This window comes from Aurantimonas sp. C2-5-R2, from assembly GCF_036549495.1.
Taxonomy (GTDB): Bacteria; Pseudomonadota; Alphaproteobacteria; order Rhizobiales; family Rhizobiaceae; genus Aurantimonas; species Aurantimonas coralicida_A.
On record NZ_JAZHLJ010000001.1, the window covers coordinates 112,084 to 169,754 of the forward strand.

Below are 57,671 nucleotides of genomic sequence, written 5' to 3' on the forward strand. Positions count from 1 at the left end.
ATCCGGTCGGTATAGCCGGCGAGGATGACGACGAGGTCGTCGCGCTGGTTCTCCATCACCTGCAACAGGATCTCGATCGCCTCCTGGCCGTAGTCGCGCTCGTTCTCTGGGCGGTAGAGATAATAGGCCTCGTCGATGAACAGGACGCCGCCCATCGCCTTCTTGAGGATGTCCTTCGTCTTCGGCGCGGTGTGGCCGATATATTGGCCGACAAGGTCGTCGCGGGTGACCGAGACGAGATGGCCCTTGCGGATGTAGCCGAGCCGATGGAGCAGATTCGCCATCTTCATCGCCACCGTCGTCTTGCCGGTGCCCGGATTGCCGGTGAAGCTCATGTGCAGCGTCGGTGTCTCGTGGGCGAGGCCGAGCCGGCGGCGGGCCCGCTCGACCAGAAGCAGCGCCGCGGTCTCGCGAATGCGCTTCTTCACCGGCGCCAAACCGATGAGATCGCGATCGAGCTCTTCCAGCACGTCCCTGACACCGGCATCCTCGTATTCGCGCCTGAGGTCGACGGTCGTCGGCGTCTCATCGCGTTGGGCCGCGTCGGCCTTCGGATCAATGTCCATGGGAGTGGCTCCTGTCTGGACCGCGGAGTGGAGGCGCCTCAAGCCGAGGCGCCATTCTTCTCCCCGCCGGGGAGAAGGTGGACGGCGCGAAGCGACGGCCGGATGAGGGTGTTTTCCGCGGCGGCGGAAGGTTCGCTCCAAAAAGCGCCTTCTCTTCCACATCCGCGACGAGCCCCCTCATCCCCTGCCGGGACTTCTCCCCCTCGGGGAGAAGAACGCAGCTTCGATGATCTCGGGCTGGCCCTACACCGAATACCGCTCGCCCTCCGGCTTGTCGGTGGCGTAGGTCTCGGTGGTGTAGCGGATGTTGCGACCCTCCATCTCCTGCCGACGCAGGCGGAAACCGGGCTCTTCCTTCGGCCGGTTGACGATGAAGCTGAGCTTCACCGATTCCCAGCCATGGGTGGAATCGAAGGCCGACATGCGGATGTAGCGGTCGCCATAGGCCTTGCGGCACGCCGTCAGCTCCATCATCACGCCGGCCGCGTCCGCGATGTCGAACATCGGATGACCCCACATGTCCCAATAGGTGTTCCGGGGATGCGGGTCGTCGGTGTATTCCAGATTCACCGCCCAGCCATTGTCGAGGCAGTATTGCACCTGTGCGGTGATCTGCTTGTCGGTCAGGTCGGGCAGGAACGAAAAGGCTCCCTGGGTAACGCGCATGGTGTGATCTCCTGATCTGTCTGAGTTCTATGAAGCCCTCACCCGGCTGCTCGCTAACGCTCGCATCCACCCTCTCCCCGCTGGGTAGAGGAACGGGCGCGCCGCGTTCGAACGCGGCAACAAGGAAGGCGCCGAGGTCAACGGGTTCCTCTCCCGCCTGCGGGAGAGGGTGGCCAAGCGAGGCGGAGGCCGGGTGAGGGTCGATTCCATTGTTCTAAAGCCGATTAAGCCGAAGCCGTCGCCGTCACCTGATAATCGGGCGAGTCGGTCGATGTGTAGTTGAAGGTCACGTCCTTCCAGGTATCGAGCGCCTGCTTCAGCGGCGTACAGGTCTTGGCCGCCTGGTTGAGGATATCCGGCCCCTCGTTGAGAATGTCGCGGCCCTCGTTGCGGGCGAGGATCATGCATTCCAGCGCCACGCGGTTGGCCGTCGCGCCGGCCGCGATGCCCATAGGGTGACCGATGGTGCCACCGCCGAACTGCAGCACCACGTCCTCGCCCAGAAGGTCGATCAGCTGGTGCATCTGGCCGGCGTGAATGCCGCCGGAGGCGACCGGCATCACCTTGTTCAGCGAGGCCCAGGGCTGGTCGAAGAAGATGCCGTTTTCGAGTTTTTGCGGCGTGAACTCGTCGCGGCAAATGTCGTAATAGCCCTTGGTCGTTGCCGGATCGCCCTCGAGCTTGCCGACGACGGTGCCTGCGTGGATGTGATCGACGCCGGCCAGCCGCGACCATTTGGCGATGACGCGGAACGACACGCCGTGGGTCTTCTGGCGCGTATAGGTCGAGTGGCCGGCCCGGTGCAGGTGCAGGATCATGTTGTTGCGGCGCGCCCACTTGGCCATCGACTGCATCGCCGTCCAGCCGATGACGAGGTCGATCATGATGATGCTCGACCCGAGTTCCTTGGCGAACTCGGCGCGCTCGTACATGTCTTCCATCGTCGCCGCGGTGACGTTGAGATAGCTGCCCTTGATCTCGCCGGTGGCGGCCTGCGCCTTGTTGACCGCCTCCATGCAGTACAAGAAGCGTTCGCGCCAATCCATGAAGGACTGCGAGTTGATGTTCTCGTCGTCCTTGGTGAAGTCGAGCCCGCCCTTCAGCGCCTCGTAGACGACGCGGCCGTAATTGCGACCGGACAGGCCGAGCTTCGGCTTCACCGTCGCGCCGAGCAGCGGCCGGCCGAACTTGTCGAGGCGCTCGCGCTCGACGACGATGCCTGTCGCCGGCCCCTGGAAGGTCTTCACATAGGCCGTCGGCAGCCGCATGTCCTCGAGCCGAAGACCCTTCAGCGGCTTGAAGCCGAACACGTTGCCGATGATCGAAGCGGTCAAATTGGCGATCGAGCCCGATTCGAACAGGTCGAGATCGTAGGCGATATAGGCGAAATACTGATCCTCGGTATTCGGCACCTGGTCGACGCGATACGCCTTGGCGCGGTACTTTTCCGCCGCCGTCAGCCGGTCGGTCCACACCACGGTCCATGTCGCCGTGGAGCTTTCTCCCGCGACTGCCGCGGCCGCCTCGATCGGATCGACCCCGTCCTGGGGGGTAATCCGGAAACAGGCGATGACGTCGGTTTCCTTCGGCTCGTAGTCGGGCTCCCAATAACCCATCTTGCGGTATTCCATGACGCCGGACTTGTAGCGGTCCTTGCCCTTGATGGTTTGTGAGGCCTGTTGCATAGCGGTCTCCTTCCTGGATCCGTGGTGACGTGCGCCATCGCCGGCTCAGCAATTTCGGCACGCCTTCTCCGTTCGCCGCGAGGAGATCCCCCGCGCCGTTCCGATTCAGCACTGTCGGTTCGTTTGCCGCCCGGCCGACTACCCGGTCAGGTGGCGGTCCGCCCTACTCGGCGGCTTCGCGCATTGCGATGCGCGGTTCGAGTTCGCCCTTGGCGTAGCGCACGGCCATCTCGTCGAGCGGCAGCGGCCGGATCTTGCCGGCCTGGCCGGCGCAGCCGAAGCACTCGTAGCGATCGAGACAGAGCGTCTTCAGCGCCTCCATCGCCGGCACCAGGAACTTGCGCGGATCGAACTCCTCCGGCCTTTCCATCGCGACCTTACGGAACTGGCCGGTCATCGCCATGCGGCAATCGGTGTCGATATTGACCTTGCGAACGCCGTGCCTGATGCCCCGGACGATCTCCTCGACCGGTACGCCATAGGTTTCGCGCATCTTGCCGCCGTATTTGTTGATGATCGCCTGCAGATCCTCCGGCACCGAGGACGAGCCGTGCATGACCAGATGCGTGTTCGGCAGCTTCTGGTGGATCGCCTCGATGATGTGCATGGCGAGGATCTCGCCGTCGGGTTTGCGGGTGAACTTATAGGCGCCGTGCGAGGTGCCCATCGCAATCGCCAAGGCATCCACCTTGGTCCGGCGGACGAAGTCGACGGCCTGCTCCGGGTCGGTCAGAAGCTGGTCTTCCGACAGCTTGCCCTCGAAGCCGACGCCGTCCTCCTTCTCGCCCTCGCCGGTCTCCAGCGAGCCGAGCACGCCGAGCTCGCCCTCGACCGAGGCGCCCACCCAATGGGCCATCCGCGTCACCCGCTCGGTGATGTCGACATTGTAGTCGTAGGAGGCGGGCGTCGTCATGTCGGCTTCCAGCGAACCGTCCATCATCACCGAGGTGAAGCCGTGGCGGATCGCGGAGAGGCAGGTCTGTTCGTTGTTGCCGTGGTCCTGATGGATGCAAACCGGGATCTGCGGGAACATCTCGACCAGCGCCTCCATCATCTTCGACAGCATGATGTCCTTGGCGTAGGAGCGCGCCCCGCGCGAGGCCTGCATGATCACCGGCGCGTCGCTCTTGGCGGCCGCTTCCATGATCGCCAGCCCCTGCTCCATGTTGTTGATGTTGAAGGCGGGGACGCCGTAGTCGTTCTCGGCGGCGTGATCGAGAAGCTGGCGGAGGGTGATCTTGGCCATAGGGGTCTGGTCTCCTTGGAACGGGCCGCGTCGGTCCTGGTCGACGGGCGATCCCGTCGATCAGCGCTCAGGACGCGCGGCGCTTTTTTTCCATCAGCTGCATGATCAGCGGCGTCAGGATGAGTTGCATGGCGATGTCGAGCTTGTTGCCCGGGGCGACGATGGAATTGGCGCGCGACATGAAGCTGCCGGGAATCATCGACAGCAGATACGGAAAGTCGATGCCGCGCGGGTTGGCGAAGCGGATGACGATCATCGATTCATCCGCCGTCGGGATCCAGCGGGCGATGAACGGGTCGGACGTATCGACGATCGGCACGCGCTGGAAGTTGATGTTGGTGCGGGCGAATTGCGGGCAGATGTATTTCACGTAGTCCGGCATGCGGCGCAGGATCACGTCCATCACCGCCTCGGTGGAATAGCCGCGCGAGGCCTTGTCGCGGTGGATCTTCTGGATCCATTCGAGATTGATCACCGGCACGACGCCGATCTTCAGATCGGCGAGCGCGGCGAGATCGACCGCGTCGGCCTTCACGCAGCCATGCAGGCCCTCGTAGAACAGAAGATCGCTGCCCTCCTCCAGTTCCGTCCAGTCCGAAAAGGTGCCGGGCGCCGCGCCGTAGAGCTTCGCCTCGGCCTCGTCATGGACGTAGTGCCGGGTCTCACCGCGCCCCTCGCGCCCGTAGTCCGAAAACACCGCCTGCAACTTGTCGAGGACGTTCGCCTCGGGGCTGAAATGCGAGAAGTGGCGGTTTCCCTGGCGCTCCTCGTCGGCCATCTTGTCCTTCATCGCCTGACGATCGTAGCGGTGGAACGCGTCGCCCTCGATGAACACCGCCTTCACCTGCTCGCGGCGGAAGATCTGGTCGAAGATGTTCTTCACCGACGTCGTCCCGGCGCCGGACGAGCCGGTAATGGCGATGATCGGATGCTTGGCCGACATGTCTTGGCGTCTCCTCCCGGTGCCGGGGCACTCCCTCCCAGGCAACCGTCTTAAATCAGGCTCTGAACAGGCTGCGCTTGCCGAACAACGGCGAGCGCTCGCTCAGCGCCGCCGGATCGGCGATGTAGCGGCCGACCCGTTCGACCTCGCGCCGCGAGCCGAACACCAGCGGCGTGCGGGCATGCAGTCCTTCCGGCACGATGTCCAGAATGCGGTTGATGCCGTCGGTCGCCACTCCCCCGGCGTTCTCGACGCAGAAGGCGACCGGATTGGCCTCGTAGACCAGCCGTAGCCGGCCCTTGGCGTAGCCCTTCCTTGCATCGCCCGGATAAAGAAAGATGCCGCCGCGCACCAGGATGCGGTAGCCGTCGGCGACCATCGAGGCGATCCAGCGCATGTTGAACTCGCGCTCGCGCGGCCCCTCCGCGCCGGCCAGGCAATCGTCGATATAGTTGCGGATCTGCGGGTCCCAGTGCCGATAGTTCGACGCGTTGATGGCGAACTCGCTGGTCCGGTCGGGAATCTCTACCGCCCCCTTCAGCTCGACGAAGCCGCTAGAGCCGGGCGAGAAGATGAAGACGCTGGTGCCGTTGCCGAGCGAAAGCACCAGCAACAGCTGCGGCCCGTAGATGAAGAAGCCGGCGCCCAGTTGGCGCGAGCCCGGCTGCTGGAACACCGAGGCGGGGTCCGCCCTGTGTTCGTCGGCCGTCGGCAAGATCGAGAAGATCGTGCCGACCGAGACATTGGTGTCGATGTTGGACGAGCCGTCCAGCGGATCGATCGCCAGAGCGAGCGTCCCGGCCGGGTCGAGCGTTACCGGTTCGTCCTGTTCCTCCGACCCGTAGAAGGCGATGGCCGACGCCTTCGCGGCGTCCATGAACAGCCGGTCGGCGACGACGTCGAGTTCCTTCTGCACGTCGCCGCCGGCGTTGGTCGCCTCGCGCGACGAGCCGAGATTGTCGCCGCCGCCATTGATGATGGTGTTGCGCAGCTTGACGGCGGCCACGGCCAGCTGGCGAACCGTTTCGGCGACCTTCTTGCGGGTCGGGTCGGAGCCCGCGGCGGACTGAAGATAGGCGTCGAGAGACGAGGGCATGTTTTCCTCCTGGGTGGCGTCGAAGCTCTGCGTCGCCGTTCACCCGTCGTTGGAAGGATGTTGGATGGCGCTTGGAGCTAAGTAAAATTCATTATCTTTACCCGATCGATAAATTAAATTATGGATCGGGTATGCGTAACCTCACATTGCGACAGCTGCGATCAATACAGGCGATCGACCATCACGGGACGATCGCCGCCGCCTCCCGGCAGCTCGGCCTGACGGCGCCGGCGGTGACATTACAGGTAAAGCAGCTGGAAGACGATTGCGGACTGGCATTGTTCGATCGCACCCGCGAGGGCATGCGGCTGACCGTGGCCGGCGCGGCGGTGCTGGAGGCGGCGAACGCCATCGAGACGACGCTGCGGGCCCTCTCCGACGAGATCCTGGCGATCAAGGGCGTGCGCTCGGGCACGATTCGGCTCGGCGTGGTGTCGACGGCGAAATACTTCGCGCCCCGGCTGATCGCCGCGTTCCGGCGCGAATATCCGGCCATCGAGATCAAGCTGACCGTCGGCAACCGGCTGGAGATCATCCGCGATCTCAAATCCTATCGCCTCGACATCGCGCTGATGGGGCGGCCGCCGATCGAGTTTCCGGTCGAGGCGATGGTGTTCGGCGACCATCCGCTGGTGATGATCGCACCGCCCGAGCATCCGCTCGCCAACGCCCGCGACATCGACCGGGCGCGGCTGCTCAAGGAGACCATCATCATCCGCGAACCGGGATCGGGCACCCGCGCCTCGCTCGAAGGCTTCTTCGCCGGCCATCCGGGCGAGCTGGACGAGGTCAGCGTCGAGATGGGCTCGAACGAGACCATCAAGCAGGCGGTGATGGCCGGGCTCGGCATCGCCTTCATCTCGGCCCACACCATCGCCTTCGAGGTGGAAATGGGGCGGCTGGTCATTCTCGACGTGGAGCATCTGCCGATTCGCCGGCAATGGCACGCGGTCGGCCGCAAGGAGCGCATGCCGGCGCCGGCCGAGATCGCCTTCAAGGAGTTTCTCGTCAAGCGCGGCGCCGTCCACCTGCCGCTGCTCGGCAAGCTCTACCCGGCCGAGGGGATGGTCGCAGAGGGGTAAGGGGGGCGTATTACTTCGGCTTGAACACGCCCCTGTCGAGATTCGACAGCCGCATGCCGGCATCGGCTGAGTGGGATCCAACCTTCCAGCTCGCGATCTCCTCGATCTTGCGCCGCGCCTCCGCCGGAAACAATGCCAGCGTCGCGGTCGCCGCGTTCAGCTGCACCTGAATGTTCGGATAGTTGAAGTAGCGGCGAAGCTGGCGCCGCTGGTCGCCGGCGCGCGCCTTCAATTCGTTCTCGACGGCAAATCGCCGCCGCACCAGCCGGTTGATCGTTGCTTGGGCGGAGCGCAACTCCGCCTCGTCCTCCGCCACCCCCAATTCGGCAAAATAGGCGACGAGATCGGCGACGCTCGCGGTCGTCAGATTGATCGGTCTCACTACCGCTGACCTTGCAGATCCACCCGGCCGACATCGGGAATGAACCGACCCTTCTCGATATCCTCGAGCATGCCGATGGCATCCGCGGCTTGCGGATATTCGCGCCTGAGATGAATGAGCCGCAGCGCTTCCTTGGCCTCCTCCGGCAGGACGGCGAGGGTCGAGAAGGCGGCGTTCATGCGCACCTGCGCGTTGATATGGTCGAATAACGGCCGCAAGGCGCGGCGCTGATCGCTCTCGCGTGATCTCAGCTCTTCTTCGATCGCTGCGTAATCACGATAAAGCCGATTATAGCGGGCGATCTTTCGGTCATGCAGCGCCTCGGACTGTTCGAGGCTGACGGCGACGAACGCCGCGACGAGTTGTTCGATCGAGAACGATCGATAGTCTCTTTTCGCTGCTTGAGTGCTCCCGGTCACGTCGCCCTCAATCCGGTTTCCAGATGCCCTGATCCCAGGCCCGGATCGAACTGCCGGCGTCGCCTGCCATGGGAAAATAACGCGACGCGGCGATGTCCTGCAACATCTTGCGGGCGGCTTCTGGGGCCACCGGCCGTGTCGCCCTGGCCGCATTGAGCCGTACCTGCATATTCGGATGATCGAACAAGGACAGAAGAGCTCGCCTCTGATCGCCTTCCCGGCGTTTCAATTCGGCTTCGAGTGCGATCTGCCGGGGCACGGTGGCGTTGTAGGCGCGGAAGTCGTCAATCATATTCACGTCGTATTGCCGGCGGCTCATCCGGACATAGTCATCGAGGAGTTCGGAGAGCGTGGCGCGATGCAGCCTATCCAGCGGAAGTTTTTTCATGGCTTCAGCACTCCCTTGTCAACGAGTTGTTCGATACCGATTTTTACGCGCTCCTCCCAGCTTCGTCCGCGTAAATGGTCGCGAGGCGATTGCCAATCGAAGTCCGGATTCTGTCTTTGGTACCACCCGTTGATCTCGTGGTGTTTGTAGCGCGGGATGCGCACAAGGTTATCCGGTCCCTCGATCTGACGTGTCGTGAATCCGTCCTGATAGGCCGATTCCTTCTCGACGATATGATGGACGTCGGTGCCCTTCCTGCCTTTCTCAGCCTTCACCGCGCGCCGCAGTTTGTCGAGTGATTTCGGCTCGTCGAGATAGGTCTCGATCGAGTCGAAGGCGCCCGTCAGCCAGCCGACCGCCTGGATGGCTTGCGCAACCAACCTGATTCTGGGGTCCGGCGCCCGGCTCAGCGCTGTCAGTAGCCAGCGCGCCATCCGTTTGGCGACGGCCGTGCGCCCCTTCGAAGTACCCGGATCGCGCTTCGGCAGTTCCGGCGGGTCCTCCAGCGGCGGGCCGCCATTGTGGCCGATGCCGGGCTTCGGCAGTTTCAGCCGCGGGCTTTTCGGCGGCGTCTTCGGCGATCCATCGGCCGCCGGTGTCTTCCTGGGGCCGGGGATATCGACGTCCAGAGGCTTGCGGGTGGCTTCGCGCCGCCAGCGGCCGGAGACGCGTCCGCTGCCCTTCGGGTGGCGTTCCTGACCCGGGCGGAAGCCGGCCTTGAAGGCCAGCGATTTCAGCCGCAGCGCCGCCACGGTGACACGCAGTCCGGCGATCTGGGCTCGCAAGCTGGCGAGCGGCACATCCGCTGCCACACTGTCTTCTACGGCCTCTCGTCTTCCCATGCCCATCCCTCGCCATCGACCATCTCGATGCTACGGGACCGCCGAAGGACGGGGACAAGTTCGGCGCGAAGAGGCGGATATTGCGGGCCTGTGCGGTCATTCTTTGCCCGGCTCGGGGCAAGATGCCGAAACCGTTGCAGGCCAGGGCTCTCCTTGCCCTCCTGAGCCCGTCGAAGGGGGTGGGAGGGAAGGCGCCGAGCCGATATGCCGAGCATCATCCTTCGCCTCGGAGATTGGCGAAATCGTTCAAGACAGTCGTCATCCCGGCCTTGAGCCGGGATCCATTCCAAGCCGCTTGAGCCGCCAATCCGTCGCCGGACAAGATGGAATAAAAGTCGCGGCATGGGTCCCGGCTCAAGGCCGGGATGACGCGGTTTGGATGCCGGCGCCCTCAGCTTCGACGGCGTAAGAAGGGTTCGCGTGCGTTCGAGACAATCGCGCCGACGAAAAAAACTTATCCTCACCCCTTTCACTCTCCCGCACAATCACTTCACCGCCGGCCCATCCTGAGCCAGTCGAAGGAACGGGCGCGGACGATCGCCGGGATCGTTCGTTGGGCCAAAGGGGAGTGATCCCTGGCGGGCGGTGCCGGTTTCGGCCGCTTCCGGAGCGGCGGGAACCGGGCCTGGTGACGGCCGCGCCTGCCTTCCGTTCTGCGGGGAAGGCGGCATGCCGCCGGCCTGGAGGTCGTGCTCCTCCCGGCGGCATCCCACAGCCCGTCCGGTCCTGGCCGAAAGGTTGGGCCGGCAGGCGAATGGTGCGGCGACGCACGGGAACCGAGAGCCCGTGCGTGTCCTTGGCACCCATCGTGCGGAACGCCGGAGGCGGACCGTTACACATAACAGCTCGGAGGGTTCGCCTCCGGCGTTCCGTCGCTTGTTGGGAGCGGCATCAGGGACCCGTCAGTGAGCGGCGAAGCCGCGAAACTTAAGGACGGGACAGAGAACCCTCTCCGGCCCGATCGGGTGCGGAGGCGCTGGCGCATGGAGAAAAGCCCCTCACCACTCCAGCAGAACCGCCTGACGCAATGCGGCGAGGTCGGCCGAGCCGGTGCAGAAACAGGCGATGCGCAGCTGCTGGATGATTTGGCGAAAGTGGTCGACGACCGCTTCCGCCGAGCGCTCGGCATGGGGCAGCGAGGCCGCCGCCTGGCCGGCGAGATCGGCGCCGAGCCGGATCGCCCTGGCCGCGTCGAGCCCGTTGCGCACCCCGCCCGAGCCGATGACGACCGTATCCGGGCAGGCGGCGCGCACCTCGACGATCGCGCGCGGCGTCGCAATGCCCCAGTCGGAAAACACCAGCGCCGTTTCGCGCGTTCCGGCATCGACCGCCCGCTCCGCCTCGACCGCGGCCCAGCTGGTGCCGCCCGCGCCGGCGACGTCGATCGCCTGGACGCCGGCATCGACCAGCCGTCGCGCCAGCCGGCCGGACAGGCCCGCGCCGACTTCCTTGACCACGACCGGCACCGTCAGCGCCCGCGCCAGCGCCTCGATCGCGGCGAGGACGCCGCGCCAGTCGGTGTCGCCGCCGGACTGCACCGCTTCCTGCAGCGGATTGAGATGGACGATCAGCGCGTCGGCGTCGATCATCTCGACCGCCCGACGCGCCTCGTCGGGACCGTATCCGAGCGCCAGCTGCGCCGCGCCGATATTGCCGAGGATCGGAATGCTCGGGGCCAGGGCGCGCAACGACCGGTCGAGGCCGCCGGAGCCGCGCCCTTCGAGCGCGATGCGCTGCGAGCCGACGGCAAAGGCGAGGCCGAGCGCCTCGGCCGCTTCGGCGAGATGGGCGTTGATCCGGGCCGATCGTTCGAGGCCGCCGGTCATCGAGGCGATCAGCAGCGGCGCCTTGAGCCGGCGGCCAAGGAAGGTCGTCGACAGATCGATGTCGGCGAGCGCGATCTCGGGCAGCGCCACATGCTCGAAGACGATGCGGTCGAAGCCGTTCGGCGCCCGCCGCGCTGCGAACGACGGGGCGAGCACGATGTCCAGATGATCGCTCTTGCGCCCCTCGATGCCCCCCGAAGGCGCGGCGCCCGGTTGTTCTGCCACGTCGGCCTGTGTCCTGTCAGCGGCGGGTGGTCCTGATCGATGCGGTCGCCGTGTCCGATAGTGGCATTTCGTTGCGGCCGGCGTCCACCGAGCGGCGATCCGTCAGCTTCTGGCCAGCCGCGCCGCCCGCCGCGCCCGCGCCTCGTCGAGCGCGTCGTGCTTGACCTCCGGCAGGCAGGTGCGCCAGTCGGTGCCGGCGATGGTGACGACCCGGTTGCCGCGAAAATCGGCGTCGGCGGTGATCAGGCCGCGCTCGTCCATGAAGCTGAGAAGGAACCGGCCGCGCGACGGCGAATGGCTGCCATAGGCGCGGGCCAGCGCTTCGTCGGACGGGCACTCCACGCCGTCGCGGGCGGCTCTCGCGAGCATCATATAGACGCCCTGCATCTCTTCCGGCAGGTCCGCGGCGCGCCCGACCACCGCCTGCCATGCCTCGTCCTCGGTCTCGACGGAGACGCCGGCCCGGGCCAGCGACAGCCGCCGCCGGAACGCCGCCATGTCGGTTTCGGCGCCGCGCAGACGCTTCAGCCGGCAATGGGTGAGGAAATCCTGGTAGAGCACAGGCACCGGCCGGAAGGCGGCGTCGGGGTCTTCGAGCATCTCGGCGAAGATCGCGTCGACCGCCGCCGCGCGCTCCTCGGCCGAGCGCGGATCGTCGTCGACCGGCTCGTGCCGCTCGGACACCGACGGCGCGGCGGAGACGCGCTCCAGGAGTTCGTGGGTCGCGACCGGCGCGTTCGCGGGCTCGAGGCGCTGCGACGGGCTCGCGAAGGGCCGCTGCGGACGCTGGCGCTCGGCCGCCCGGTCCTCTTCGCTGACGGTGAAGATCAGATCCTCCATCGTCTCGCGCGGCGTTTCCGGCAACGGCATCAGGGAGGGCCGGCCGCTGCGCCCCGCCGTCTCGACCGCGCCGATCCTGATCGGCACCGGGCGCCGCGACAGCGCCGGGCCGAGCGCGACGAAATTGCCGGTTTCCAGATCGCGAAACCGCTCGGCCGCCCGCCGGTCCATGCCGAGCAGGTCGGCGGCGCGCTGCATGTCGATGTCGAGGAAGGTGCGGCCCATCAGGAAGTTCGAGGCCTCGGCCGCGACGTTCTTGGCGAGCTTGGCCAGCCGCTGCGTCGCGATAACGCCGGCAAGCCCACGCTTGCGGCCACGGCACATGAGGTTGGTCATCGCGCCGAGCGAGGCCCGGCGGGCTTCCTCGGAGTGTTCGCCCGCCATCGCCGGTGCGAACAGATGCGCCTCATCGACGGCGATCAGCATCGGATACCAATGGGCGCGGTCGGCGTCGAACAGCCCGTTGAGGAAGGCGGCCGCGCACATCATCTGCACCTCGGCGTCGAGCCCTTCCAGATCAAGCACGACCGAGGCGCGATGCTCCCGGATGCGTCGCGCGATCCGCGTCAGTTCCGCCGGGGTGCGGTTGGCGTCGACAACGACATGACCGTAGCGCTCGGCCAGCGAGACGAAATCGCCCTCGGGATCGATGATCGCCTGCTGCACCCAGTCGGCGCTGCGTTCCAAAAGACGGCGCAGCAGATGCGACTTGCCCGAACCGGAGTTGCCCTGGACGAGCAGACGCGTCGACAGCAGCTCCTCCAGATCGAGCTCCGCCGGTTCGCCGGTTTGGGTCGTGCCGAGATCGACGGCAATCGTCATGGAGAGTCTTTTCGCCGCAAGGGTGGTCATCGAGGGTGCCGTTCCGGTCGACTCGGAGCGAGAACCGGCAGGACGTTCAGGATACCACGCGCCGGTGCCGTGGAGTCAGCTGCGCGGCATCATGTCCACAGAATCGCTCAGGCAGCGGTCAGGGTCGGGATCGCGCTGACATCGACATCGCGCTCGGCATGCCAGGCGTCGTGAGCGGCCTGCATACGGAGCCACAACCCCGCACCATTTCCAAACAACTTGCCAAGGCGTACCGCGACGTCTGCCGATACAGGCTTCTTTTCGCGCAGGATGTCGTAGAGTTGCTGACGAGAGATACCGAGCAAGGCAGCGATTTCGGTCTTGGTGCGGCCCGTGGCCGGCAGAACGTCCTCGCGCAGAAGCTCGCCCGGATGGGTCGGACAGCGATTCGGGTCGCGATCTGTAGACATATCCGTCATCGAGATAACCTCAGTGATACTGCTCAAGAGCGATACGGCTGGGCTCGGCACCCTCAAACTCAAACGTCAGACACCAAGGCCCGTTGATGTGGATGGTGTACCGGGTCGGATCGAAACCGTGCAAAGCATGAAAATCAAAGCCCGGCATTTTGAGATCCGCGATAGAGCGCGCCACGTCCAACACATCGAGACGACGAAGAATCCGCTTTTGCAAGTCGGGCCGAACTTTCGCCGATTCTCCGGTCGTCCAAAGCTGCTCCAGCGCCTTGCTTTTGAAGTCCTTGATCATCACTCACCGCATCAGGGTGCAACGTAAGCTAAACGCTTACAAACAGCAAGCGGCGGCGGCGTTTTACAGCCACGTGTCGTAGTCCGACACCAGCAGATGCAGCGGGTCATCGTCCTCCTCGATCTCGGCGAAGCGGCCGATCGGCTCGCGAAAAATGTTGTCGGTGAGATCGTCGTTGACGGTCGAAACCTCGCCGATCAAAACGTCGCCGCCTTCGCCCCAGAAGGCGTGCCAATTGCCGGGAAGCAGCGTTACGCTCTCGCCCGGCGACAGCTTGAGGATGCCGCCTGCGGGAAGCTTGCGGGTGAGGCCGTCGGTGACGACCGTGACCTCGGCGTCCTCATCAACCGACCCGTCCGGCGCGCTCTCGAAGAGTTCGAGCGCCAGCGTTGCGCCGCCGCGATTGATGATGTCCTCGGCCTTCACGATGTGGCGGTGCATCGGCGATATCTGGTCGTGCCGCGAGATCATGATCTTTTCGGCGTACAGCATGCCGCGTCCGGCCTGAAGGTCGGTGCTGTCACCGTTGCGGACGGTGAACAGGAACAGGCCCAGCCTGTCGTAATCGCCCTTGGCGTAGTCGGTGACGTCCCAGCCGAGCCGGCGCTCGACGATCGCCGACAGTTCGCTGCGGCGGGACTTCATCTCGCTGGGCGAGAGATAGGCGAAGGGCGGCATGACGTAGCCGAAGGAGCGGATGAATTCGTCGCCTTGGCGAATGATCTCGTTGACGCGCGAGCGTTTCATGGCTGGCCTCGTTTTTCTGCCGGGCCGCTCATCCGACGAGGATGATGCGGCAATCATTGACGTTGGTGTGGGTCGGGCCCGGCACGAACAGGTCGCCCAGACCCTCGAAGAAGCTCGTGGAATCGTTTTGCGCCAGCGCCCCTTCGGCGTCGATACCTGCGGCTTTCGCCCGCGCCAGCGTATCCGGCAGCACGAAAGCACCGGCCGGATCGCTGGCCAGCCCAGTGCCGCCGTCGGTGCCGTCCGTGTCGCCGGATAGCGCTGCGACGCCGGGCTCGCCGTCAAGCGCCACGGCCAGCGCCAGAGCGTATTCCTGGTTCGGCCCGCCGCGCCCCTCGCCGCGGATCGTCACGGTCAGTTCGCCGCCGGACAGGATCGCCAGCCGCTCGCCGCGCGCCTTGGCGTCAAGGGCCAAGCGGGCATGCTCGCGCGCCACCTCCCGCGCTTCGCCCTCGACGTCCGCGCCGAGGCTGTGGACGGTGTAGCCGAGCGCGGTCGCGGCGCTTTCGGCGGCCTCAAGCGAGGCGGCCGGCGTGGCGATGGTCCGGTATTCGCTCGCCGCGAAAATCGGATCGCCGGGCTTCGGCGACTCGTTCGCCGGGTCTTCCAGCGCCGCCCTGCACGATGGCGGCAGGTCTATGCCGCGCTTTGCGATGATCGCCCGCGCCTCGGCGAGCGTCGTCGGATCGGGCACGGTCGGCCCGGACGCAATGACGCTCGGGTCGTCGCCCGGCACGTCCGAGATCGCCAGGGTGAGGAGGCGTGCGTCGCCGCAAGCCTTGGCGAGCCGGCCGCCCTTGATCTTCGACAGGTGCTTGCGCACGCAGTTTATCTCACCGATCCCGGCGCCGCTTCTCAGCAATGCCTTGGTTACGGCCTGCTTGTCGGCGAGGCTGACGCCGTCGGCCGGCAGCAGCCAGTTCGCCGAACCTCCACCCGAGATCAGCGCCAGCACGAGATCGCCCTCGCCGGCCGCCTCGGCAAGCTCGAGAACCCGCGCGGTGGCAGCGAGCCCGTGTTCGTTGGGCAGCGGATGGCCGGCCTCGACGACGGGAATCGGCCCAGCGTCCAGCGCATAGCCGTCGCGGGTGACGGCGATCCCGGTCAGGCGGGCGTCAGGGACAGCGTGGGTGCCGCGATAGTGCGCCACGGCCGCCGCCGCCATCGAAGCCGCCGCCTTGCCCGCAGCGAGGATGACGATCCGTCCGACGGGCGGCTTCGGCAAATGTGCGGCCAGAATGGTCGAAGGGTGCGCGACCGCCACTGCCCGCTCGAAGATCGCGGTGAGATCATCCCGCATCCGTTTTTGGTTCATTTCGCCCCCGCGCTCACTCAATCGCCGCCCCTATAGCAGCCGGGCCATGGGACTGAACAGCGGTGAAAGGGCCGGCGAAACCCGACATCGCGTGGCGCAGCATTGGGAACGACGGCAAGCGGAGGATGGCAAAATCGTCGTGAGCACCTTCTTACGCGGTGCACGCGGCCTATGTTGGGCGCACACCCGCGTCGCAGGAACAGCCGAAGGCAGCGCCATGTTCGAAGGCTTCGATCCCGTCCTTCTCGCCCGAGTCCAGTTCGGCTTCACCATCGCATTCCACATCATCTTCCCGGCCTTTTCGATCGGGCTTGCCTCCTATCTGGCTGTGCTGGAAGGGTTGTGGCTGGCGACCGGCAAGCCGGTCTACATGGATACCTTCAAGTACTGGGTAAAGATCTTCGCGATCAGCTTCGGCATGGGCGTCGTGTCGGGCATCACCATGAGCTACCAGTTCGGCACCAACTGGTCGGTGTTCTCGGACAAGACGGGCCCGATCCTCGGTCCGATGATGGGCTATGAGGTGCTGTCGGCGTTTTTCCTGGAGGCCGGCTTCCTCGGCATCATGCTGTTCGGCCAGAAGCGGGTCGGCGCAAGATTGCATTTCGCCGCCACGTTCGTCGTCGCACTCGGCACGGTGTTTTCGGCCTTCTGGATCCTGTCGGTCAATTCCTGGATGCACACGCCGACCGGCTACGGGATCAATGCCGTCGGCCAGTTCGTGCCGGAGGACTGGTGGGCGATCGTCTTCAACCCATCCTTCCCCTACCGTCTGGTCCACATGGTGCTGGCCGCATATCTGACGACCGCCTTCGTCGTCGGGGCGGTCGGCGCATTTCATCTGCTGCGCGACCGCTACAACGCCAGCGCCCGGTTGATGTTCTCGATGGCGCTGTGGATGGCGATGGTCGTCGCCCCACTTCAGATCATCGCCGGCGACGAGCACGGCCTCAACACGCTAGAGCATCAACCGGCCAAGGTCGCTGCCATGGAGGGCCATTTCGAGACCAATGTCGACGGGCCGATGCCGCTGACCCTGTTCGGCATTCCCGACATGGAGGAAGGGCGGACCAATTACGCCGTCAATATCCCCTATCTCGGATCGCTCATCCTCACACGCTCGCTCGATGGCACGGTGAAGGGGCTCGACGCCTTCCCGCGCGAGGATTGGCCGAATGCGACCGTGGTGTTCTGGTCGTTCCGGATCATGGTGGGCATCGGCTTCGCCATGCTGGGGATCGGGCTGTGGTCCCTCTTTCGCCGGGTTTTCGGCTCGATCTACGAAAGTCCCTGGCTGCAGCGGGCGATGATCGCCATGGGGCCGATGGGCTTCGTCGCCGTCATCGCCGGCTGGATCACCACCGAGGTCGGCCGACAGCCCTTCACCGTCTACGGTCTCCTGCGAACGGCGGACAGTGTGTCCCCGATCGCTGCGGAGGCCGTCGGCGCGTCGCTCCTGGCTTTCATCATCGTCTATTTCCTGCTGTTCGGCGCCGGCACCTTCTACATCCTGCGGCTGATGTCGAAGCCCCCGACACCCTTCGAGGAAGAGACGCTGGATCACCCGACCCGGACCGCCGGGCTGGCGTCCTCCGGGCGTCTGGAAGGCGAAGTCGCCGCAGATCCGGCCGAATAGGGAGACGACGATGGACCTTGCGATTCTCTGGGCATTTCTCATCGCCTTCGCCGTGATCGCCTATGTCATTCTCGACGGATTCGACCTCGGTACCGGCATTCTGTTTCCCCTCCTCGGCCGGACCGAGAACCGGGACACGGCGATGAACACCGTCGCGCCGATCTGGGACGGCAACGAGACCTGGCTGATTCTGGGCGGCGGCGGCCTGTTCGCGGTGTTTCCGCTGGCCTACGCGATCATCATGCCGGCGATCTATGCGCCGATCATCGCCATGCTGCTGGCGCTGATCTTCCGGGGCGTCGCCTTCGAATACCGGTTCAAGACCGTGCGCGGCCGCTGGCTCTGGGACGTCTCGTTCTTTTTCGGCTCCTTCGTCGCGGCGCTCAGCCAGGGCATCGCCCTTGGCACTCTGGTCCAAGGCATCGAGGTGTCCGGCCGCGCCTATGCCGGCGGCTGGTTCGACTGGCTGACGCCGTTTTCGCTGATGACCGGTGGCGCCGTCGTCATCGGCTACACGCTGCTCGGCGCAACCTGGCTGGTGATGAAGACCGACGGGGAATTGCGCGACATCGCGCGCCGTTATGCCTTTTTCGCTGGGGTCGGCACGCTGTTGCTGATGGGCGCGGTCAGCCTGTGGATGCCGTTTTTGAAGGAGGAGTTCTACCTGCGCTGGTTCGCTTTCCCGCAGATCCTCTATGTGGCGCCGGTGCCGATCCTCACCGCCATCGCCGCCTTCAGCCTGTTGCAGTCGCTCGCCGCCGGCAAGGACGTGCGGCCTTTCCTGTCCGCACTGGCGCTCTTCCTGCTCGCCTTCGCCGGGCTCGGCATCAGCTTCTACCCGAACATCATTCCACCTGACGTCACCATCTGGGAGGCCGCCGCGCCGGATGCCTCGATGGAATTCCTGCTGGTCGGCGCATCGGTGCTGATCCCGATGATCCTGATCTATACCGGCTATGCCTATTGGGTGTTCCGCGGCAAGGTCCGCCCCGGCGAGGGCTACCATTGAGCCGCGCCCGAGGCGGGGCCGGCGATGACGGACCGCTGTGGAAGCGGATCGGCTGGTTCGTCCTCTTGTGGCTCGGCGGCGTCGCGGCGGTGGGCCTCGTGGGCTTGATGATCCGCAGTGTGCTGATCGGCTGATCAGGCCGCCAGCTTCAGTTCCGGCAGGAAGTCCAGCACCATCGCCATGTCGGCGTCGAACGCTTCGCTCTCGCGCGCCCGCACCGCCTCGTCGGGAAGCCGCAGGATATAGGACGGGTGGATGGTGACCAGCAGCTTGGTCGCCTCGTCGAGGTCGATCAATCGCGAGCGGGCGTCGCGAATGGTCACCGATCTGCCGAGCACGGCCTGCGCCGCTGTGGCGCCGAGGGCGACGATCAACTTCGGCTTGATCAGCTCGCGTTCCAGATCCAGCCACCAGCGGCAGGCTTTCACCTCGCCGGCATTGGGCTTGGCATGGATGCGACGCTTGCCGCGCGGCACGAACTTGAAGTGCTTCACCGCGTTGGTGACATAGGCCTGCCGCCGGTCGATGCCGGCTGCGGCGAGCGCCTGATCGAACACCTTCCCGGCCGGGCCGACGAAGGGCTCGCCGGCCAAATCCTCCTGGTCGCCCGGCTGCTCGCCGACGAAGATCACCGGCGCATTGTCCGGTCCCTGGCCGAATACCGTCTGGGTCGCCGGCTCCCAGAGGGGGCAAGCCTTGCAGGACTTTGCCGCCGCGCGCGCCGCGCGGATGCTGTCGGGTCGCGCATCGCCCGCTGCGTGATCGGGCGCTGTGCTCGTCTTCGCCATCTGCTCGCGCTCCATCCGTCGCTCATGGGAGAAACTCGGCAGGGTCGGCGCGGTTGCGATCATCCGACGCGCCGCCGCATCGGCGCCCGCGACAAGCTGCTTGATCAGCGCCGTCTCCGGCATGTTGGCCCAGTATTTCTTGGGCATTTCCGCCTGCATCGCCTTCACCTTCAGCCGCGCGGGGTTGAAGATCGAGGCGTAATAGGTCAGCCACAGCGCTTCCATGTCGTCGTCCTTGGGACGCATGTCCTTGGTCGCCCCCGGCAGAAATACCAATTCCGCGCCATCCCAGTGGACCGAGCGCTCGGGAGTCATGATCGTCCAGACCATGCCGGCGAAACGCCGGGCGAAGAACGGCGCAGTCAGTTCGACCACGTGGTGGAACGGCTCGAACCAGGCGACGTAGTGCTTGCCGCCCTCGCCGTCCTCGACCTCGCGAAAGCGGACGAAGGCCTTCATCTTGTGGCTGTCGCGCCGCACCGCCTTCTCCATGGCGGTGGCGCGCAGGACATCCGGGTCCGACGCGATCTCGAGCAGCTTCTTTTCCGTCTGCAGCCGCCACAGCAGCCGGTAGGCGAAGACGAACCGATCGGAATCGGCGTGGCAGAGCAGCTTGCGGGAGAGGTCAGGAAAGGCCTTTGGAACCGTCGGTTGCGCGGCGTCGGCGGGCGCTTCGGGCAAGGGCTCGGCGAACAGGCCGGGTGCTTCATCGTCGACGACGAAGCTCAACGCATCGGGCGGAATGCCGAGCGCCAGCGCCGTGCGGGCGGCTTTGCGCCAACCGTCGAAATCCGCAGGGAAGGAAAGGATGGCACTATGCATCCAGAGGACCTATCGGCTCTCACTTCGGTTGAAATCGTATTCCCAATTTTCCCGTCCCTCCAACGGCGCGCCCCACTCGTATTTCAATCGATATACAAGCCCGTCCTCGGTCAAACATTCGTCTGCTTTCGGTATGGGGCATTGTTGCAAATTTTCTCGCCATTCTGGAAAATGGCTCGCCGACGAAGCGAAAATATGCCGATCAGCATATAACGCAACTTTCGTGTTAATCCGTTGAACTGTCTTTGCACTAAATGTCTCGCGGTGTTGGTCCCTAATTGAAGAATCCGATTGCATGAATAATGCAACCTTCGACGTGATAGGAAATATCAACTCCCATGATTCGGTTGTCGAATACGAGAATGGAACGATTTTCTCGATCGCGTTAGTTCGATTATGGAATACAACAGGATTGTCTGATGATATAAAATCGACATTCGATCTGTTATGCAAAAATCTGGGATTTTCTCCAATATTGATAAATGAATCAAGATTTTTTATAATATACGGTAAAGAGGATACTGCGCGATGCGGATCGATATTTACGGCGATTCTTCCACTACGAATGAGATTGGATAAGCTCGCGTCATCTCCAGGAGAAGGATAAATTTTCCTGAACTCCGCATTCACATCTGCCGTTGCTGCATCCGAAATGGATTCGGATGCTCGAACCACACATTGGCGTAAAGCTTCGATAATCGCTTTCATTCGATTTGGAACACGCACATGTGTTGCAATCATAAACTGTATTAGATTTCCCCAATTTTCCTTCTTGATATTATTGCGATTTCTGATTGCATCTACGAGAGACGGCCATCCAGTTTCTATTTCCTGCGAAAAAAAGTTTTCGATGATGTTATCAAACCGACGCTCTGCGTGCACCGGCTGCGAGTACATGTACTGTTGCCGCAACGCTTTCTCAGGTTTTTGAGCGTAATTTTTATTATTCCAAATATCTCTTAAACACAGATCGTCCTCTACGCTCGTAAAATTTTTCGAGTAGCATTTCGGGATATAATGATGTTGTTTTTGTTCCAAAATCTATACCTATCGAGCGCATTGCATTATTTAAACAGCTCCAGTTGGGCTCGTTGTCCCCCCGTCGGCAGGAAGGTGGCGCGCAGGCCTTCGCTGTCCGTCGCCGCGCCCGGCGACCAGTCGAGGGCGGTAACGAAGGGCCGGACCTTGGCGATCGACTGGCAGAGCCGGGCAACATCGTCGAGCCTGAGTGTGCGATGGCGGCGGGTCGACAGGATGCGGTTGACCGCGCGAGTTCCAAAACCCGGCACGCGCAACAGCAGTTCCCGGTCGGCGCGATTGACGTCGACCGGGAACCGATCGCGGTGCTTCAACGCCCAGGCGAGCTTTGGATCGACGGCGAGATCCAGCATCCCGCCTTCGCCGCCGGAAACGATCTCGCCCCGGTCGAAGCCGTAAAAGCGCATCAGCCAGTCGGCCTGATACAGGCGGTGTTCGCGCATCAGCGGCGGCGGGGCGAGCGGCAGCCGACTGGAGGCGTCGGGGATCGGTGAGAAGGCGGAGTAATAGACCCGTTTGAGGCGGTAATTGCCGTAGAGATTCTCCGACCGGCCGAGGATGGCATCGTCATCGGAACCGTCGGCGCCGATGATCATCTGAGTCGACTGGCCGCCCGGCGCGAAGCGCTGTGGCTTCGCCCGGTCCTTTTTCTCGCCCTTGTGTTCCTCGATCTTGGCCCGGAGATGGCCCATCGAGCGGCGAATGTCGCGCGGCTTCTTTTCCGGCGCGAGTGCCTCCAGGGTCAGGTCGGTCGGCAACTCGATATTGATCGACAGGCGGTCGGCGAAGAGCCCCGCCGCCTCGATCAGCGCGGGCGATGCGTCGGGGATCGTTTTCAAATGGATGTAGCCGGCGAAATTCTCCTCCAGCCGCAGCTTTCTGGCGATCCGTACCATCTCCTCCATCGTATAGTCGGAGTTGCGGATGATGCCGGAGGACAGGAACAGGCCCTCGATGTAATTGCGCTTGTAGAACTCCATCGTCAGCGTGACGACTTCCTCGACCGTGAAACGGGCGCGGGCGACGTTGGAGGACGAGCGGTTGACGCAATAGACGCAGTCATAGACACAAAAATTGGTCATCAGGATTTTCAGCAGCGAAATGCACCGTCCGTCCGGTGCATATGCATGGCAGATGCCCGAACCCTCGGTCGAGCCGATGCCCTTCGTCCGCGAGGAATCGCGCCGAGTCGAACCGCTGGACGCGCAGGAAGCGTCGTATTTGGCGGCGTCGGAGAGGATCGCGAGCTTGTCTAACAGTGTCGTCTTGGCCATGACGCGGATATAGCGTTCATGGAATGTTCTCGCCAGCAAATTTCCGGATTTCTCGGCGAGACCCAGTGTCGCAGGTTCGATCACGCGGCTGTGGACCGCGTCCATGAGACGAAAAGGCCGGCCAGACGTTCTTGTCCAGCCGACCGACCTTCAGTCTGACGCCCTGCGTCTGTCAGCTCGCGGATTTGGCCTTGTTCACTGCCCGCTTGGTGACGACCTTGACGAGGTTGGCGCGATAGGCCGACGTGCCGTGCAGGTCCGACAGCATGTCGCCCTCGTCGACCGACAGCCCGTCCACGGCCGAGCCGTCGAAGTTCGATGACAGCGCCTGTTCAGCGGCTTCCCAGCGGAAGGCGCCGCCCATGCTGGCACCGGTGATGCCGACCTTCACCTCGCCGCCGCGCTTGGCGACGAAGACGCCGCACATGGCATAGCGCGAGGCCGGGTTGCGGAACTTCTCGTAGGCGCATTGGTCCGGCGCCTCGAAGGACACCGCCGTGACGATCTCGTTCTCCTCCAGCGCCGTCTCGAACAGGCCGAGGAAAAAGTCATCGGCCGCGATCTCGCGCCTATTGGTATGGATCGTCCCACCGAGCGCTTTCAGGGCGGCGGGATAATCCGCCGCCGGATCGTTATTCGCCACCGAGCCGCCGATCGTGCCCATGTGGCGCACCGCGATATCGCCGATCAGGCCGGCGAGATCGGCGAAGCCATGGCAGGCGGCTTTCAGCCCGTCATGGGCGGCGATCTCGCCATGGGTCATGCCGCCGCCGATCCTGATCGACTTGCCGTTGACCGTAATGCCCTTGAGTTCGGCGATATGGCGCAGATCGACAAGGTCGCTCGGCGCGGCGAGCCGCTGCTTCATGGTCGCGATCAACGTCATGCCGCCAGAGAGGAATTTTCCCTCGCCGCCGGATTCACCGACCAGCTTGACGGCCTCGTCGATCGACGTGGGGCGGTGATAAGTGGTCTCGTACATCGGTTCTGCTCCCTCTGGCGCCGGGTCCGGAAATCGCGGAAGGACCGCGCGGCGCGATGGTTCGGATCGAAACGGGGCAAGGCAGCCCCTAAAATTCTCCCGGCGGCCCTTTTTCGCGGCCACCGGGCGGTTTGTTCTGCTCGGTCAGGCGACCGCGTTGAGCGCCTTCCAGACCTTTTGCGGCGTCGCCGGCATGCTCAGATCGTTGTTGCCGATCGCGTCGGTAATGGCGTTGATCACCGCCGGCGGCGAGCCGATCGCGCCGGCCTCGCCGCAGCCCTTCATGCCGAGCGGGTTGCCGGGACACAGGGTCTCGTTGGTCGAAACCTGGAACATCGGAAGGTCCCACGCCCGCGGCATGGCGTAGTCCATGTAGGACGCCGTCAGCAGCTGGCCGGTGTCGTCATAATGGGCGCCTTCCAGAAGCGCCTGGCCGATGCCCTGGGCGAGACCGCCATGGACCTGACCCTCGACGATCATCGGGTTGATCACCCGACCGAAATCGTCGGCGGCGACGAACTGGATGATCTCGGTCGTTCCGGTATCAGGGTCGACCTCGACCTCGCAGATGTAGCAGCCGGCCGGGAAGGTGAAGTTGGTCGGATCGTAGAACGCCCCTTCCTTCAGGCCGGGCTCCATTCCTTCGGGGAGATTGTGGCCGGTATAGGCGCCGAGACAGACCTCGTGCCAGGCCAGCTTCTTGTCGGTGCCTGCGACCTTCACCTTGCCATTCTCGATGACGATGTCGCCCTCGTCGGCCTCCAGAACGTGCGCTGCGATCTTCTTGGCCTTGGCCTCGACCTTGTCGAGCGCCTTGTGGATCGCCGACATGCCGACCGCGCCGGAGCGCGAGCCGTAGGTGCCCATGCCGAACTGCACCTTGTCGGTGTCGCCATGAATGACCTGGACGTTGTCGACCGGCAGGCCGAAGCGTTCGGCCACCAACTGGGCGAAGGTCGTCTCATGGCCCTGGCCGTGACTATGCGAGCCAGTGAGGATTTCGACCGTGCCGACCGGATTGACCCGAACCTCGGCCGATTCCCAAAGGCCGACGCCGGCACCGAGCGAGCCGACCGCCTTCGATGGCGCGATGCCGCAGGCTTCGATGTAGCAGCTCATGCCGAGGCCGCGCAGCTTGCCGCGCTGCTTGGCCTCCGCCCGCCGTGTCTCGAAGCCGGCGACGTCGGCGGCCTGCATGCCGGCGTCCAGCGTCGCGTCGAAGTCGCCCGCGTCATACGCCATGATCACCGGCGTCTGGTGCGGGAAGGAGCGGATGAAGTTCTTGCGCCGCAATTCCGCCGGCGAGATGCCGAGTTCGCGCGCCGCCGTCTCCACCGTTCGCTCGATGACGAAGGTCGCCTCAGGACGCCCGGCGCCGCGATAGGCGTCGACGGGCACGGTGTTGGTGTAGACCGCCCGGACATTGGCGTGGATTGCCGGGATATCGTACTGGCCGGAGAGCAGCGTCGCGTAGAGATAGGTCGGGGTCGCCGACGAGAACAGCGACATGTAGGCGCCGAGATTGGCGATCGTGTCGACCTTGAGACCAAGGATCTTGTGGTCGGCGTCTAGCGCCATCTCCACCTCGGTGACGTGGTCACGGCCGTGTGCGTCGGTCAGAAACGCCTCGGTGCGATCCGATGTCCACTTGACCGGAACGCCGGTGCGCTTGGACGCCCACAGGCAAACGATCTCTTCGGGGTAGATGTAGATCTTGGAGCCGAAACCGCCGCCGACGTCAGGTGCGATCACCCGCAGCTTGTGTTCCGGCGCGACGTTGTAGAACGCGCTCATCACCAGCCGGGCGACATGCGGGTTCTGCGAGGTGGTCCAGCAGGTGTAGTGCTCTTCCGCCGGATCGTAGACACCGAGCGCGGCGCGCGGCTCCATCGGATTGGGAACCAGGCGGTTGTTGACGATGTGCAGCTTGGTCACATGAGCGGCCCCGGAAAACGCCGCGTCCGTCGCCGCCTTGTCGCCGAGTTCCCAATCGAAAATGAGATTGCCCGGCGCTTCGGGATGAAGCTGCGGCGCACCATCCTTCAGCGCTTCCACGGCGCTGACGACGGCCGGAAGCTCGTCATAAGAGACCTCCACGGCCTCGGCTGCGTCACGGGCCTGCAACTGCGTGTCGGCGACGACGACGGCAATCGGCTGCCCGACATGGCGCACGGTGCCGACGGCGAGCGCCGGCCAGGCGCCCATCTTCATCGGCGTGCCGTCCTTGGACGACACCCCCCAGCCACAGATCAGATTGCCGATCCCGTCGCCCTGCAACTGTTCGCCGGTGAGGATGCCGATCACGCCCGGCATGGAAGCCGCCGCGGCCGAATCGATGCCGGCGATCTTGGCGTGCCCATGGGGCGATCGCACGAATGCCGCGTATTTCATGCCGGGGACGCTCATGTCGTCCACGTAACGCCCGCGACCGGTGATGAACCGCCGGTCCTCCTTGCGCAAAACCTTTGCGCCGATGCCTTCAACACCCATCGTCGAAACCTCCCAGTATTCGAAATCGTGGCGGAACCACCTCGCGGCGTCCGCATCCGTGTCTCAATCGCCTCGCCCGCCCAAGGGCGGCCGGGCCTCCGCGCTACTCGGCGGCGACCTGTTGCGGCTGCGCGGCGCCCGCCGCGGCGAGGATCGCCTTGACGATGTTGTGATAGCCGGTGCAGCGGCAGATATTGCCTTCGAGGCCGTCACGCACCGCCTTTTCGTCCAGCGCGCTGCCGTGCTGCCGGATCAGATCGACCGCCGTCATGATCATGCCCGGGGTGCAGTAGCCGCATTGCAGCCCGTGATGCTCGCGGAAAGCAGCCTGGACCGGGTGCAACTCGGTGCCGTTCGCCAACCCCTCGATGGTCAGGACATCCGAACCGGACGTCTGTACAGCGAGCATCGTGCAGGACTTCACCGCCTTGCCATTGACGTGGACGACGCAGGCGCCGCATTGCGACGTGTCGCAGCCGACATGGGTGCCGGTCAGGCCCAGATTCTCGCGCAGGAACTGCACCAGAAGCGTGCGGTCCTCGACCACGCCCTTCATCTCGCGCCCGTTCACCGTCATCGTCACTTCAGTCATCAAAGTCCTCCCGGATACAGACGGTCTGCCGCATCAGCCACGCGGCGGGCCGTTGAAATGAATTGCGCACTCTAGAGCGCCCAGCGTCCATCGGACGCGTAAAGGACGTTCTAACACTATGATCGCGCATCGGAATGATCCAAAAACCGGCTTTCACTTTTGGTCCGATGCTTGGGGGCGAGTGTCACTGCGTCGCAGCGAGAGTGCCCTTTGCGGGGAACCGCTTCAAGGGTTTTTCAGAACCAACCCAAAAAACGACGCCGGGACCAGCGTTCCGGAACAGCCCTCCGCAACGGGATGGAATGCGTTTTGACCGCCGGTGACGAACGGTCGGTGGTCGCCGGCCAGCCTCCGCACAGCCCGGGTGCGGCGGGTTGTCTCGGGGCGACGGCGAATCTGTGTCCGGTTCGGCACAAACGGCCAGTGTAATCGCATCGGAACACCGGCAACCGCTGGTTAACAGTTGTTATCCAAGCCATTTCCGCCAATGCTAAAAGGCAACTCAGTGGGAGGAGTTCGGCTGCGCGTGATCGTCGTCGCCGACGTCCCGAAATCGATGACGTGTGTTGTCTCGCCGATCTCAAGGCGAGCGTGTGTGGCGACGGGAAGCGAGCGACTTGCAGTATAGGTTCCTACCCTTCGCCAGGCTGGCAATGATGGTCATCGGCTCCGGCCTGCTCGCCGCATCACCGCACCCCGCCGCAGCCTTCGAAATCTTTGGCCTGACCTTCTTCGAAGACGAAAACGCCGCGTCCGATCCTGTGCTCGACCCGATCAACTACACCGTCACGCTCACGGTCGCACCGACAGTGGATGACGACGGTACGGTGGAGGAGGATCTGCGCGACGCCTCCACCCTCATCGCCGACGAAGCGGACCCGGTGTCCGGCTCGCTCGGGCTGCTCTCAAAGGCGAAGACCGACCGCAAGCGGCTGGTGGCCACCCTGTTCGAGAATGCCCGCTATGACGGGCTGGTCGACATCTTCATCGAAGGCCGCGATATCGCAGATTTGCCGCCCGACGCGACCTTCACGTCTCGGCCCGTCCCGGTGTCGATCCGCGTCCGCCCCGGCCCTTTCTACACGCTCGGCCGCGTGGCGATTTCCACCCAGGGCGTTCCCTTCGATGCGGCGGAATACAACCTCACTCCGGGGAGTTCGGCGCGTTCCGTCGAGCTCCTGAAAGGTGAAGCCAAGCTTCTCAAGGATCTCCGCGACCAGGGCCGGCCGTTCGTGGCGGTCACCGGGCGCGAGATCGTCGCCGACGCCAAGACCGATCGGCTCGACTATTCGATCGCCATCGCGCCCGGCAATCCGGTGCCGTTCGGCGAAACCTGGGTCGCGGGGGCCGAAGACGTCGATCCGGGCTTCATCGCCTATATGGCGGGCGTCAAGGCTGGCGAGGTCTTCTCTCCGGAAGAACTCGCCGCGGCGCGCGATCGCCTCCTCAAGCTCGGCGTCTTCTCCAGCGTCACGGTGAGGGAGGCCAAGGCGCAGCAACCCGACGGAACGCTTCCCGTCCAGGTCGAGGTCGGCGAACGTAAATTCGGCTTCTACGGCATCGGCGCGACCTATTCGAACACCGAAGGCGCTGGCGCCTCCGGCTATGTCGGCCACCGCAACCTGTTCGGGCGGGCCGAAAGCATCCGGCTCGACGCATCCATCTCGCGCATCGGGGCGACCGCGATATCCAGCCAGGGCCGCAAGACCGACGGCGCCGACTATGCCGCCTCTCTGGTCTTCAAGAAGCCCGGCGTGCTCGGTCCGGAATCGGTCTATGTCGGCTCGATCGAGGCCAAGCGCGAACACCCGCTCGCCTATGATCGCGATTCCTTCGCGGTCACCAGCGGTGTCGAGTACGAGATCGACCGCAACCAAACACTCGTCGCTACGGTCCGAGGTGAGTACGAGGAAATCACCGATTTCCTCGGGACGCGCGAATATCTGCTCGTCTCCGTCCCGATCAGCTACACGTTCGACAACCGCGACAACGAGCTCAATCCGACCGAGGGGCTGTTCGCCAAGGCGCTCGTCGAGCCAACCTACGGCTTCAACACCCAAACGCCCTTCGTGAAGACCCGCCTCGATGCGTCGAGCTATCTGTCGCTGTCGGACAGCGACCGCTTCATCCTTGCCGGGCGCGTCGCCTATGGCACGATCTTCGGCGCGGATCTTCTCGACATCCCGAACGACCGGCGGTTCTACGCCGGCGGCGGCGGTTCGGTGCGCGGCTACGAATTCCAGTCCGTCGGCCCGTATTTTCCGTCTGCCGTGCCCCCGGGGTCGGGGTTCAATCCTGATTTCGTCGACACGCCGACCGGCGGCCTGTCGCTGTTCGAAGCCTCGGCCGAGGTCCGCATCGGCGTGACGGAAAGCATCCAGATCGTTCCCTTCGTCGATGTCGGGACCGTCTCGGACGATCTCGTGCCCGATTTTTCCAACTTCAAGGTCGGCGCCGGCGTCGGCGCCCGCTACATCACCAGCTTCGGCCCGATCCGCTTCGACGTGGCGATCCCGCTCGACCCTGGCCCGCGCGATGCGAACTTCCAGTTCTATGCCGGCATCGGGCAAGCCTTCTGATGCGCAAGTTCAACCCCGTCCCCCCGCTCGCCGCCACAGTCGTCGTCGGCGTCGCCGCCGCCTTCCTGGCGAGCCGTCCCGCTCCGGCGCAGCAGTTCCTGGCCAACCAGATCGAGAGCTTCCTTTCCTCCGACACGATGACGGTCGAGATCGAGGGGCTGTCCGGCGCATTGACCGGTGACATCCGGATCGAGAGCCTGAGGGTCTCTGATCCGCAGGGCATCTTCCTGACGGGAAAGAATCTGGCGATGGACTGGTCGCCGCTCGCGCTCGTGCGCTCGAACGTATCGATCGAGAACCTCACCGCAGGCCAGATCGTCCTGGAACGGCTTCCGGCGGATCAGCCGACAAGCGAGGCGGATCAGGGCGGCGGCTTCTCGCTGCCGTCGATCACGGCCGACATCCGCAATCTCGCCATCGACGAATTCGTGCTTGGGGAAGCGCTTGCCGGCGTTCGCGCCCGACTGAAGGCTAGCGCCAGCCTGACGCTCGCCGACGATCCGACCAAGCTCGACGTCAAGGCCAATATCGACCGACTGGACCAACCGGGACAGATCGCCCTCAATGTATCCTACGCGCCGGATCAAAACCAGCTCGCGATCGACGTGAAGGCGAGCGAGCCGGCCGGCGGACTGGTGGCGACGCTACTCGACATTCCAGACCGGCCGGCGGTCAATCTCGTCGTCAACGGCTCGGGTCCGCTCTCCGACTTCATGGCCAACGGCCAACTCACCGTCGGCGGCGAACAGGCGGCGACGCTGACCGCGCGGGTCAACGACGTCGCCGAAGGGCGCCGCCTCGCCGCCTCCCTCAATGTCGCGGCCGAGCGCTTCGTACCGGAACAATATTCCCAGTATGTCGCAGGGGGGGCCAATCTCGATCTGCAAGCGGTTCTGCGCGACGACGGCACCTATCTCGTCGAACAGGGCGATCTGGCCTCCGAGGCCCTGGCCTTGCAGACCAAGGGCGTTCTCGATCTGGGCGGGGCCAGCAACGACCTGACGCTCGCCGTCGCTTCGCGGGATGGCAGCCCGATCGCCCTTTCCTTCGGGACGCTGCCGGACATCACCGGCCTTCAGGTCACCCGCCTCGACGGCACGGTGCGCGGAGCCTTCACGGCTGCTGCCGTAGGCCTCTCCGCCAAGCTGCAGCGCGCGGGTTATGGCGACTACGTCGCGCAGGGCGTCAGCCTTGATGCCAGCAGCCCCGGCTTCAACCTCACCAGCTTCAAGGGACCGCTCGCCGTCGAAGCGACGGCCCAGGCGATCGAGGCGCCTGAGGGAATCGCCGAGCGATTTCTCAACGGCCCGCTGAAGATCGCCGCCAACGGCGCGCTGACCGAAAACGGCTTCGTCTTCGAGCCGAGCGAGGCGACCACCGACGTCGCGACGCTGAACCTCGAAGGCACAGCCGCGCTGAATTTCGCGGTCTTCGACCTGAATTTGCGCTCACGCTTCCAGACCGCGGCGCTGTCGGCGGCGGCGATCGCGCTGGCGGGCGAAGAACTGTCCGTCGCCGGGCAATTCACCCGCGCCGCCGACGGGGCGATCAACGCGCAGAAACTCGCCGTGACCGGCGCAGGTCTGCAGATCACCGGTAATGCTGGCCTGATGGACGGCGAGGTCTCGGCCGACATCCAGGGCACGCTGGAAGACACGCAATCCGTCAACTCGGTATTTGCCGGCGCGGCGGAGCTGCGGCTTGTCGCCAAGGGGCTGGTCGAAAAACCCGACGTCGATCTGACGCTGTCGGGCAACGGCCTGTCGATCAACGGCCGCGAGCTCGCCGACCTCAAGGTCGAGGTGCGCGGCACGCTGAACCCCGCCTCCCCGGCCGGCTTCGTCAACATCACCGGAACCCTGGACGGCCAGCCGCTGTCCGGCAGCGCCAAGGTCGAGACCCTCGACAATGGCGACCGCCGCATCACCGATCTGGCGATCCGGCAAGGGCCGAACGCGGTAACCGGCGACCTCATGCTGACCGACGCCTTCGCGCCGGTCGGCACACTGACCGTCGCCATCGACGATATCGGCCCGCTGGCGGCGCTGGGCGGGCAGAAGGCCGCTGGCGATGTGAAGGGAACAGTAGAACTGTCGGTCGACGCCGAGAAAACGCCGGTCGCGGCGCCCGATCTCACGTCGCGCAGCCTGACAGTTGCTGGAACCACGCTCCAGGGGGCTCTCATCGACCTGTCGGTCAAGGATTATCTCGGCATCCCGAAGCCGACAGGTCGGGTGACCGCGGAAGCGATCGATGCAGCCGGGGTGGCCGTGCGTAAGCTTGCCCTCGCCTTCGCCGAGGAGCAGGGCGGCACCGGCGTGACGGCAAATGCGACAGTCAACGACGCGCCGATCGAACTGGCCGGCACCGCCCAATTCGAGCCGGACGCGATGCTGCTGACGCTCTCGCGCCTCACCGCGGATATCCCGAATGCCGCTGTCAGCCTGCGCGACGCGGCGGCGGTGCGGATCGCCAACGGCAAGACGGTGCTCGACGGCTTCGTGCTAACCGTTGGCTCCGGCTCAATCGTCCTGGAAGGTTCGTCCGGCGAGGTCCTCGATCTTGGATTGCGCCTCGACAGCGTTCCGGCAGCCCTGGCCAACCTTTTCGTCTCCGGCCTGGAGGCAGAGGGCACGCTCTCCGGGACGGCGACCGTCACCGGTGCGCCGGCGAACCCCGACGCCGCTTTCGCGCTCACCGGCCGCGAGTTGTCGACCGCGCAGGTGCGAGCAGCCCGAATCCCGGCGATCGCACTCGACGCGACCGGCCGCTACGCCGACAGCACACTCACCTTGCAAACCGCCACGCTCGATCTCGGCGAGGGATCGCTGCAGGCCTCCGGCACGATCGGCGAGACGCTGGACTTGCGGGCCGAACTCGCAAATCTTCCGGTGGCACTGGCGAATGATTTCGTCGATGGTCTCGACGCGTCCGGGACGATCTCCGGCAACGCCGTCGTCAACGGTACCCGCGCCGACCCGGTAGCGGTTTTCGATCTTGCCGGCACCGGCATCACCGCGGCACAGGTCGCAGCGGCCGGAATCGAGCCGCTGACGCTCGACGTCGCAGGCCGCTATGCCGGCGGGACGGCGAAGCTCGATCGGGCCAGTCTCGTGGTCGGCTCCGGCTCGCTCGAAGCCTCCGGCACGATCGGGGAAAATCTCGACCTGGCGCTGGCGATGAACAATCTGCCCGTCGCCCTCGCCAACGGTTTCGTGCCCGATCTCGACGCGTCGGGGACGATTTCCGGGACAGCGACCGCGGCCGGCTCGCTCACCGAGCCCAACGCCATTTTCGATCTGTCGGGAGCAGGAATCACGACGGGCGCGATCGCACGCTCCGGCGTCGCGCCGCTTGCGCTTCGGCTCGCGGGCCGCTTTGCCGACGGGACGGCGTCGCTCGAAACCGCCGTGCTCAATGTCGGCGAGGGCTCGCTGCGGGCCTCCGGCAAGGTGGGACGGGAACTCGACCTTGACCTGACATTGAACAGCGTTCCGGTCGGGCTCGCCAACGGCTTCGTACCCAACCTCAAAGCCTCCGGCACGATTTCGGGCACCGCGACGGCGTCCGGCATGCTCGACGACCCCAGCGCCGAATTCTCGCTGTCGGGTTCCGGTATCACCGCGCCGGCGATCGCCCAGAGCGGCATCGAACCACTCGACCTGACGGCGTCCGGTCGCCTTGCCGAGGGCACGTTGAACCTCGTCGAAGCCAAGATGACGGTCGGCTCCGGTTCGCTTACCGCCAGCGGCACGGTCGGCGAAACGCTCGACCTCAACATCGTCGCCAACGAAATCCCTGTGGGTCTTGCCAATGGTTTCGCGCCGGATCTCGGCGCGACGGGCACGATCTCGGGCACGGCCACAGCGACCGGTTCCCTTTCCGACCCGCAGGCGCGTTTCGATCTGGCCGGCACTGGCATCACCACCCGGCAGATCGCCCAGTCCGGTGTCGCGCCGCTCAGTCTCGACGTGTCCGGCACCTACGCCGACGGCACTGCATCGATCGCGGCCGCGGACGTCCGGGTCGGCGACGGTACGCTCAAGGCCACCGGCACCATCGGCGAGGCGCTCGATCTCAAGATCGCGGCCAACCGGATTCCAGCTGGCCTGGCGAACGGCTTCGTCGATGGACTCGGCGCCACGGGCATGCTGTCCGGCACCGCGACGGCAACCGGCTCCCTCTCGGACCCGCGTGCCACGTTCGATGTGACCGGATCAGGCATCACGACGCGCCAGATCGCCCAGTCGGGCGTCGCGCCACTCAGCCTCGACCTTGCGGGCGCCTATGCCAACGGGACCGCGACGATCGATACCGCCAACGTCACGGTCGGCAACGGTTCGCTGACGGCCACCGGCACCGTCGGACAAACTCTCGACCTCAATCTCAGACTCGACCGGCTTCCCGTCGGCCTGGCCAACGGCTTCGTGCCGGATCTCAATGCCGAAGGAACCCTTTCGGGAACCGCAACCGCCACCGGGTCCATCTCCGACCCGCGCGCCACGTTCGATCTCACCGGATCCGGCATCACCACGCGGCAGATCGCCCAATCGGGCGTCGCGCCGCTGAGCCTGGAGGCGTCCGGCACCTATGCGAACAGGACGGCGACGATCGGCACCGCCGACATTCGCGTCGGCAGCGGCTCGCTCGTCGCGTCGGGAACGGTCGGGCGGACGCTCAATCTGGATGTGACCCTGAACCAGGTTCCGGTCGGTCTCGCCAATGGCTTCGTCGATGGGCTTGGCGCGCAAGGAACCGTATCGGGAACCGCGTCCGCGACAGGATCGATTTCCGACCCCGACGCACGGTTCGATATTTCGGCTTCGAATGTGTCGGTCGCGCAAAGCCGCAGCGCCGGCGCGCCGCCGATCGACGCCACCGCGGCGGGGACCTATGCGGGCGGAACCCTCCGCCTCCAGACCGCAACCGCCAATGTCGGCGGCGGCACTGTTCAGGTGACCGGCACAGCCAGCCAGACCGCGCTCGACCTCGATGTCGCCCTCCGCAACCTGCCGGCCTCGATTGCCGCCGCGGCTGCGCCCGGAATCGCGCCGCAGGGAACGATCAACGGAACCGTTCGCACCTCCGGGTCGCCCTCCAATCCGTCGGTCACCTACGACCTCAGCGGCTCCGGCCTCTCCATCCAGCAGACACGGGACGCCGGCGTCGGCGCACTCACCGTCTCCGCCAATGGCCAGTTCGCGAACCAAAGAGTTACGACGACGGCCAATCTGTCCGGCAGCGGCGTCGATTTGGCGGTTTCCGGCTCGGTGAATATCGCCGGCACGCCGCAGCTCGACCTGTCGTTGAATGGCACCGCGCCGCTGTCGCTGGCCAACCGCATCCTGGCCGAGGGTGGCCGCTCGATCCAAGGCAACGTGCAGTTGAGTGCGCGGGTGACCGGCCCTGCCAGCCAGCCGAACGTCGTCGGAACCCTTTCGACCTCGGGCGCGAGGCTGGTCGACACGGGCCTGAACCTCGCCATCAACGACATCGCGGCGACGATTTCCCTCAACGGCCAAACCGCGACGATCCAATCCTTCAACGCCTCGCTCTCTTCCGGCGGGACGCTGTCGATCTCCGGTTCGGTCGGCCTCGCCAACGGGTTCCCGGCCGACATCGCGATCCGGCTCGTCGCTGGTCGTTACAATGACGGCGAACTCGTCGCCGCGCAGCTAAGCGCCGACCTCACACTGACCGGTCCGCTGGCCGGCACGCCGCTGCTCTCCGGGACCATCAACGCCAATGAAATCAACGTCCTGATTCCCGACAAGCTGCCCGGCTCTCTGGCCCGGATCGACGTGACCCATCGCAACGCCAAGCCGGCCGTCTACGAGCAGCAGCGCGAGATCGACCCGAACCAGGGCGCCGGCGCCCAGCGCAGCGGCATCAACTTCAACCTGACCTTCAATGCACCGTCGCGGGTGTTCGTGCGCGGTCGCGGCCTCGACGTCGAACTCGGCGGTTCGATCGTCATCACGGGCTCGGCCGCGGCGCCGCGTATCGTCGGTGGATTCGAATTGCAGCGCGGTCGGTTCGTGATCCTCGGCAAGCGCCTCGACTTCGATCGTGGCCGGCTCACCTTCACCGGCAGCCTGGTTCCGGTCCTCGACCTGGTCGCCAGGTCGGAAGCGGGCGAAACCACGGTATTCATCGCCGTGACCGGCCCCGCCAACGATCCGAGCTTCACCTTTTCCTCGACGCCCCTCCTGCCCCAGGACGAGGTGCTGGCGCGGCTGATCTTCAATCAGGGCACGTCGGATCTTTCGCCGCTGCAGATCGCCCAACTGGCGGAACTTGCCGCATCGCTCGCCGGCATTGGCGGGTCGAGCGGCCTGCTCGACAATCTGCGCTCGCAGATCGGCGTCGACGACCTCGACATCAAGACGACGAAGGATGGCCAGACGGCCGTCGGCGTCGGCAAATATCTCAACGAGAACACCTATCTTGGCGTCGATTCGACCGGACGGGTCGCCATTGACCTCGATCTCGGCTCCGGGCTCAAGGCGCGCGGCGCTGTCACTGCGGAAGGTGGCGGCGAAGTCGGCATCTTCTATGAAGGTGAGTTCTGACCTCGAGGGCCTCGTCCCGATCAGCGAATGCCGCGTTCGTACCACCGGGCTCTTGCGCCGCACGGCCGCGAATTTTTCCTGAACCTTCCGGGGTGCCGGCCGTTCTCAAGAGACGGCGAGCAGGCGGCCCCTTCGTGGAGGTTCGACCTCGTGCACCCAATCAGCGGCAGGAGACCGAGATGATGTATTCCAGCAAATTCGACCATCCCAAGCATGGGACCTACGCGAATCCTCAAGACGTTCTGAAAGACGACAATCTGTCGGAATCCGAAAAGCAGGCAGTGCTGGAGGAATGGGCTGCATCGCTCAAGCATATCCTCCACAACGAACCCGACGCGCCGCAGGTGAAGGCGACCAAGAAATCGCTGGACGAAGCGATCGAACGGCTCGCGGCTGGTCGAACATAAGCGGCGCCAAACTGACGCCGACGGCAGTGGTTCGTGGGTAATCAGTCTGAATGGACAGTGCCTTCCGGGCTTGCAATGTATGCGCCGGACCGGCATCTGCAGATACTGCGGGAGCGCGCCGGGTGCCCAGGCACTTCCGGCATTTCACTTCACAACCCAGGTTGCGCCCGGGCGGCAAGCTCGGCATGCCGACGGGGCACGGAAGAAGAGGGGGCTGATCATGCCGACAAGCATCAATCCGGCGACGGGCGAGACCATCGAAAAATTCGCCGAGCACACCGATCAGGACATCGATCGCGCGCTCGCCAACGCCGACAGCGCGTTTCGCGACTGGCGCACGTCGTCCTACTCCCGCCGGGCCGAGGTGTTGCTGCGAGCGGCCGATGAACTCGAACGTCGAAAAGACGAACTCGCCCGCATCGCGACGCGCGAAATGGGCAAGCGGTTGAAGGAAGCCGTGGCCGAGGTCGAAAAATGCGCCACGGCCTGCCGCTACTACGCCGAAGAAGGCGAAAAGCTTCTCGCCGACGACCATCGCTCGGGGCCGGCGAAGAAGAATTTCGTGGCCTATCTGCCGATCGGGCCGGTGCTCGCGGTGATGCCGTGGAACTTCCCCTACTGGCAGTGCTTCCGCTTCGCCGCGCCGGCGATCATGGCCGGCAATGTCGGCATCCTGAAACACGCCTCCAACGTCAGCCAATGCGCGTTGGAGATCGAGAAGATCTTTCTCGATGCGGACGCGCCACAGGGCGTCTTCCAGACGCTGCTGATTTCCTCCGGCAAGGTCGAACGCATTCTCAAGGACGACCGGATTCGCGCCGCCACGCTCACCGGCAGCGAGGGGGCCGGATCGGCCGTCGCCGCCACGGCCGGCTCACAGATCAAGACCACGGTGCTCGAACTCGGCGGCTCGGACCCGTTCATCGTCATGCCGTCGGCGGATATCGAAAAGGCGGTCGATGTCGGCGTGACGGCCCGGATGCAGAACAGCGGCCAGAGCTGCATCGCCGCCAAGCGCTTCATCGTGCACGAGGACGTCTATGAGGATTATCTCGGCCGCTACCAGGAAAAGGTCGAAGCCATCAAGCTCGGCGATCCGATGGCCGACGACACCGGCATGGGCCCGCTTGCCATGAAGGCCGGCGTCGAGGACATCGACGATCAGATCGCGCGCTCGACGAAGGCCGGCGCGAAACTCGTCACCGGCGGCAGCGCGCCGGAGGGACCGGGCTACTTCTTCCAGCCCTCGATCCTCGCAGACGTTCCAGAGGCGGCCCCCGCCTATCGCGAGGAATTGTTCGGCCCCTGCGCGATCTTCTTTAAGGTGCGGTCTATCGACGCAGCCATCGCACTCGCCAACGATTCCGAATTCGGGCTTGGCGGCTCGGTCTGGACCAACGAGGCGAAGGAGCAGGAGCGTTTCGTCCGCGACCTCGATCAGGGCGGCACCCATATCAACCGCATGACCGCCTCCGATTCGCGCCTCCCCTTCGGCGGCGTCAAAAAATCCGGCTATGGGCGCGAACTCTCCCATGAGGGCATTCACGCGTTCATGAACGCAAAGACCGTGACAATCGACTGACCTTGCGGGAGGCCGCCATTCGAATGACGGTCTCCCGCTCCAATTCAGATGCAGACGACCTGCTCCGCAGTCAGGCAAACAGCCACGAACCCAACTGGCACTGTCGATGATTTGTGTTGCAGATTTCCACACTGCCCGAAAATGCGTCACTTTTCCACAGGCAGATCGTTTGCCTCTCATGCGCAACGCGCTTAAAAATCCCGGCCCAGGCGGGGATCGGGGGCTCGGCAAAACACACACGGCGGATAGCAGCCAGAATGAGCCAACCTAACAATCGCAACATCCCGAGCAACGGCCGCGGCGAACTCGACACCATCGCGACGACGGCACTGTCACGCGGAATTCGCCAGTTGTTCGCCGATGATCCCGGGCGCTTTGCGCGCTTTTCCGCGCGTCTCGGCGACGTCGTTCTCGATTATTCGAAGACCGCCATCGACGCTAAAGCGCGCGCCGCGCTACTCGACCTGGCCCGAGAGCGCGGGGTCGAGGCACGACGGGACGCGATGTTTGCCGGCGAGCGGATCAACGAGACAGAGGACCGTTCCGTCCTCCACGTCGCGCTGCGGGGCGAGCCCAAGGATGGCTATAGAGCGGACGGCGAGCCGGTCAGCGGCGCGATCGAAGACGTGCTGCGCGCGATGGGCGCCTTCGCCGAGCGCATCCGCAACGGCGAGGTCCGCGGAGCGCACGACGGCGCCATCACCGACGTCGTCAATATCGGCATCGGCGGCTCCGATCTCGGGCCAGCCATGGCGACGCTGGCGCTCGCACCGTATCACGACGGTCCGCGCATCCATTTCGTCTCGAATGTCGATGGCGCCCACATCGCCGATACGCTCAAGAACCTCGATCCGGCGACGACGCTGATCATCGTCGCCTCGAAGACCTTCACCACCATCGAGACGATGACCAATGCCGACACGGCGCGGCGCTGGCTCGTCGCCGCGCTCGGCGAGGCGGCGGTGGCCGAGCAGTTTGCCGCCGTTTCCACCGCCCTCGACAAGGTCGCGATTTTCGGCATCCCCGAGGATCGCATCTTCGGCTTCTGGGACTGGGTCGGCGGACGCTATTCGATCTGGTCGGCGATCGGCCTGCCGCTGATGATCGCCATCGGCGCGCAGCGCTTCCGCGAATTTCTCGCCGGCGCACGCGATATCGACCAGCACTTCAAGACTGCCCCCCTCGGCGAGAATCTTCCCGTTTTGCTCGGCCTCGTCGGCTATTGGCACCGCGCGGTCTGCCACTATCCGACGCGGGCGATCATTCCCTACGATCAACGGCTCGCCCGCTTTCCGGCCTATCTCCAGCAGCTCGACATGGAATCGAACGGCAAGCGGGTGGGACTCGACGGCCAGCCGGTCGAGGTCAGCGGACCGGTCGTCTGGGGCGAACCCGGGACGAACGGTCAGCACGCGTTTTTCCAGCTTCTGCATCAGGGGACCGACGTCGTTCCGGTCGAATTCATTGTCGGCGCGCGCGCTCACGAGCCGTCCGACATGCAGACCCATCAAAACCTCCTGCTGGCGAATTGTCTGGCCCAGAGCGAGGCGCTGATGCGCGGCCGCACGCTCGACGAGGCCCGCGAGCAGTTGATCGCGGCCGGTCGAAGCGAGGCAGAGGCCGAGCAGATCGGGCCGCACCGGGTGTTTCCCGGCGAACGTCCGTCGCTGACCATCCTCTACCGGCAGCTCGATCCGGCGACGCTCGGCCGGCTGATCGCGCTCTATGAGCACCGCGTCTTCGTCGAAGCCCAGCTTTACGGCATCAATGCATTCGACCAGTGGGGCGTCGAGCTCGGCAAGGAACTGGCGATGAAACTTGTTCCGGTGGTCACCGGCGAAGCGGAGGCCGACGGCCGGGACGGCTCCACAGCCGGACTGATCACGGCGATACGCACCATGAGAGGTTCCTGATGTCCGCAACGCTCAAGACGGCCGAAGCCGCCCTCAACAGCAACGGCGCGGCGAAGCTGGAGCCGCGGCTCAACGACTCCGATACGCTGGCGCGCCAGATCGTCGAAAAGCTGACCTACTCGATCGGCAAGCACCCGGACGCAGCGCGCAAATATGACTGGCTGCGCGCCACGACGCTCGCCGTCCGCGACCGCATCATCGACCATTGGTTCGAATCCGCCGATCGGATCGCGGCCAGCAACGAAAAGCAGGTCTGCTATCTGTCGATGGAATTCCTGATCGGCCGCATGTTGCGCGACGCGATCAGCAATCTCGGGCTGACCGAACAGATCCGCGAGGCCCTCGCCCGCTATGGTGTCGAACTCGACATGGTGGAACTGCTCGAGCCGGACGCCGCGCTCGGCAATGGCGGCCTTGGCCGGCTCGCTGCCTGCTTCATGGAATCGATGGCTTCGACCGGCGTTCCCGGCTTCGGCTACGGCATTCGCTACGTCCACGGCTTCTTCCGCCAGGAGATCGCCGACGGCGCGCAGGTCGAACTGCCGGAAACCTGGCTCGTCCACGGCAATCCGTGGGAGTTCGAGCGGCGCGATTCCGCCTACGAGATCGGCTTCGGCGGCAAGGTCGTTTCGATACAGGAGCCCGGCCATCCGGCACGGCAGGTCTGGCGGCCAGCCGAGCGCGTGCTCGCCGTCGCCTTCGACACGCCGATGGTGGGCTGGCGCGGCGAACAGGTGAACACGCTGCGGCTGTGGAGCGCCCAGGCGCTCGACCCGATCCTGCTCGATGCCTTCAATTCCGGCGACCACATCGGCGCCTTGGTCGAATCCAACAAGGCCGAGGCGATCACCCGGGTGCTCTATCCCGCCGATTCGCACCAGGCCGGCCAGGAATTGCGTCTGCGGCAGGAGTATTTCTTCTCCTCCGCCTCGCTTCAGGACGTCATCAAGCGCCACCTCGAGAAGAACGAGACCCTTTCGAACCTCGCCGACAAGGTCGCGATCCAGCTCAACGATACCCACCCGGCGGTCTCCGTCGCCGAGTTGATGCGGCTGTTGATCGACGTTCACGGCTTCGAATGGAACGCCGCGTGGGAGATCACACGGGCGACCTTCTCCTACACCAACCACACCCTGCTGCCGGAAGCGCTGGAGCACTGGCCGATCCATCTGTTCGAGCGGCTGCTGCCGCGGCAGATGCAGATCATCTACGCCATCAACGCCAACATCATCCGTGCGGCCGCGCAGGACAAGGGCTTCGACGACGCCAAGATCGCCGCGATTTCGCTGGTCGACGAGGGCAACGGACGCCGCGTGCGCATGGGCCAGCTCGCCTTCGTCGGCAGCCACGCAGTGAACGGTGTCTCGGCGCTGCACACGGAGCTGATGAAGGAGACCGTCTTCCATCATCTCCACGAGCTTTACCCCGACCGGATCGAGAACAAGACCAACGGCGTGACCCCGCGGCGCTGGCTGATGCAGGCGAACCCCGACCTCACCGCCTTGATCACCGACGCGATCGGCCCCGGCTTCCTCGACGACATCGAGAAGATCCGCGAGATCGACGCGCTCGCCGACGATTCGAGCTTTCGCGAACGTTTCGCGGCGGTCAAGCGCCGCAACAAGGAGCGTCTGTCGGACCTCATCGGCGAACGGATGGCGACCAGCGTCGACCCAGACGCGATCTTCGACATCCACGTCAAGCGCATCCACGAATACAAGCGGCAGTTCCTCAACATCATCGAGGCGATCGCGCTCTACGACCAAATTCGCGCTCATCCCGAGCACAACTGGACGCCGCGGGTGAAAATCTTTGCCGGCAAGGCCGCGCCGAGCTACGCCCAGGCCAAGGAAATCATTCATCTGGCCAACGATGTCGCGCAGATGATCAATTCCGATCCCTCGGTGCGCGGCCTTTTGAAGGTCGTGTTCATCCCGAACTACAATGTCAGCCTCGCCGAGATCATCATGCCGGCGGCCGACTTGTCCGAGCAGATCTCCACCGCCGGGCTCGAGGCATCGGGCACCGGCAACATGAAGTTCGCGCTCAACGGCGCGCTGACCATCGGAACCCTCGACGGCGCCAATGTCGAGATGCTCGAGCATCTGGGCGAGGACAACATCTTCATCTTCGGCCTGACCGCCGAACAGGTGGCGGAACGCAGGCGCGAAACCCATAGCGGCCGCTCGATCATCGAGGGACAGCCGCTGCTTCGCGAGGTGCTGGACGCGATTTCCTCCGGCGTGTTCTCGCCGGACGACCCGTCCCGTTACCATTCGCTGGTGTCGAACCTCTACAACAACGACTGGTGGATGACCTGCGCCGACTTCAAGGCCTATTGGGACACACAGCGCCAGCTCGACGCCCTGTGGCAACGCCCGGACGAATGGCAGGCGAAAGCGGTCCACAACACCGCCCGCATGGGTTGGTTCTCCTCGGATCGCTCGATCCGGGAATATGCGCGCGACATCTGGAAAGCCGGTCCGAAAGGCGATCGCTAACGCCCTGACCGTCCAGCGTTCGGCGACGCTGACTTGGTGTAGCCGCTTGACCTGCATGCGCTATGTCATGCTCTCTAGAGGAACGGGAGCGGGACAAAACAGCATTCGAAGTCGGATCAAACAGATCGCGGCGAACGACGCTCGGGCCGCCCCTGCAAAAATTTGTGGGAGGAACCATGCCTGACAACAGACGCGCCGGACCGTTGGCTCGCGACACCATGGCCTATGTGCTGGCCGGCGGCCGGGGCAGCCGGCTGATGGAAATGACCGACACACGGGCCAAGCCCGCCGTCTTTTTCGGCGGCAAGACGCGCATCATCGATTTCGCGCTGTCGAACGCCATCAATTCCGGTATCCGCCGCATCGGCGTCGCCACCCAATACAAGGCGCACAGCCTGATCCGCCACTTGCAGCACGGCTGGAACTTCCTCAGGCCCGGCCGCAATGAGAGTTTCGATATCCTGCCGGCCAGCCAACGCGTCTCGGAAACACAGTGGTACGAAGGCACGGCGGACGCGGTCTATCAGAACATCGACATCATCGAGGACTACGCGCCGCGCTACATCGTCATTCTTGCTGGCGACCACATCTACAAGATGGACTACGAGATCATGCTGCAGCAGCATGTCGACAGCGGCGCTGACGTCACCGTCGGCTGTCTGGAAGTGCCGCGCATGGAAGCCGTCGCCTTCGGCGTCATGCATGTCGATGAAAACTACAAGATCACCGAATTCGTCGAGAAGCCAGCGGATCCGCCCGCGATCCCCGGCCGGCCGGACACCGCCCTCGCCTCGATGGGCATCTATGTGTTCGAGACCAATTTCCTGATGGACCAGCTGCGCCGGGACGCCGCCGATCCGAACTCCAACCGCGACTTCGGCAAGGACATCATTCCGCATATTGTCAAGCACGGCAGCGCCTACGCGCATCGCTTCAGCGCTTCGGTCGTGCGCTCGGCGGCCGAGCCCGACACCGAAGCCTATTGGCGCGACGTGGGAACCGTCGATGCGTACTGGCGGGCCAATATCGATCTCACCGACATCATCCCGCCGCTCGACATCTACGACCGCGACTGGCCGATCTGGACCTATGCCGAGATCGTGCCGCCGGCGAAGTTCGTCCATGACGAGGAGGGACGCCGTGGAATGGCGGTTTCTTCGCTGGTCTCCGGCGACTGTATCATCTCGGGCGGCATGCTGAACCGGTCACTGCTGTTCACCGGAGTGCGCCAGAGCTCCTATTCGCGTCTCGACCACGCGGTCGTCCTGCCGCAATGTCACATCGGCCGACATGCCCGGATCTCCAATGTCGTCATCGATCGCGGCGTCCATATCCCCGATGGCCTGGTGATCGGCGAGGATCCGGAGCTCGACGCCAAGCGGTTTCGGCGGACCGAGAGCGGAATCTGCCTGGTGACCAAACCAATGATCGACAGGCTGACCTACTGATGACAACCAGCGTGCTCTCCGTCGCGTCGGAGGTCTTCCCCCTGATCAAGACCGGTGGGCTCGCCGACGTCGCGGGCGCCCTGCCGCTGGCGCTGGCCGAGCACAGCTTTGCCGTCCGCACCCTGATGCCAGGTTATCCCGACGTGCTCAAACGCGTGGGGCGCGGCAAGGTCGCGTGCCGGTTCGCCAACCTGTTCGGGGGCAAGGCAGAGGTCCTCGCCGTGCGGCATGGGGGACTGGACCTTCTCATCCTCGACGCGCCGCACCTGTTCGATCGGCCTGGCGGTCCTTACGTCACCCCGGCCGGCTACGATCACCCCGACAACTGGGCGCGCTTCGCGGCGCTCTCCAAGGCCGGCGCCGCCGTTGCGCAAGGCGCGATTGCCGGTTTTTCTCCGGACATCGTGCATGCCCATGACTGGCAGGCCGCGCTTACGCCGGTCTATCTCGCGGTCTCCAACAAGCCGCGGCCGCGGACGGTGGTGACCATCCATAACCTGGCCTTTCAGGGCAATTATCCGAGCAACATCTTCGCCGATCTCGGCTTGCCGGCCACGACATGGTCGATCGAGGGCGTCGAGTATTACGGCAATGTCGGCTACCTGAAGGGCGGCCTGCACGCGGCGGACGTGGTGACCACCGTCAGCCCGACCTATGCCGAGGAGATCCTCACCCCGGAGGGCGGGATGGGGCTGGACGGGCTGCTGCGCGGGCTCGGCGACCGGCTGGTCGGGATCGTCAACGGTATCGACGTCGAGGTGTGGGACCCGCAGACCGATCCGGCGATCGCCAAGACCTACAGCGCCCGCTCGCCCAAGGCCCGCAGTCACAACAAGCGGGCGCTGGAGGGCGAGTTCGGCCTCAGACGCGACGATGGTCCGATCTTCGCCGTGGTCAGCCGCCTGACCTGGCAGAAGGGTCTCGATCTCGTCGCCGACGTCTGCGACGATCTGGTCGAACGCGGCATCCGCCTCGTCGTCGTCGGTTCGGGCGACCAGATGATCGAGGGACAATTCCTGGCCGCCCATGCCCGGCATCCGGACCGGGTGGGGGTGAGAATCGGCTATGACGAGACGCTGTCGCACCGGGTGCAGGCCGGGGCCGACGCCATCCTCATCCCATCCCGGTTCGAACCCTGCGGTCTCACCCAGCTCTACGGGCTGCGCTATGGCTGCATTCCCATCGTCACAAAGGTCGGCGGACTCGCCGACACGGTGATCGACGCGAACTACGCCGCCGCCAGCGCCGGTGTGGCGACCGGCATCATCTTCTCACCGCCTTCGGCTCCGGCGCTGGTCGAAGCGGCCGAGCGCGCGCATCGCCTCTATGACGATGGCAAGCGCTGGCGGGACATGCAAATCTGCGCCATGAACGCGGATGTATCCTGGCGCACCAGCGCCCGGCTCTATGCCGATCTCTACCGCGATCTCATCAAGGAATAGGCCCGCCATGATCGAAACGATCGCGACCCAGCCCTATGACGACCAGAAACCCGGCACGTCGGGTCTGCGCAAGAAGGTGGCGCATTTCAAGAAGCCGCATTACGCCGCCAATTTCATCCAGGCAATCTTCGACGCCGCGGGAAGCGGCGATGGCGAAAGCCTCGTCATCGGCGGCGACGGACGCTACTACAACCGCGAGGTAATCCTCACCGCGATCCGGATGGCCGCTGCGAACGGCTACGGCCGCGTGATCGTCGGGCGGGACGGCATCCTGTCGACGCCGGCCGCCTCGCATCTGATCCGCAAGCGCGGCGCCTCGGGCGGCATCATCCTGTCGGCGAGCCACAATCCGGGCGGTCCGAAGGGCGATTTCGGCATCAAGTACAACATCGCCAATGGTGGCCCGGCTCCCGAAGCGGTGACCGAGGCGATTTTCGAAAAGACCAGGACGATCTCGCGCTATCGCGTGTGGACCGAAACCGCTCCGAACATCTCCCATCTCGGCGAGACCCGACTCGGCGACATGGTGGTCGAGGTAGTCGACCCGGTCGCCGACTATGCGGAATTGATGGAGACGCTGTTCGACTTCGGCAAGATTCGCGACCTGATCGCTTCCGGTTTCACTCTGCGCTTCGACGCGATGCATGCGGTCACCGGTCCCTATGCCAGGGAGATCATCGAAAACCGCCTCGGCGCGCCGGTGGGAACGGTCATCAACGGCGAGCCGAAGGAGGATTTCGGCGGGGGTCATCCGGACCCCAACGCGGTTCATGCGGCGGCACTGATCAACGAGATGATGGCGCCGGACGGCCCGGATTTCGGCGCCGCCTCGGACGGCGACGGCGACCGCAACCTGATCATCGGCAAGGACATTCTCGTCACGCCGTCGGATTCGCTGGCGATTCTGGCCGCCAACGCCCATCTGGCGCCCGGCTACGCCAAGGGCATTGTCGGAATCGCGCGGTCAATGCCGACCAGCCAGGCCGCCGATCGGGTGGCGAAGAAGCGCGGCGTCGATCTTTACGAGACGCCGACCGGCTGGAAGTTCTTCGGCACGCTGCTCGACGCCGGCAAGGTGACCATCTGCGGCGAGGAGAGCGCCGGCACCGGCTCCGACCATGTGCGCGAGAAGGACGGCCTGTGGGCCGTGCTCTTATGGCTCAACATTCTCGCCGAGCGGCGCGAGAGCGTGAAGGCGATCGTCGAGAGCCATTGGGCGGAATTCGGCCGCACCTTCTATCAGCGCCACGACTATGAGGAGATCGACGCCAGGGCGGCGCGCGGCCTGATGGAATCGCTGCATGACCGGCTCGCCTCGATGGCCGGGCAGCGCTTCGGCACGCTCGTCGTCTCCGAAGCCGACGATTTCTCCTACAAGGATCCGATCGACGGCTCGGTCGCCACCGGCCAGGGCGTGAGGATCGTCTTTTCCGGCGGCTCGCGCATCGTCTACCGCCTGTCGGGCACCGGCACGAAGGGCGCGACGCTGCGGGTCTATATCGAGCGCTACGAGCCGGACGCGGCCAAACATGCTATCGCACCGAAAGAGGCACTGGCGGAACTGATCGACACCGCCGATGTTATCGGAGAGATCAAGAACCGTACGGGCCGGTCCCACCCGGACGTCATCACCTGACCAAGAGGCTCAATGAGCAACACCATCACAGCCGAGCGCGGCGCTCCCGCATCGCTCGGTGCGACGATTGACGACGGCGGCGTGCATTTCGCCGTCTATTCCGAGAATGCCGACGAGATTCATGTCTGCCTTTTCGATGAGGGCGGCACCCAGGAAACCGACCGCATCCCGCTTCCCGGGCGCGATGGTGGCACTCGGTTCGGCTTTGTGCCGGGCCTGGCCGCCGGCACCCGCTATGGCCTGCGCGCCGTCGGACCCTACAAGCCTGAGGAAGGCCACCGCTTCGACTATTCGAAATTCCTGGTCGACCCTTATGCGGTGCAGCTCGACCGGCCGTTCACCTACCGCCCGGCGCTGACCGCCCCGCCCGAACGCCAGATCGACAGCGCTCCGTTCCTGCCGCGGGCCATTGTCACCGCGCCGGACCGCGACGCCAAGCCGCTCCCCTTCGCCAACCCGGGCTTCACCTACGAACTCCTGGTCCGCGCCTATTCTCAGCGGCACCCTGACGTGCCGGCGGAAATTCGCGGCACTGTCGCGGCGCTGGCCGAGCCATACTTCCTCGATCACTTGCAGAAGGTCGGCATTGACACGGTCGAACTGATGCCGCTCGCCGCTTGGATCGACGAGGGACACCTCCTCAGTCTTAACCTGACCAATGCCTGGGGCTACAATCCGATCACCCACATGGCGCCGGACCCGCGCCTCGCCCCCGGCGGATTCGCCGAAATCCGCAAGGTCGTCGAGGCGATGCACGCGCGCGGTATCCGGGTTCTCCTCGACGTCGTCTTCAACCACTCCGGCGAAGGCTCCGAGGAAGGGCCGACGATCTGCTATCGCGGCCTCGACAATCTGCTCTACTACCGCCATCCCGAGGGTGAGCCGGAGTTCATGCTGAACGACACCGGCACCGGCAACACCATGGCGACTCACAAGGAACCGGTGGCCCGGATGTTCATCGACGTCTTGCGAACCTGGGTTCAGGCGACCGGCATCGACGGCTTCCGCTACGATCTCGGCACGGTGCTCGGCCGCCTGCCGGACGGGTTCTCCCACGACGCGCCGTTCTTCAAGATGATTGAAAAAGACGACGTGCTGAAGGATCGCATCCATGTCGGCGAACCGTGGGACGTCGGTCCCGGCGGCTATCAGGTCGGCAATTTCCCCAAGCCTTGGTTCGAGTGGCAGGACAAGTTCCGCGACGACGTCCGCAAGTTCTGGAAGGGCGAGGCCGGCATGATCGGGGCGCTGGCGACGCGGCTTGCCGGCTCCGCCGACCTCTACAATCACGACGGCCGGCTGCCTTCGGCGGGCGTCAATTTCATCGCCGCCCATGACGGCTTCACCCTCGCCGACATCGCCATGTACGAGGACAAACACAACGAGGCCAATGGCGAGGACAATCGCGACGGCCACAACGACAATCACTCCTGGAACAACGGTGTCGAGGGCGAAACCGACGATCCGGCGATCATCGACGCGCGCGGCAAGGACATCCGGGCGATGCTGGCGACGCTGCTGGTCGCGCGCGGCACGCCGATGATCGTCGCCGGCGACGAGTTCGGCCGCACCCAGGGCGGCAACAACAACGGTTATGCCCAGGACAACGAGATTACCTGGCTCGACTGGGACAACGCCGACGAGGGCTTGATCGAATTCACCGGCAAGCTGGCCAAACTGCGCCGTGAGCACCCGGCGCTCAATGCCGATCGCTTTCTGACCGGCGAACTGGTCGAAGGCGGCGATGTCGAGGACGTGATCTGGTTGCGGGAAGACGGCCACGCCATGGAAGACGACGACTGGAATGATCCGGAGCGTCGCTTCGTCGGCATGTCGGTCTATTCGCCGAAGACCGAAGCCGACAGCGAAAGCGAGCGGGCGGTGATCTACGTCAACGGCACCCAAGAGGATGTTGCGGTGACGCTGCCCGAGCCACGCGAGGGCCATGTCTACTGCCTGCAGATCCAGTCGGATTGGCCGCAGCTCGAACCGCGCCGGATCGATCACGCCGACGGCGTCGTGGTGCAGTCGCGCTCGGTCTTCATCATGCTGGAAGAACGGGACGACGGCGAGGCCTGAGCCTTCGTCCACAGGCCGGCGGGCGCACCGGTTTGCCCCAAAAGCAACGAGACGGTACTAGGAAGGGAGCGTCGGCGCGGGCCGGCGCTCCCTTTTCCACGCCCCGAACCCGGCCGGTTGCAGACCATGCCCATCCGCCAGCTATCCGATGCCCTGATCGACCAGATCGCCGCTGGCGAAGTGGTCGAGCGGCCGGCGAGCGTCGTCAAGGAACTGGTCGAGAACGCGCTGGATGCCGGTGCAAGGCGCATCGAGATCGCGACCGCCGGCGGTGGCAAGAATCTGATCCGGGTGAGCGACGACGGCTGCGGCATTCCGGCGGGCGAACTGCCGCTCGCGGTGCGCCGGCACTGCACCTCCAAACTGGCCGGCGGCCTCGATGCCATCGACACGCTCGGCTTTCGCGGCGAGGCGCTGCCTTCGATCGGCTCGGTCGCGCGCCTCTCTTTGAAGTCCCGCGCCGCCGGCGCCGCCGAGGCGCATGAGATCACCGTCGATGGCGGCCGCCTGGACGGCCCACGGCCGACGGCCCTGTCAAAGGGAACCGTGATCGAGGTTCGCGATCTTTTCCACGCGGTTCCGGCGCGGTTGAAATTCCTCAAGAGCGACCGGGCGGAAGGCGCCGCGATCACCGAGATCGTCCGCCGTATCGCCATCGCCTTCCCCGAGGTGCGGTTCGAGCTGGCCGGTCCCGACCGCAGCCGCACGATCTTCGAGGCGGTGTCGCACGCCGACCGGATTCATCGCATCTCTGCCGTCGTCGGCGCCGAGTTCGGCGACAATGCGATTGCCATCGACGCCGTGCGCGAGGAGGTCCGGCTTGAGGGCTTCGCCGGGCTTCCGACTTTCAATCGCGGCAACGGGTTGGCGCAGTTCTTCTACGTCAATGGCCGGCCGGTGCGCGACAAGATGCTGCTGTCGGCGCTGCGGGGTGCCTATGCTGACGTTTTGGCGAAGGACCGCCACCCGATCGCGGTGTTGTTCCTGACGCTCGACCCGGCGCTTGTCGACGTCAATGTGCATCCGGCGAAGGCAGACGTGCGCTTCCGCGATCCCGGCCTGGTGCGCGGCCTTGTCGTCGGGTCTATCCGCCAAGCCTTTACCGAGGCGGGCTTGCGGTCCTCGACCGCCAACGCTTCCGGCCTGATGGCGCGCTTCCGGCCGGACGGCGCCGCGGCGGCGCCCTCCGCACGACGTTTCGAGGGCTTCGCCCCCGGCGGCTTCGCGGCGCCGCGACAGGCGGCCTACGACGTCGGCGCATCGCCCTTCCGCCCGCTCAATGGCGCCGTCGGCGCAGCGACGCTGGAGCGTTCCGGGGCCGAAGCGGCTTTCGAGCAGGATACCTCTGAGGAATCGTCGCAACGCCCCCCCGTCGGCAACGATGCCGCGAGCGAGGCGCGCGATCACCCGCTCGGCGCGGCCAAGGCGCAGTTCCACAGCAACTTCATCGTCGCCGAGACCGAGGACGGCATCGTCATCGTCGACCAGCACGCGGCGCACGAACGGCTGGTCTACGAAGCGCTGAAGACGGCGCTGCACGGCCGCCCCCTTCCCGCCCAGATGCTGCTGATCCCGGAAATCGTCGATCTGCCCGAGGACGACGCGGATCGCCTGGCCGACAACGCCGCAACCTTCGCACAGCTCGGCCTCGGCATCGAGCGCTTCGGACCGGGCGCCGTTGCGGTGCGCGAGACGCCGGCAATCCTCGGCCGGGTCGATTGCCAACGGCTGGTCCGCGACCTGGCGGACGAACTGGCCGAGTTCGGCACTGCCGATACGGTTCGCGGCCGGATCGACCATGTCGCGGCGACGATCGCCTGCCACGGCTCGGTGCGGTCCGGGCGAAACCTGAAGCCGGACGAGATGAATGCCCTGTTGCGCGACATGGAGACCACGCCGGGTTCCGGCCAATGCAATCACGGCCGCCCCACCTTCATCGAGTTGAAGCTCGCCGACATCGAGAAGATGTTCGGGCGGCGTTAGAGCATCGGACGATAACGAAGCCCGTCGCAAAGTTTGACGCGCCCACGGCAGCGAATTAGGGAAGTGCGCAAAGGTCCCGGAACCCAGCCGGTGGACCGCAGCAGCATTTCGGAGATAGCGATGAACCGCATGGAGAGCGGCGGCGAAGCCAAGCTCAAATACGGCACGCCGGATTTTCAGGTCATCACGCCGGGCGCCTATGTGCGCTGCGCCGTCACTGGCGAGGCGATTCCGCTCGACCTCCTGCGTTATTGGAGCGTGGAGCGGCAGGAGGCCTATATCGACGGCGAGGCCTCGTTCCGGCGGGAGATGGAGGCTGGCGGCGGAAAACGCTGAAACCGCTTTCGGGGGAAATCCTACCTGAACTTGCGGCGCCGGAACGCCAGCTGGGTGTCGCGGACGATCCGCGCGCCGAGGCTGTCCGGTTCGAAGCGCAGATCGACGTCGAGCACCTCGCATTCCTTGAAGAAAAGCTGCTGCGTGGCCGTTCCCGTCGCCAACCGCACCGCGTCCTTGCGGGTCGTGACCAATTGCAATCCTGATCGCCAGGCAGCGGCGGACAATTCGTCCATGTCGCCTTTTGAAAAAACATGGTGATCGGGAAAGTCGCGGGTCTCGACGATGCCGGCGCCGAGCGCGGCAAGGCTGGCGTAGAACTTCGTCGGATCGGCGATACCGGCAAAGGCGAGCACCCGCATGCCGCCGAACCGATCGCCGTCACGCGGCTCCAACGCGGCCTCGAAGACCGGCTTGTTGGCTCGAGCCGTCCGCCGGATCACCGCGTCGCCGCCGTCGCCCTGACCAACCACGAGCAGGGCGTCCGCCAAACGGATCTGGTCGATGACCGGCGCCCGCACCGGTCCCGCCGGGATGACGGCACCGTTGCCGAGTCCGCGCCGCGCGTCGATCACGATGAGCGCGTAATCGATCCACAGGCGCGAACTTTGGAACCCGTCATCCATGATGATGAAGTTGACGCCATGCTCGCGCTTCAAAAGCGCCGCCGCCTGTTTGCGATCAACCGCCACAGCAGTGGGCGCGACGGTTGCGAGCAGCAGCGGCTCATCACCGACCTCGCCCGCCGAGTGGTGCTCCGGGTCGACCGCGACCGCGCCACGGCCCGATCGGCCATGACCGCGTGAGACGAAACCGGGCCGAAGGCCCGCCGCCTTCGCCGCCCGGCCAAGCGCCATCGCGGTCGGCGTCTTGCCGCCGCCGCCGACGGTGAAATTGCCAACGCACAAAACCGGCACATCGATGTCGGCACGCTCGCCGCGCTCCAGATTGCGCCGGGCGACGCGCCCGTAGATCATCGCCGCCGGTGCGAGAAGTCGCGTCGGCCACGAGCGCGCCCGCCACCAGAAAGGCGGGGTTTCCTGCAGCATCATCGCGGCATTGCGGGCCGGCAACGGCGCGCGAGACTGATCGACAGCTTCAGCGGATGCAGGAAGGGATGGAGGGCCTGCAGCGTGCGGGGAAGCGCGCCGCGCATTTCCTCGACGGTCGCCGCCGCGGCCGCCGCCATGTCGGCCAACCGCTCGGGCTCGCGAAGCAGTTGGTCGACATGGGACGCCAGAGACTCCTCATCACGCACGATCCGCGCGCCGCCGTTCTTCAGGAGGCGCTGATAGGCATCGCGGAAGTTCTGGACAAATCGACCGGAGAGGACCGCTGTCCCGAGCATAGCCGCCTCGAGTGGGTTCTGGCCGCCCTGCCCGGTGATCGACTTGCCGAGAAAGGCGATGTCCGTCAGCCGCAGATACAATCCCATCTCGCCCATGGTGTCGCCGAGCAGGATATCCGTCGTCTCGTCCGGCTGCTCGCCTCGACTGCGCCGCGCCACCTTGAAGCCCTGTTCCAGCAACGCCTGCTCGATCTCGTCGCCGCGATCGACGTGCCGCGGCACGATGATGGTGAGGAGACCGGGATGGCGCTGCGCGAGCGAGCGATGCACGTCCCCGGCCAGCGCTTCCTCGCCGGGATGGGTGGAAAGCGCCGCCCATCGGGGTCGGCGCCCGAGGACCCGTTGCAGTTCGGCAAGCGCCGATTCGGAGCTCGGGGGCGGGCCGACATCGGCTTTCAGATTGCCGGCGACAGTGACCGCCCGGGCTCCGAGGAGACGAAAGCGCTCGCCGTCGACATCCGACTGGGCGACGACATGCGCAAGATTCTCCAACAGCGCTTCCGCCAGCCAGGGGGCCGACTTCCAGCGCTTGAAAGACCTGTCCGAAAGGCGCGCGTTGACCAGGACCTGCGGAATGCGGCGCCGGCCGAGCTCCAGCATGGTCATCGGCCAGATTTCGCTCTCGGCCACGATGGCCACGTCGGGACGCCAATGATCCAGAAACCGCGCCAAGGTGGGCTTCATGTCGAGCGGCACATATTGGTGGATGGCACAGTCGGCGAGGTTGTCGTGGACGAAATGCGCCGAAGTCATCGTGCCGGTGGTCATGACGACATTGATGCCATGGGCTGCTATCTCGCGGACCAGCGGGGCTACCGCCGCGCTCTCGCCGACGCTCGCCGCGTGCATCCATAAAAGCGGCCCGTTATCCGGCCGCTCGATGCTGGCATAGCCATAACGCTCGCGCCGCCGTGCCGGGTCCTCCTTACCGCGCGAAATGCGGTAGCCGACATAGGGGCCGAGCATCGGATAGGCGAGCGATCCGGCGAGACGATATGCCGCAAGCGCCGTGCGGGCGAGCGCGTCGCTCACGGCGCATCTCGCACAAGCCGCTCGGCCGCCTCGTTCGCAGCTTCGATCGCCTGGGTGATCTCGCGTCGCTTGCTTTCCATCATGACATCGTCGGCATCGGCGGGAACGGAGATCGGTTTTCCTACGACCACGGCCATACGTCCGAATGGAAGCGGAACCGTGGTCTTGTCCCACGAACTCGAAACGACATAGCGGCTGCTGGTCACCGCAGCCGAGGGAAGCACCGGACGCCCGGTGATGCGGGCCAATGTCACGATGCCGAGACCGGCCTTTCGCGGCGTTCCCTTCGGCACGTCGGCGATCATGCAGACGCCAAAGCCGCCCGCGAGGAAGCGGCGCAGGGCGATCAGCGCACGGGCTCCGCCTTTTTGCGCACCGACCGTCCCGGCGCGGCCACCGGATCCGCGCACCGTCGCGATGCCGAACCGCTCGACGACGGTCGCGTTGATTTCCGCGTCGGCGCTGCGCGACAGCAGTGCCACATAGGGCAATTTAGGCGGCCGGAAGAACGGCGCGAGCAGGTGCTGTCCATGCCACAGACCGACGATGGCCGGATGTTCCTCGTCGAGAATCCTCTCCCAATCGGAGGAACCCGGAGCCTCTTTCTGGGTCGCGCGCACGAAGCACAGGCCTCGGTAGATAGCGGCCCCGGCCAGGACCGTGGCGACCCGGCTGCGAAGCACATCGCGCCCGATACGACGCCAGCGTCTCCGCCACCCCTGAAGCCAGGACCGCTTCAAGGGTGCCGCGTTGCCGGCCGTCTCGTCGGCCATGGTTTCATCCGACATGGTGATGCGTACCGAGAGGGTGGAAGTGATGGTTCACGCATTTTCCGGATTCAGGAGACGGTGCATGTGAACGATGAAGTAGCGCACGGCCGCATTGTCGACAGTCTGCTGCGCCCTGCCCCGCCAAGCCGCGAGGGCCGACGCGTAATCGGGGAAGATTCCGACGATATCAAGGCTTCCGAGATCCTTGAAATCCACGCTCTGAAGGTCCTTCAACTCGCCACCGAACACCAGGTGCAGCAGTTGCTTGGGCTCTTGCTCTTCCATTAAAATCGAATCCTCGTTGCTCGGTCCGCCGAGCGAGATCAATCGGGAATGGCTCTCGTCAGCTGTCTGACACGCGCCATAGCATCATGTGATGCAGCCATCAAAAGGCCATGCCTCCTGCCCTCGCTTCTGTAAAGCGCGGGCGCCCCGCCACGATCGCACAAAAGCCCGCCGGCCCTCTCTATAAGAAGGTCCGCAGCCGCGATATCCCAGTCGTTGGCACGGGGACGGATCAACGTCCCGTCGAGCCGACCCGAGGCCACGAGAGCCAGACGATAGGCGAGCGAGGGAACCGCTTTTTCCGCCAAGATGGGCTCGCCGCCGGCCGCGTCAAGCCGCTTGCGCATGGCATCGGGAACCGCGAGGCGAAGCCGATCGCCGGCGCCAGGGCGACTCACGGAGCAGACGGCTCCGTTTAGACGCGTTGACGAATCGGCCGTCACTTCAAAAAGCTCGCCAAGCGCCGGGGCGGCGATGACGCCGATCACCGGGCGGCCTCGCTCGATGATGGCGATCGAGACGCACCATGTGTCCTCGCCGCGCAGATAGGCACGGGTGCCGTCGATTGGATCGACGACGAAGAAGCGGTCGGCCTCCACTTCCCGAATCTCGGGCTGCTCCATCTCCTCCGAGACCCAGCCATAGGATGGCCGTGCGCCGACCAGCGCATCCTTCAGGAAGGCATCGACGGCGACGTCTGCCTCGCTGACCGGTGAATTGCCCTCCTTCCACCACACCCTCGGATCGCGCCGAAAGAAGCGCATGGCGACCGCGCCAGCCTCCATTGCGGCGGTTTTCACCAGTTCGAGATCGTCGCGCGTGCCGGTCAAGTCAGCGCCCCGCCACCATCATCGACTCGATGCGAAGCGTCGGCGCCACGATGGAGAACCGCTCGTCGAGATCGTCCGCGGCGACGAGCGAGGCCAGCATATCGCACAGATTTCCGGCGATGGTCAGCTCCGATACCGGCGTGGTGATCTCGCCATTCTCGATCAGAAAGCCCGAAGCGCCGCGGCTGTAGTCTCCGGTGACGAGATTGGTGCCGTGGCCGATCAGCTCGTCGATATAAAGCCCCCGCCCCGTCTCGCGGACGAGTTCGGCCGGTGTCATGGCGCCCGGCGAGACGAGCACGTTCGTCGCGGACGGCGAGACGCCGCCCGATGAACGGTTGGCACGGCCGTTGGTCTCCCGGTCGAGTTCCTTGGCTGTCGCGGAGTCGAGAATCCAGTTCACGAGGACACCGTTCTCGACCAGCGCCATTGCCTCGCCGCGTACGCCCTCGCCGTCGAAGGAACGCGAGCCGGGTCGTCGCGGCAACAGCGGATCGTCCATGATGGTGAATGTCGCCGGAAGAATTCGTTCACCCATCCGGTCCTTGAGGAAACTGGTCTTGCGCGCGATCGCCGAACCATTGATCGCCGACACGATGCTGCCGATGAGACCGCGGGCGATGCGTGGATCGAAGATCACCGGATAGCGCCCGGTGGCAACGGTCCCGGGATCAAGCCGCCGCACGGCGCGATCGCCGGCGCTCCGGCCGATCGCTTCCGGCGCCGTCAGATCGGCGGAGTGGATGCGCGAATCGAAATCGTAATCGCGCTGCATCTTCACGCCCTCGCCGGCGATGACGCTGACCGAGCGGGAAAATCCCGAGCGCATACGGTGACCGGCAAAACCGGAGGAGGTGGCAAGGACCAACCCCGACGAGCCGGCCGACACCGAGGCGCCCCCCGAATTGGTCACGCCTTCGACGGCGCGCGCCGCCTCTTCCATGGCGAGCGCCTGCTCGACCATCGTCCGGCTGTCGAGATCCGATGCGTCAAACTGGTCGAGATCGAGCGCGTCGTGCGCCAGCCGTAGCGGATCGGCAAGCCCCGCGAAGGCGTCCTCCGGCGAGACCTTGGCCATCGCCACGGCACGCTCGGCGAGCTGCTGGGCATCGGCGTGGATGTCCGCCGAGACGGTCGCCACGCGGCGGCCGACGAAGACGCGAAGCGACATATCCTCGCTCTCGGCGCTTTCGGTTTCCTCGACCTTGCCGAGCCGAACCGAGACAGAGCGCCCGAAGGAGCGGACTACCGCCACGTCGCAGGCAGCCACCCCCGCCTTGCGGGCGGTCTCGATGAGCCGCTCGGCGGTCGCCAAGAGCCGCGTCGTATCGTCGTGCATGATGTCGCCCGCTGGTTTTCGTTCAGGAACCATCTATTGTGCGACGCGACACCCATCAAGACGCCGAATGCGAGGCGGCGCGTTTACGGCCGCCGAATCCGCGAGACAGGACGAGCCGCCGACAGTGGAACAGGCCACATCCCTCTTCATGCAAGTCGTGCTGATTCTCGGCGGCGGGATCGTCGCCGGCACCTTGTTCATGCGCATCGGCCTCGGCACGGTGCTCGGCTATCTCTTCGCCGGCATTGTGATGGGGCCGGTGTTCCAGCTGATCGGCGAAGGCAAGGAAATCCTTCATATCGGCGAGCTCGGCGTCGTCTTTCTCCTGTTCATCATCGGGCTCGAATTGAAGGCGAGCCGGTTGTGGGCGCTGCGACGGCAGATTTTCGGCCTTGGCCTGACCCAGGTCGTGCTGACGGGCGCGGCGCTGACGGGGATTGCGATCCTGTTCGGCATGAACTGGCAAGCTGGCGTCGTGATCGGCTTCGGTCTCGCGCTGTCCTCGACCGCGTTCGGCCTGCAACTGCTCGAAGAGGCCGGCGAGACCAACACACGGCATGGCCAGTCGGCCTTTTCCATCCTGCTGTTCCAGGATCTCGCCGTCGTTCCGCTGCTCGCGGCGATTCCGTTCCTGGCGCCCTTTTCCGAGGGCGCCGAGGTCGATATCGAACGCATCGCTCTGTCGATCGGGGCAATCGTGGCGCTGCTCGTCGTCGGGAAATACCTGCTCAACCCCCTGTTTCGGATCATGGCGACGTCCGGCGCGCGCGAGGTCATGCTGGGCGCGGCGCTGTTCGTGGTGCTCGGTTCGGCGATGTTGATGGAGGCCGCCGGGTTCTCCATGGCGATGGGCGCCTTTATCGCCGGCGTGCTGCTGGCCGAATCCTCCTACCGGCACGAACTCGAAGCCAATATCGAACCGTTTCGCGGGCTATTGCTCGGTCTGTTCTTCATCGCCGTGGGGCTGTCGCTCGACCTGTCGGTGATCACGGACAACTGGCTGATGATTCTGGTCCTCACGCCGGTCCTGATGATCGTCAAGGCGGCCTTCATCTATCTCCTGTCCCGCGCCTTCGGCCAAAGCCATGCGACCGCCGTGCGGGTTTCGGGACTCCTTGCTCAGGGCGGCG

The 57,671-nt window shown here is 65.0% G+C and carries 45 protein-coding genes (2 of these 45 only partly in view); 17 read left to right on the forward strand and 28 right to left on the reverse strand.

Features of this window, described 5'->3' with window-relative positions; genetic code table 11:
• The 6 genes from cbbX to VQ044_RS00590 form a co-directional block, all read right to left on the reverse strand.
• Nucleotides 1-566: the 5' portion of a CbbX protein gene (cbbX, locus tag VQ044_RS00565; RefSeq protein ID WP_327645017.1), read on the reverse strand. It extends 385 nt beyond the left edge of the window; 566 of the gene's 951 nt are visible here — the first part of the coding sequence; it begins with the start codon at nucleotides 564-566; its stop codon lies beyond the left edge, outside the window.
• Nucleotides 567-809: 243 nt separating this feature from the next.
• Nucleotides 810-1,232, reverse strand: coding sequence for a ribulose bisphosphate carboxylase small subunit (locus VQ044_RS00570; RefSeq protein ID WP_327645019.1), 423 nt, complete (start codon nucleotides 1,230-1,232; stop codon nucleotides 810-812).
• A 224-nt stretch (nucleotides 1,233-1,456) separates the two neighbouring features.
• Nucleotides 1,457-2,917, reverse strand: coding sequence for a form I ribulose bisphosphate carboxylase large subunit (locus VQ044_RS00575; protein ID WP_327645021.1), 1,461 nt, complete (start codon nucleotides 2,915-2,917; stop codon nucleotides 1,457-1,459).
• A gap of 163 nt (nucleotides 2,918-3,080) precedes the next feature.
• The gene (fba, locus tag VQ044_RS00580) at nucleotides 3,081-4,163 is read right to left on the reverse strand and encodes a class II fructose-bisphosphate aldolase (protein WP_327645023.1); all 1,083 of its coding nucleotides are present in this window, start codon (nucleotides 4,161-4,163) and stop codon (nucleotides 3,081-3,083) included.
• Nucleotides 4,164-4,230: 67 nt separating this feature from the next.
• Entirely contained in the window at nucleotides 4,231-5,106 is an 876-nt protein-coding gene (locus tag VQ044_RS00585) for a phosphoribulokinase (RefSeq protein WP_327622398.1), read from the reverse strand.
• A 55-nt stretch (nucleotides 5,107-5,161) separates the two neighbouring features.
• Nucleotides 5,162-6,202 carry a class 1 fructose-bisphosphatase gene (locus VQ044_RS00590; RefSeq protein ID WP_327645025.1) on the reverse strand — a complete coding sequence of 347 codons (1,041 nt, stop codon included), beginning with the start codon at nucleotides 6,200-6,202 and terminating at the stop codon, nucleotides 5,162-5,164.
• A gap of 131 nt (nucleotides 6,203-6,333) precedes the next feature.
• On the opposite strand from VQ044_RS00590, the gene VQ044_RS00595 reads away from it, so the two are divergent.
• Nucleotides 6,334-7,284, forward strand: coding sequence for a LysR family transcriptional regulator (locus VQ044_RS00595; RefSeq protein WP_327645027.1), 951 nt, complete (start codon nucleotides 6,334-6,336; stop codon nucleotides 7,282-7,284).
• 10 nt (nucleotides 7,285-7,294) lie between these two features.
• Here the strand turns inward: VQ044_RS00595 and VQ044_RS00600 are convergent, their stop codons facing one another.
• The 10 genes from VQ044_RS00600 to VQ044_RS00645 all read right to left on the reverse strand — a co-directional run bounded on the left by VQ044_RS00600 (nucleotide 7,295) and on the right by VQ044_RS00645 (nucleotide 15,828).
• Entirely contained in the window at nucleotides 7,295-7,666 is a 372-nt protein-coding gene (locus VQ044_RS00600) for a DUF2019 domain-containing protein (protein WP_327645028.1), read from the reverse strand.
• Nucleotides 7,666-8,085 (reverse strand): DUF2019 domain-containing protein, encoded by a 420-nt coding sequence (locus VQ044_RS00605; protein WP_327645030.1) that lies wholly within the window; start codon nucleotides 8,083-8,085, stop codon nucleotides 7,666-7,668. The genes VQ044_RS00600 and VQ044_RS00605 overlap by 1 nt, the downstream gene beginning before the upstream one ends.
• Before the next feature lie 7 nt (nucleotides 8,086-8,092).
• Nucleotides 8,093-8,473, reverse strand: coding sequence for a DUF2019 domain-containing protein (locus VQ044_RS00610; protein WP_327645032.1), 381 nt, complete (start codon nucleotides 8,471-8,473; stop codon nucleotides 8,093-8,095).
• A complete protein-coding gene (locus VQ044_RS00615; RefSeq protein ID WP_327645033.1) occupies nucleotides 8,470-9,225 on the reverse strand; it encodes a hypothetical protein in 756 nt (251 codons plus the stop codon). The genes VQ044_RS00610 and VQ044_RS00615 overlap by 4 nt, the downstream gene beginning before the upstream one ends.
• A 1,088-nt stretch (nucleotides 9,226-10,313) precedes the next feature.
• Entirely contained in the window at nucleotides 10,314-11,366 is a 1,053-nt protein-coding gene (gene fni / locus VQ044_RS00620; protein WP_327645034.1) for a type 2 isopentenyl-diphosphate Delta-isomerase, read from the reverse strand.
• 102 nt (nucleotides 11,367-11,468) lie between these two features.
• Complete coding sequence (locus tag VQ044_RS00625; RefSeq protein WP_327645142.1) at nucleotides 11,469-13,028, reverse strand: ATP-binding protein; 1,560 nt, start codon at nucleotides 13,026-13,028, stop codon at nucleotides 11,469-11,471.
• Nucleotides 13,029-13,165: 137 nt separating this feature from the next.
• Nucleotides 13,166-13,477 carry a HigA family addiction module antitoxin gene (locus tag VQ044_RS00630; protein ID WP_327645036.1) on the reverse strand — a complete coding sequence of 104 codons (312 nt, stop codon included), beginning with the start codon at nucleotides 13,475-13,477 and terminating at the stop codon, nucleotides 13,166-13,168.
• A gap of 10 nt (nucleotides 13,478-13,487) precedes the next feature.
• A complete protein-coding gene (locus VQ044_RS00635) occupies nucleotides 13,488-13,766 on the reverse strand; it encodes a type II toxin-antitoxin system RelE/ParE family toxin (protein ID WP_327645037.1) in 279 nt (92 codons plus the stop codon).
• Between the two features lie 63 nt (nucleotides 13,767-13,829).
• Nucleotides 13,830-14,513, reverse strand: a complete 684-nt coding sequence (locus VQ044_RS00640; RefSeq protein ID WP_327645039.1) for a D-lyxose/D-mannose family sugar isomerase — start codon at nucleotides 14,511-14,513, stop codon at nucleotides 13,830-13,832.
• Between the two features lie 28 nt (nucleotides 14,514-14,541).
• Nucleotides 14,542-15,828, reverse strand: coding sequence for a glycerate kinase type-2 family protein (locus VQ044_RS00645; protein WP_327622408.1), 1,287 nt, complete (start codon nucleotides 15,826-15,828; stop codon nucleotides 14,542-14,544).
• A gap of 217 nt (nucleotides 15,829-16,045) precedes the next feature.
• On the opposite strand from VQ044_RS00645, the gene VQ044_RS00650 reads away from it, so the two are divergent.
• The 3 genes from VQ044_RS00650 to VQ044_RS00660 are packed head-to-tail and all read left to right on the forward strand — an operon-like array spanning nucleotide 16,046 to nucleotide 18,607.
• The gene (locus VQ044_RS00650) at nucleotides 16,046-17,464 is read left to right on the forward strand and encodes a cytochrome ubiquinol oxidase subunit I (RefSeq protein ID WP_327645041.1); all 1,419 of its coding nucleotides are present in this window, start codon (nucleotides 16,046-16,048) and stop codon (nucleotides 17,462-17,464) included.
• 10 nt (nucleotides 17,465-17,474) lie between these two features.
• The gene (gene cydB, locus VQ044_RS00655; protein ID WP_327645043.1) at nucleotides 17,475-18,473 is read left to right on the forward strand and encodes a cytochrome d ubiquinol oxidase subunit II; all 999 of its coding nucleotides are present in this window, start codon (nucleotides 17,475-17,477) and stop codon (nucleotides 18,471-18,473) included.
• Nucleotides 18,470-18,607: a DUF2474 family protein gene (locus VQ044_RS00660; protein ID WP_327645045.1), complete on the forward strand. Its 138-nt coding sequence runs from the start codon at nucleotides 18,470-18,472 to the stop codon at nucleotides 18,605-18,607. Before cydB ends, VQ044_RS00660 begins: the two co-directional genes overlap by 4 nt.
• On the opposite strand, the gene VQ044_RS00665 is transcribed toward VQ044_RS00660, so the two are convergent.
• From VQ044_RS00665 to VQ044_RS00690, 6 genes are all read right to left on the reverse strand, one after another.
• A complete protein-coding gene (locus tag VQ044_RS00665) occupies nucleotides 18,608-20,083 on the reverse strand; it encodes a UdgX family uracil-DNA binding protein (RefSeq protein ID WP_327645047.1) in 1,476 nt (491 codons plus the stop codon). It abuts the gene before it with no gap.
• 9 nt (nucleotides 20,084-20,092) lie between these two features.
• The gene (locus tag VQ044_RS00670) at nucleotides 20,093-21,121 is read right to left on the reverse strand and encodes a DUF4238 domain-containing protein (RefSeq protein ID WP_327645048.1); all 1,029 of its coding nucleotides are present in this window, start codon (nucleotides 21,119-21,121) and stop codon (nucleotides 20,093-20,095) included.
• 26 nt (nucleotides 21,122-21,147) lie between these two features.
• Complete coding sequence (locus VQ044_RS00675) at nucleotides 21,148-22,395, reverse strand: putative DNA modification/repair radical SAM protein (RefSeq protein ID WP_327645143.1); 1,248 nt, start codon at nucleotides 22,393-22,395, stop codon at nucleotides 21,148-21,150.
• A 172-nt stretch (nucleotides 22,396-22,567) separates the two neighbouring features.
• On the reverse strand, nucleotides 22,568-23,377 hold the full coding sequence (locus VQ044_RS00680) for an FAD binding domain-containing protein (protein ID WP_327645049.1): 810 nt from the start codon (nucleotides 23,375-23,377) through the stop codon (nucleotides 22,568-22,570).
• A 144-nt stretch (nucleotides 23,378-23,521) separates the two neighbouring features.
• Nucleotides 23,522-25,867, reverse strand: coding sequence for a xanthine dehydrogenase family protein molybdopterin-binding subunit (locus VQ044_RS00685; protein ID WP_327645050.1), 2,346 nt, complete (start codon nucleotides 25,865-25,867; stop codon nucleotides 23,522-23,524).
• Nucleotides 25,868-25,970: 103 nt separating this feature from the next.
• On the reverse strand, nucleotides 25,971-26,459 hold the full coding sequence (locus tag VQ044_RS00690) for a (2Fe-2S)-binding protein (RefSeq protein WP_327622416.1): 489 nt from the start codon (nucleotides 26,457-26,459) through the stop codon (nucleotides 25,971-25,973).
• A 617-nt stretch (nucleotides 26,460-27,076) separates the two neighbouring features.
• Between VQ044_RS00690 and VQ044_RS00695 the strand changes: the two genes are divergently transcribed.
• The 12 genes from VQ044_RS00695 (at nucleotide 27,077) to VQ044_RS00750 (ending at nucleotide 50,937) form a co-directional block, all read left to right on the forward strand.
• The gene (locus VQ044_RS00695) at nucleotides 27,077-29,038 is read left to right on the forward strand and encodes an autotransporter assembly complex protein TamA (RefSeq protein ID WP_327645052.1); all 1,962 of its coding nucleotides are present in this window, start codon (nucleotides 27,077-27,079) and stop codon (nucleotides 29,036-29,038) included.
• Nucleotides 29,038-35,610 (forward strand): translocation/assembly module TamB domain-containing protein, encoded by a 6,573-nt coding sequence (locus VQ044_RS00700; protein ID WP_327645053.1) that lies wholly within the window; start codon nucleotides 29,038-29,040, stop codon nucleotides 35,608-35,610. Before VQ044_RS00695 ends, VQ044_RS00700 begins: the two co-directional genes overlap by 1 nt.
• Before the next feature lie 179 nt (nucleotides 35,611-35,789).
• Nucleotides 35,790-36,017 carry a hypothetical protein gene (locus VQ044_RS00705; protein ID WP_327645054.1) on the forward strand — a complete coding sequence of 76 codons (228 nt, stop codon included), beginning with the start codon at nucleotides 35,790-35,792 and terminating at the stop codon, nucleotides 36,015-36,017.
• 220 nt (nucleotides 36,018-36,237) lie between these two features.
• Nucleotides 36,238-37,599, forward strand: coding sequence for an NAD-dependent succinate-semialdehyde dehydrogenase (locus VQ044_RS00710; RefSeq protein WP_327645055.1), 1,362 nt, complete (start codon nucleotides 36,238-36,240; stop codon nucleotides 37,597-37,599).
• Nucleotides 37,600-37,856: 257 nt separating this feature from the next.
• Entirely contained in the window at nucleotides 37,857-39,512 is a 1,656-nt protein-coding gene (pgi, locus tag VQ044_RS00715) for a glucose-6-phosphate isomerase (RefSeq protein ID WP_327645058.1), read from the forward strand.
• Nucleotides 39,512-42,013 (forward strand): glycogen/starch/alpha-glucan phosphorylase, encoded by a 2,502-nt coding sequence (locus tag VQ044_RS00720; RefSeq protein ID WP_327645059.1) that lies wholly within the window; start codon nucleotides 39,512-39,514, stop codon nucleotides 42,011-42,013. The genes pgi and VQ044_RS00720 overlap by 1 nt, the downstream gene beginning before the upstream one ends.
• 176 nt (nucleotides 42,014-42,189) lie before the next feature.
• Nucleotides 42,190-43,461, forward strand: a complete 1,272-nt coding sequence (glgC, locus tag VQ044_RS00725) for a glucose-1-phosphate adenylyltransferase (protein ID WP_327645060.1) — start codon at nucleotides 42,190-42,192, stop codon at nucleotides 43,459-43,461.
• Nucleotides 43,461-44,903, forward strand: a complete 1,443-nt coding sequence (gene glgA, locus VQ044_RS00730) for a glycogen synthase GlgA (RefSeq protein ID WP_327645062.1) — start codon at nucleotides 43,461-43,463, stop codon at nucleotides 44,901-44,903. The genes glgC and glgA overlap by 1 nt, the downstream gene beginning before the upstream one ends.
• Before the next feature lie 7 nt (nucleotides 44,904-44,910).
• The gene (locus tag VQ044_RS00735; RefSeq protein WP_327645063.1) at nucleotides 44,911-46,539 is read left to right on the forward strand and encodes an alpha-D-glucose phosphate-specific phosphoglucomutase; all 1,629 of its coding nucleotides are present in this window, start codon (nucleotides 44,911-44,913) and stop codon (nucleotides 46,537-46,539) included.
• Nucleotides 46,540-46,551: 12 nt separating this feature from the next.
• Nucleotides 46,552-48,618 (forward strand): glycogen debranching protein GlgX, encoded by a 2,067-nt coding sequence (glgX, locus tag VQ044_RS00740; RefSeq protein ID WP_327645064.1) that lies wholly within the window; start codon nucleotides 46,552-46,554, stop codon nucleotides 48,616-48,618.
• A 126-nt stretch (nucleotides 48,619-48,744) separates the two neighbouring features.
• Entirely contained in the window at nucleotides 48,745-50,601 is a 1,857-nt protein-coding gene (gene mutL / locus VQ044_RS00745) for a DNA mismatch repair endonuclease MutL (protein WP_327645066.1), read from the forward strand.
• Nucleotides 50,602-50,721: 120 nt separating this feature from the next.
• Entirely contained in the window at nucleotides 50,722-50,937 is a 216-nt protein-coding gene (locus VQ044_RS00750; RefSeq protein ID WP_327645069.1) for a DUF2093 domain-containing protein, read from the forward strand.
• Between the two features lie 20 nt (nucleotides 50,938-50,957).
• Here VQ044_RS00750 and lpxK read toward each other — a convergent pair whose 3' ends face one another.
• Genes lpxK through VQ044_RS00780 form a run of 6 tightly spaced genes read right to left on the reverse strand, consistent with a single transcriptional unit; the run spans nucleotide 50,958 to nucleotide 56,541 of the window.
• Entirely contained in the window at nucleotides 50,958-52,010 is a 1,053-nt protein-coding gene (gene lpxK, locus VQ044_RS00755) for a tetraacyldisaccharide 4'-kinase (RefSeq protein WP_327650731.1), read from the reverse strand.
• A complete protein-coding gene (gene waaA / locus VQ044_RS00760; protein WP_327645073.1) occupies nucleotides 51,986-53,317 on the reverse strand; it encodes a lipid IV(A) 3-deoxy-D-manno-octulosonic acid transferase in 1,332 nt (443 codons plus the stop codon). The genes lpxK and waaA overlap by 25 nt, the downstream gene beginning before the upstream one ends.
• A complete protein-coding gene (locus tag VQ044_RS00765; RefSeq protein ID WP_327622432.1) occupies nucleotides 53,314-54,090 on the reverse strand; it encodes a lysophospholipid acyltransferase family protein in 777 nt (258 codons plus the stop codon). Before VQ044_RS00765 ends, waaA begins: the two co-directional genes overlap by 4 nt.
• Before the next feature lie 48 nt (nucleotides 54,091-54,138).
• Entirely contained in the window at nucleotides 54,139-54,372 is a 234-nt protein-coding gene (locus VQ044_RS00770) for a DUF4170 domain-containing protein (RefSeq protein WP_327645145.1), read from the reverse strand.
• Between the two features lie 38 nt (nucleotides 54,373-54,410).
• The gene (locus VQ044_RS00775; RefSeq protein ID WP_327645074.1) at nucleotides 54,411-55,202 is read right to left on the reverse strand and encodes a 3'(2'),5'-bisphosphate nucleotidase CysQ; all 792 of its coding nucleotides are present in this window, start codon (nucleotides 55,200-55,202) and stop codon (nucleotides 54,411-54,413) included.
• Between the two features lies 1 nt (nucleotide 55,203).
• Entirely contained in the window at nucleotides 55,204-56,541 is a 1,338-nt protein-coding gene (locus VQ044_RS00780) for a TldD/PmbA family protein (protein ID WP_327645075.1), read from the reverse strand.
• A gap of 67 nt (nucleotides 56,542-56,608) precedes the next feature.
• Here VQ044_RS00780 and VQ044_RS00785 point away from each other — a divergent pair, with 67 nt between their 5' ends.
• On the forward strand, nucleotides 56,609-57,671 hold the 5' portion of the coding sequence (locus VQ044_RS00785) for a monovalent cation:proton antiporter-2 (CPA2) family protein (RefSeq protein WP_442872834.1). The gene runs 884 nt beyond the window's last position; the window shows 1,063 of its 1,947 coding nt (coding positions 1-1,063); the start codon lies at nucleotides 56,609-56,611; the stop codon falls past the right edge of the window.

What these genes read in the sequence shown, in the direction of transcription:
- VQ044_RS00750 (WP_327645069.1), top strand. Translation starts at nt 50,722, where the DNA reads ATGAACCGCATGGAGAGCGGCGGCGAAGCCAAGCTCAAATACGGCACG.
- VQ044_RS00675 (WP_327645143.1), bottom strand. Translation starts at nt 22,395, where the DNA reads ATGGCCAAGACGACACTGTTAGACAAGCTCGCGATCCTCTCCGACGCC.
- glgA (WP_327645062.1), top strand. Translation starts at nt 43,461, where the DNA reads ATGACAACCAGCGTGCTCTCCGTCGCGTCGGAGGTCTTCCCCCTGATC.
- VQ044_RS00710 (WP_327645055.1), top strand. Translation starts at nt 36,238, where the DNA reads ATGCCGACAAGCATCAATCCGGCGACGGGCGAGACCATCGAAAAATTC.
- VQ044_RS00590 (WP_327645025.1), bottom strand. Translation starts at nt 6,202, where the DNA reads ATGCCCTCGTCTCTCGACGCCTATCTTCAGTCCGCCGCGGGCTCCGAC.
- VQ044_RS00690 (WP_327622416.1), bottom strand. Translation starts at nt 26,459, where the DNA reads ATGACTGAAGTGACGATGACGGTGAACGGGCGCGAGATGAAGGGCGTG.
- VQ044_RS00640 (WP_327645039.1), bottom strand. Translation starts at nt 14,513, where the DNA reads ATGAAACGCTCGCGCGTCAACGAGATCATTCGCCAAGGCGACGAATTC.
- VQ044_RS00765 (WP_327622432.1), bottom strand. Translation starts at nt 54,090, where the DNA reads ATGGCCGACGAGACGGCCGGCAACGCGGCACCCTTGAAGCGGTCCTGG.
- mutL (WP_327645066.1), top strand. Translation starts at nt 48,745, where the DNA reads ATGCCCATCCGCCAGCTATCCGATGCCCTGATCGACCAGATCGCCGCT.
- VQ044_RS00645 (WP_327622408.1), bottom strand. Translation starts at nt 15,828, where the DNA reads ATGAACCAAAAACGGATGCGGGATGATCTCACCGCGATCTTCGAGCGG.
- VQ044_RS00705 (WP_327645054.1), top strand. Translation starts at nt 35,790, where the DNA reads ATGATGTATTCCAGCAAATTCGACCATCCCAAGCATGGGACCTACGCG.
- VQ044_RS00610 (WP_327645032.1), bottom strand. Translation starts at nt 8,473, where the DNA reads ATGAAAAAACTTCCGCTGGATAGGCTGCATCGCGCCACGCTCTCCGAA.
- VQ044_RS00720 (WP_327645059.1), top strand. Translation starts at nt 39,512, where the DNA reads ATGTCCGCAACGCTCAAGACGGCCGAAGCCGCCCTCAACAGCAACGGC.
- VQ044_RS00735 (WP_327645063.1), top strand. Translation starts at nt 44,911, where the DNA reads ATGATCGAAACGATCGCGACCCAGCCCTATGACGACCAGAAACCCGGC.
- VQ044_RS00680 (WP_327645049.1), bottom strand. Translation starts at nt 23,377, where the DNA reads ATGTACGAGACCACTTATCACCGCCCCACGTCGATCGACGAGGCCGTC.
- VQ044_RS00770 (WP_327645145.1), bottom strand. Translation starts at nt 54,372, where the DNA reads ATGGAAGAGCAAGAGCCCAAGCAACTGCTGCACCTGGTGTTCGGTGGC.
- VQ044_RS00630 (WP_327645036.1), bottom strand. Translation starts at nt 13,477, where the DNA reads ATGACGGATATGTCTACAGATCGCGACCCGAATCGCTGTCCGACCCAT.
- glgC (WP_327645060.1), top strand. Translation starts at nt 42,190, where the DNA reads ATGCCTGACAACAGACGCGCCGGACCGTTGGCTCGCGACACCATGGCC.
- VQ044_RS00575 (WP_327645021.1), bottom strand. Translation starts at nt 2,917, where the DNA reads ATGCAACAGGCCTCACAAACCATCAAGGGCAAGGACCGCTACAAGTCC.
- VQ044_RS00585 (WP_327622398.1), bottom strand. Translation starts at nt 5,106, where the DNA reads ATGTCGGCCAAGCATCCGATCATCGCCATTACCGGCTCGTCCGGCGCC.
- VQ044_RS00570 (WP_327645019.1), bottom strand. Translation starts at nt 1,232, where the DNA reads ATGCGCGTTACCCAGGGAGCCTTTTCGTTCCTGCCCGACCTGACCGAC.
- cydB (WP_327645043.1), top strand. Translation starts at nt 17,475, where the DNA reads ATGGACCTTGCGATTCTCTGGGCATTTCTCATCGCCTTCGCCGTGATC.
- VQ044_RS00665 (WP_327645047.1), bottom strand. Translation starts at nt 20,083, where the DNA reads ATGCATAGTGCCATCCTTTCCTTCCCTGCGGATTTCGACGGTTGGCGC.
- glgX (WP_327645064.1), top strand. Translation starts at nt 46,552, where the DNA reads ATGAGCAACACCATCACAGCCGAGCGCGGCGCTCCCGCATCGCTCGGT.
- VQ044_RS00650 (WP_327645041.1), top strand. Translation starts at nt 16,046, where the DNA reads ATGTTCGAAGGCTTCGATCCCGTCCTTCTCGCCCGAGTCCAGTTCGGC.
- VQ044_RS00685 (WP_327645050.1), bottom strand. Translation starts at nt 25,867, where the DNA reads ATGGGTGTTGAAGGCATCGGCGCAAAGGTTTTGCGCAAGGAGGACCGG.
- VQ044_RS00635 (WP_327645037.1), bottom strand. Translation starts at nt 13,766, where the DNA reads ATGATCAAGGACTTCAAAAGCAAGGCGCTGGAGCAGCTTTGGACGACC.
- pgi (WP_327645058.1), top strand. Translation starts at nt 37,857, where the DNA reads ATGAGCCAACCTAACAATCGCAACATCCCGAGCAACGGCCGCGGCGAA.
- VQ044_RS00700 (WP_327645053.1), top strand. Translation starts at nt 29,038, where the DNA reads ATGCGCAAGTTCAACCCCGTCCCCCCGCTCGCCGCCACAGTCGTCGTC.
- VQ044_RS00595 (WP_327645027.1), top strand. Translation starts at nt 6,334, where the DNA reads ATGCGTAACCTCACATTGCGACAGCTGCGATCAATACAGGCGATCGAC.
- fba (WP_327645023.1), bottom strand. Translation starts at nt 4,163, where the DNA reads ATGGCCAAGATCACCCTCCGCCAGCTTCTCGATCACGCCGCCGAGAAC.
- VQ044_RS00625 (WP_327645142.1), bottom strand. Translation starts at nt 13,028, where the DNA reads ATGACGATTGCCGTCGATCTCGGCACGACCCAAACCGGCGAACCGGCG.
- VQ044_RS00780 (WP_327645075.1), bottom strand. Translation starts at nt 56,541, where the DNA reads ATGCACGACGATACGACGCGGCTCTTGGCGACCGCCGAGCGGCTCATC.